The organism is Acinetobacter sp. CE-15 (genome assembly GCF_051059255.1).
Taxonomy (GTDB): Bacteria; Pseudomonadota; Gammaproteobacteria; order Pseudomonadales; family Moraxellaceae; genus Acinetobacter; species Acinetobacter guillouiae.
Map to the genome: position 1 here is coordinate 1,383,499 of NZ_CP192737.1, position 57,671 is coordinate 1,441,169.

The following is a 57,671-nucleotide window of genomic DNA, read 5'->3' on the forward strand; positions in this document are numbered from 1 at the left end:
TTTATTTTGAAAATTAATATAGATTAAATGGAATAAAGAATATGTCATCAGGTCATGAAGTCGTAGATTTGTTTAAGGAACAGGTTTTTCCTTTATCAGATAAATTGACGGAGATGTTGAATGAACACTATTCACATCAAACTGAACGCCGTGGTTGCGGTTATACGCAGGCTACACGCGTATTGGCTGAGTACATTAATTTTCCGCGTGATCAAGTTGAAGCAACTGATTTAAAAATATTTAAAGATTATGATTTTAAGAAATTAAAAAAAATTCTTGAGCAAAAAAATGCTTATGGTTTAGATATCGATGATTGGCATAACTTAGATCAAAATAAATCGATTCAAAATTTTCTTATTCACGCCAAAGATGATGAGTTTAAAGCCTTAGTTGAACAAGAAGTTGCAATCCAAGCAAACTTAAGACGTTTATCGCAACAAGCACAATTAGAAGAAAGCCATGTGATTTGCGCTATGTTGGAAGATGTGATTTTACCCAAAACAGCAGATGAAACAGGTTATGTTGAAATTGCGACGCTTGACGGCAAGCCTAAAGTGGGCTCATGTCCAATGGCAGAAGCATTTTTCTTAAAGATTGCCCATCGTTCAATGTTAAGACAAGGCTCAATCAACATTTTTGTAGATGATCAAAATCGTCCGCTGTTGATTGAAAAAATGAACATGGGGGATAATCATTCCTGTATAAATTTACAACCTTTATTGATGAATGGAATTCGTATTCCGATTGGTTCTTTATTTTCTGTCGATTATGATATTGAACAAATTGCCAACAAAGTCCCTAATCAAGAGTTTAAAGGCTATATTATTCCTTATAAAGAGATTCAAGGTTTTTGGTTTTTGCGATTAACCACTTTAGCCATTTCACCTGAGAATCGACAAAGGGCATTTACGACACATTTTGAACAACAAGTGAATAATGGACTTTTTAGTCCTGACACAACACTTATAAAACAACTCAATGATGTTGCAAAATCACAATTGAGAGCACTCAGTCTCGGATAGCTTTATGTTAAATGTTTGTTTTTCTCCACGCTATTTTGCTCAAACACATACCAATAGCATGGAAAAACTTGTTGCAGTCACAGAGCAACTACAGCAATTTAATGATTATAAATTTCATGAACCACAACAAATTGATCCAGAAATTTTAAAAGCCTTACATTCGCCTAAATATGTCGAGGCTTTTTTAACAGGGCAACCGGCAAAACTGGCAACGTTTGCTGGTTTTAAGCCTTGGAATGAACAATTAAGAGATGCGGTACTCTCCATCAATGCTGGGCAATTGTTGGCAACTGAACTGGCATTCCAACATGGGATTGCCGCCAATATTGCGCAAGGGTTTCATCATGCCAATTATGAATATGGTGGCTCATATTGCACTTTTAATGGTTTGGCATTAATTGCACAACATTATGCAAATAAGCGCATCTTTATTTTGGATTGCGATCAGCATGGAGGTGATGGAACTGCTGATTTTACCCGCAGATTAGATAATTTATATAATTTTAGTATTTATGGTTTGGCTTTTGGCTACCCCACGTATGAGCGGGCGGAAAGCCGTCATATTCACACCAAGCATGGAAGTTTTGCTCAATATACCATGGCATTGCATGAAGCGTTTCAGCGAGCCAATGAATGGAAAGCAGATATTATTATTTATCAGGCAGGGATGGATTGTCATCAAGCAGATCCTTATGGTTCAGCATGGTTTACGACAGAGTTGATTCAAAAAAGAGATGAAATGGTGTTTAACCTTGCCAAACGTGACAATATTCCGATCATGTTTGTACTTGCAGGGGGCTATCAGAACTTAGATGATTTAGCAAAATTACATGCTGAAACTTTTCATATAGCGCATCGTATTTATTATGGAAAAAATAAAGACTAAACTCACGGTTAAATTTGGCTGGAATACCGTATTTTTTGGCTGAATTTAGTAATGTGCGATCTGTATAAATCCATACAATGATAATTATTCTCATTTATGGTGGTTATCATGTTTATTCAAAATTTAGAAAACTTTCCAATCGTTCGTATTAGTTATCAAGCTGAAGATGCAGTTTCAGTTGATGAAACAATTGCAATTTATGAGTCATTATTGAGTCGCAAAGAAACTTTTGTTTTTATCAGTGAAGGGGCCTTTCCTGAACAAAAAAATGATCATGAAGAACGCAAGCAAGTTGCAGCATGGGTTAAAGCAAAACGTGAAATTTTAAGCCAATATGTGAAAGCATTGATTCATATTGAACCTGATGAAAATATTCGACTTGAGACGCAAAAATTTGCCAATAACTTTATTAAGTTTACAGGCTACCCGATGTTTATTGTAGACAATCAACAACAAGCGCAGAAAGTCATCGACGCTGTTTTAAAGTGATAAATATATAGGCAAACCATGCTTGATAATGTGGATCCTTTTTTTGTAGATCAAATAGACCAAGCAATTATTGTATTAAAAATACATCAGCAAGTTCCTGATTGGGAGCTTGCGTCACATCAGCATGTAAAAAGCCAATTGATGATGACGGTTAATGGCTTAATTACGGTGGAAACACCGTCTGGTATTTGGGTTGTTCCAGCGCAACATGCTTTATGGATTCCGTCAAATGTGCCACATAAAGTTAGTAGTTATGGTGTCTCTTCTGGCTATGTTGCATTTATTGATTCCCAACTTGATCATCTTTTAGAACCGAATTGCACCATGTTGCAAGTGACAAATTTACTAAATGCCTTATTGGAAAGAGTTGAAACCTTGTCTGATAAGGTACTTTCAGAAAAAGACTTCCGTTTGCAGCAATGCTTGTTAGATGAAATTCAATCAGTTGTAAAGCCAACATTTTATTTACCCATTCCACAAGATCTTCGTTTAGTTAAATTGACCCGCCATTTATTAAAGCATCCTGAGCAGAATCAAAGTTTAACTGAATGGGCAAAATTATGTTGTATGAGTGAACGAAGCCTTACACGAACTTTTCATCAAACGACAGGGATGAGTATTAATCAATGGCGAAGAAAGTTACATGTTGTATTGGCATTACAGTGGTTAACAGAAGGAGATTCAGTGCATCAGGTTGCGATGAAATTAGGCTATGACAGTGATAGCTCATTTATTGTGATGTTTAAGAAAATAATGCAGCTTTCTCCTCGAAATTATATGCAGCAAACTTAAGGTTTTATTCTCAAATAGAAGTAGTTTTAGCATTTTATCAAAATGAATTTATAACTTTATGAATTATTAAAAAGATTTGCATTGTCGCATTTTAGCTTGAAAAATTTAAATTGATTTGGGTAGACGATGTCTGACCTTGCGCTACTATATCTGTAGCGGTGCCTCTCCTTGTGTTATCACATTCTTGCGCTACAAACAAAGCAGTGCTTTGTTCTTGCTCAAGTGCTTTGTTCTTGCTCATTAAGCGCCATTATATAAAAATAGCCAGAATGATCTGACTATTTTTTGTGATTTCAAAGGGTTTTAAACTGCTTCATTTACCAATGGTGTTTCGACTGTAAAGTTTGGTGGCGTTAATACCGTTTTTCTTAATTCAGGTGAAAGCTCTGGATAATCAAGCGTGTAGTGTAGACCACGTGATTCTTTACGTTGCATGGCACAACGAACAATCATCTCTGAAACCATGACCAAATTACGCAGTTCAATCAAGTTCTTACTGACATGATAATCCTGATAATATTCAGTAATTTCTTTCTTCAACATTTCAATACGATGCAATGCACGTTGTAAACGTTTTGTGGTTCTTACAATCCCGACATAGTTCCACATGGTTTGGCGGAGCTCATCCCAATTTTGTAGGATCACAACATCTTCATCAGGATTGGTCGATTGTGAAGCATCCCATTCAGGCACGGTCGGTATATCAAAGTGAGGATTAAACTTTGCTTCTATATCCTTGGCAGCACTCATACCATATACAAAGCATTCAAGTAGTGAATTGCTGGCCATACGGTTAGCCCCATGTAACCCTGTATAGGACGTTTCACCAATTGCATATAAACCAGCTAAATCAGTTTGGCTATGCTCATCAACCACCACGCCGCCGCAAGTATAGTGTGCTGCTGGAACAACGGGGATCATATCCTTGGTGATATCAATACCGAGTTCTAATAAGCGCGCATATAAGGTCGGGAAATGTTCTTTAACAAATTCAGCCGGTTTATGACTGATGTCTAACCAGACATGACGGATGCCTAAGCGTTTAATTTCATAATCAATGGCGCGTGCAACAATATCTCGTGGAGCAAGTTCGGCACGTTCATCAAAGCGCAGCATAAAGCGTTCACCGTCAGGTAAACGTAAATACGCACCTTCACCACGCATTGCTTCCGTAATCAGAAATGAGCGTGCTTGAGGATGATATAAACAGGTTGGATGGAATTGATTAAATTCCATATTTGCGACACGACAGCCTGCGCGATATGCCATGGCAATACCATCGCCTGTGGCAATATCTGGATTTGATGTATATAAATAAGCTTTCATGGCACCACCACAAGCAAGGGCAGTGAATGGCGCTAAAAAGGTATGAACTTTTTCGTTGTTTTCATCAAGTGCGTAAAGACCCACCGCACGATTGGACTGTTGTTTATGTCCTAATTTATGTGTGGTGATTAAATCAATCGCAATGTAATTTTCAAAAATATGAATATTTTTCTTTTCTTGAGCACGTTGAACCAGTGTGGTCGAAATGGCTTTACCTGTGGCATCGGCTGAATGAATAATGCGACGTTGTGAATGTCCACCTTCACGGGTCAGATGTAATTGTTCATCTTCATCTAATGTAAACTGTACACCATGGTTGAGTAAGAAATCGACAGAAGGGCGACCACCTTCAACGGTATGTTTGACGGCATCAATCTCACATAACTGTGCGCCTGCAATCATAGTGTCATCAATATGCTGTTGAATGGAATCTGTTTCATCAAGTACAGCAGCAACACCACCTTGTGCAAAATATGTGCTTGCATCGGTTAAGGTTGATTTCGCTAAAACAGCAATATTAAAATGTTCAGGCAAAGATAAGGCTAAACTTAAGCCTGCACCGCCACTCCCCACAATAACCACGTCAAATTGATGAGTTGTACTTAAATTAGACATGTCCATCAGCTAATTTGAAAAATGTTTGCTAATAACACTCTTTTTTTTAACAAATTACAATAGTCACATGTGTCAGATTTTAGTATAAATAAGATATTCCAAGGCTTTTAATATAAAATTAAGTAAAGTCTTGTTTTATAAAAAAATGTAAACATATTTTTACGTAACGATATTAAATAATATGTTACAAACATTTTTAAGCAAATAATCATCAGATGCAGGTTCGTGAGAAATGAGTAATGGTCTAATACAAAAAGGAATGTATGCAGCAGTATTTACTGTCGCTGCGGCAACATCACAAGTTCAAGCTTCAACACCTGTGGATTTTTCTAACTTGGTTGAACAAGTCAGTCCAGCTGTTGTGAGTGTTAATGTTGTTAAAAAGTTATCTCAGGAAGAGTTGTTACAGCAACAAGTACCTGAAATTCTAAAGCGTTTCTTTGGTAATCAAATCATTATTCCACAACAACGCGCGCCACAAGAAAAGACTGCGTATGGTAGTGCATTCTTTATTAGTAAAGATGGTTATTTACTGACAAATCACCATGTGGTTGAAGATGCATCTAAAGTGACGATTATGTTGAATGATCGCCGTGAAATTGATGCAAAAGTGGTGGGCAGTGATGAACGTACAGATGTGGCTTTATTGAAAGTTGAGGGGAATAATTTCCCATCATTATCTGTGGGTAATGTAGATCAACTTAAAGTCGGGCAGCCTGTTCTTGCAATCGGTTCGCCATTTGGTTTTGATTATTCTGCATCAGCAGGGATTGTCAGTGCCAAGTCACGGAATATGATGGGTGAAACCTCTGTTCCATTTATCCAAACCGATGTGGCATTAAATCCGGGTAACTCAGGTGGTCCGCTATTTAACCAACAAGGTCAGGTTGTCGGTGTAAACTCTCGTATCTTTAGTGGTACGGGTGGTTATATGGGTCTCTCATTCTCTATTCCAATTGATGTAGCAATGGATGTTGCTGATCAGTTGAAAAAGAATGGTAAAGTAACTCGTTCTTATCTTGGTGTAATGCTGCAAGATATCGATCGAAACTTAGCGGAAGCATATAAACTAGATAAACCAGAAGGTTCGTTGATTACCCAAGTTGCGCCGAATTCACCTGCAGAAAAAGCGGGCTTTAGATCAGGCGATGTAATCTTAAAATATAATGGTTCGCCAATATCACGCACCTCTGAATTATTAAATTATTTGAATCGTACTCAACCTAATCAATCTGTTAAGCTCGAAGTTTTACGTGACGATAAACCAAAAGTAATTACAGCAACTTTAACTGTTGCACCAGATGATACCCCTGCAAAAGTTGACAATACCAACACTTCGGCTAAGCCAAATAAAGGGCCTATCATTGGTGTTGCGATTCGTGCTTTAACTGAACAAGAAAAGAATCGTTTAAATGTTAAAGGTGGTGTGTTTATTCAAGATGTGACCAGAGGCGGTTTAGCGGCACAGTCACGGATTTTACCTGGTGATGTGATCACCCAAGTAAATAACAAAAAAGTAAATACACCGAATGATTTTGTTGATGCTATTTCTGAGCTACAGAAAAATACGGTAGCGCGTGTAGCGATTGTTCGTGAAGGGCAACATGCTATGATTGGATTGCGTATCCAATAAATACATCTGATCAGAATCAGCCACTCAAAGAGTGGCTTTTTTATGTCAAACTTATACGGATGGTTGAAAAAGTGGAAAAGGAAAGAAGATATGAGTTCAGTATTTGATTTAAGAATCAAAGTAAAACCAGAGCATATAGATGTCTTAGGTCATGTAAACAATGTGGTTTATGTACAATGGATGCAGGATGTTGCATCTGCACATATCGAAACATTGGGTGTTGGACTCGATCAATATTTAGAAATGAAACATGCAATGGTTGCCGTAGAACATCATGTTCAGTATCGCAAAGCCGCAATGTTAGATGATGATGTTATTTTAAGAACTTGGTTATACGAGATCAACGCACTTTATTCTTTCCGTCAGTATGCTTTTTTTAATGCTAAAGATAACAGCTTACTCTTTACGGGCAATACCAAATGGGCATGTATAGAAATTGCTTCAGGGCGTCCGAAACGGATGTCACCGACGTTTATCCAAGCCTATCAACCCATTGATCCTGAAATAGATCCTTTTGATTTAAGTTCAATGATTTAAATTACTTGGATTTTTAGATGAAATGCAATAACACATAAAGAAAATCTTATATTTAGTGAAAGTGACCTCTCTGTTATACACGAGAGGTCGGTAGGTTTTATATCAATTCGACTCGTGGAAAGTCTACTGGCGTATCTAGTGCGATATTGATGTAGTTGGTGAATATATTCAAAGCCACATGCGCCATAATCTCAACGATTTGTTGGTCATTAAAACCTACATTGCGAAGTGTTGTGAAATCAGCGTCAGTCATCTGAGCTCGTTGATTGACCACCTTTAAAGCAAAAGTCAGCGCTGCTGCTGTTTTATCATCAGTTGCTTTTCCTATTTGCGCTTCAGCCATTTCAGCAGCGCTAGCGCCAGCATTTTGACCGAGTACAGTATGTGCAGCTAAGCAATATTCACAGCGGTTTAAATTGGCGATTGCAACAGCAATCTGTTCACCTAATTTTGCGCCAAGTGTACCTTTACCTAAAGCAGCAAAAGCGGACCACATGCTTTGTAACGCTGCTGGCGAATTTGCCACTGCCTTAAACATATTTGGAGTCGTACCAAAAGCTTGTTGAATTTGAGTTAATAAAGGCTGACTTGCTTGGGGTGCGAGTTGAGTGTCAAGGTTGATACGTGACATATTGATCTCCTTAAAAGGATCGTAGTGATAGTAGAAGTGCATCAAACTTTGATTATTATGTGTAAATTTTCTGTATGATTAGATACAATATGTTCATAAAATATATCAATTCGTTCAAATGAAAACTATTCACCCCATTGATCGCCTTTCAGGTCTGCTTGATCGTTTCCGTATGCAGGCAGAGTTGTACCATACTGGTGTGTTATGTGGCGTCAGCCATTTTGATGCTAGTGAAGGGTATGGCTATTTACATGTTTTACGTCAGGGACAACTGGAAGTTAGTCATCCAGCTATGGCGCATTTGCCAAGACGCATGCGTTTTGATGAACCAACGCTACTTTTTTATCCTGGGCCAATTACACATCATTTTCATAACCCGCCCAGAGAAGGCGCTGATTTTACCTGCGCGCGGTTGATACTGGATGGTGGGCAACAGAATCCACTGGTAAGGGCATTACCTGCCGTAATTGCACTTCCTCTAGCGCGTGTACAAGGATTGGATCAGGCGCTTGCACTATTATTTGCTGAAACCGACCATGCTCGTTGTGGGCAACGATTATTAGCGAATCGCTTATTTGAAGTGGTGGTGCTTCAACTATTACGTTGGCTATTAGATCATCCTCATGAAGCAGGGGTAAGCACTGGGCTTATTATTGGCCTTTCAGATCCACGTTTGGCGCGTGCGCTGGTGGGAATACATGAATGTCCGGGTGAATCGTGGACACTAGAGCGCATGGCTGAACTGGCATGTATGTCTAGAACAGCTTTTGCTAATACCTTCCGTGATGTGATGGGACAGACACCAGCCGAATATTTAACAGACTGGCGTATTGCTTTGGCTCAAAGTAGATTGCGTGAAGGGCATTCAATTAAAATATTGGCTGAAGAACTGGGTTATGCTAATCCATCAGCATTATCTCGCGCATTTTCAGTCAGAGTAGGCATGTCTCCCCGAGAATGGTTGACCAGCCATCCTGTCTAATGCTTAGTGTAATGATTTTTGACTTAACTTAAACACTTCACCGATTGGAAAATTGAGCAGGGGAATCAACCATTACGGCTTCAGCACCTAACTGTTTTGCTATCCGATAGTCTGCTTCAGAATTGATACCGAACAGCACAATACGATTTGCTGCTTGTGTCCTAAAGCAGTTCATAATTTCCTTATCCCAAACAAACTCTGCTTTTGAACGGCCTTCACCTAAGGTATAGGTTTCTACAACCTCAACCTGCCGTCTTAACTCCAAGCCGTGCCACCCAATTGGTTCCAGAGCAGCCTGACAATTATGGTTTAACGCGACACGAGCTAAAATATCCCGAGTATCATCTCTTGCAACAAAATACGGAAGTTGACCGACCTGTTTGACGGCATCTGTATAACGGCGTTCAGTAGAGTAGAGCCTTACTCGTTTAAGTGAGTTGCTGGAAACGAGTACACGTTTAATAGCCGTAGCAATTTGCACCGGATCTGCATCAGGCGATTTAATATCAATATAAAAAGTGGTTCGAGGAAATTGAGTAAGCACCTGTTGAAGTGTTGGGATACGGATTCCTTTACCTCTCCATGGGTAAATTGTTTGTTGTCCTGTATTGCGGGCGACATTCCATCCTGCATCCAAGCCCTGTAATTGTTTTACAGTATATGCAGAGACCAAACCTTGGCCATTACTTAAAGCATTCAGATTATTAGGACGATAGAGTACAGGAACACCATCATTGCTTAACTGTACGCTGATCCAGATCACATCTGCGTAATTCCTTAGAGCGAGATCAATTGCATAGGCTGTGTTCTCAGGTGCATCTGCCGTTCCACCGCGATGCGCAACAATTAGTGGTGATTGACCCGTTTGATTTGAGTAAGGTGCTGCATTTAATGCCATGCTATGTAATCCATGAGCGAATATGCATATCAACATGATGTTTTTAAACACGCTATTTTTCATAATAATATTGCAACCTATGGATTAAAATTTATAGCTATATTGGAGTCTTATGCCGTTTTCACTATATTTTTAGCTTAAATTGTCGTCATTTATAAAATGTGACTATTTATAGTGAATAAATTAAACTAATGATTTTGTTTAACTTAAATAAATTTTTCTGTTCAATCATTAGCTTAAGATCCATAACTGAAAAGAAGATTAGATTTTTATTATTTGTCCTGTGACAAAATAATTAAAACAACAGAACAATATCATGGCATGTCAAATAATTAAATATTCATTAGGGATTTTTGAAAGTTAAATGGTTTTTTAATGCGTAATCTTACATATCATTGACTGACCATCATTATTTCGCATTGATAAAATCCTGTTAAATATACATACGCAGATCAACAAATATTTATTTTAAAAACAGAAGATTAGAGTAGAGGTTATGGATTAGATGCCGTGGATATTATGAGCAATTTTTAGCGATTTCGTGATTAAACTCGTTTCCAACTGGATACCACATATTTGTATAAGTCTGCTGTCATCCCATTCATATTGGATCATGCTTTGCGCATACTGAGATAGATTAACGTAGACAGTGGCGACAAGGATGATGGCTTGAATGGATTTATTAACTTATGAATTTTATTATTAATTTGATGAAATTTTTCATGTAGTTAAATACGCATTGTTTCGTTAAACAGTATCTAGAATCTAGTAATTTTTTGAATTAATGAAGTGGTAATCTATGAAAAGTTTAACCAAGAATGTTTTGATCATCGGTGGAAAAGGCAAAAATGGACGACGCGTCGCAGAGAAATTAAAGTCGCATAAATTTAATCCAATTGTTACTACTCGTACCATCAATGAGCATGTAGAAAATGAACGGTATTTTGATTGGAATGACAGCAGTACATTTGGTCCAGCACTGAAGAATATTGAAATTGTTTATATTGTTCATCCAGATACTTCAATGTTAGGAGCAGATCAACAACTTGAAGGATTAATCACAGAAATGATGAATCAGTCGGTTTCCAAGGCTGTATTATTATCAGGCAGAGGTCAGGCATCTGTTGAGAAGTGTGAAAAAATTTTAATGCAGTCCCAACTTGATTGGACTGTCATTCGTTCAGCATGGTTTAACCAAAATTTCAGTGAAGGTCATTTTCTACATGGCATAAGATCTGGCGAAGTGACATTTATGGCAGATACTGTAAAAGAGCCATTCGTTGACTTAGAAGATTTGTCAGACGTGGTGGTTGAATGTCTGACTAATAATGCACATAACGGCAAAATTTATGAAGTCACAGGCTCAGAGTTATTGACTTTCGCTGAAGCGGTGAATGCTATCGGAGTAAAGCTTAAGCGAAATATACAGTATCAATACCTTAATCAAGAAGCATATAGACAATATTTAAAGAATGCAGGACTGGATGAATTTATTGCAGCGCATATGACGCAGGCATTTTCTGAAATTCTCGATGGGCGAAATGAAAATATTGGCAAGGGAGTTACTCAGGTTCTGGGGCGCGATCCGATTAAATTCACTGATTTTGTAAAATCAAATAAATTCTAGTTTTATAATTTATAAGGTAGCAAAGTGATGTCTTTAGAATTATCAGTTTCACAGAAATATTTAACCAAATTGGGCGTAGAAGATAAGTATTTAGCTACGCTTGAGAATCTAAAAAAGTTGTTATTTCTACATGTAACCAGCATCCCGTTTGGAAATATTTCTTCTTTTCTTGGTGATAACGTGTCTATGGAATTATCACAGATCTCAGACAAGTTACTCGATCAAGGAAGAGAGGGCTATTGTTTGGAACAGAGTACGCTGACTAGAACAGTATTAAATGAACTGGGATATGAGGCTTTCAATCTTTTGGGGCGCGTATATTATCAATCTCAACCTATAGAAGCTCCGATTCGTACTCATTTGGTGACTGTGGTAAAACTGGTGGATAAATTATATTTATTTGATCCCAGTTTTGGTGGAACGACTCCGACTGCCGTCCTTTCACTGGATAAGCTCGGGGAAATTCAGAATACACCGCATGAAGCTTTCCGTTTTATTGATGTAAAAGACAGTGGTGTTGCTGAAAGTGCCCTGACGGGTGTGAAGATTATGCTTCAAGCTTATATACGTGATGAGTGGGTCAATATTTATGCACTTGATCCAGAACAGAAAGTCTCGGAGTCGGATGCTGTGATTGCCAATTGGTATATTGCAACATCACCAGATTCTATATTTACTCAACATTTGATGCTTGCTGCAGTTACTCGAGATGAACGAATAAACTTAAGTGGAACGACTGTAAAGATCCATGGTAAAAATCATTCAATAAAAAAAGAGCTCACAAGCGAAGATGAATTTCGCGAATATCTTGAGAAGTATTTTAAAATTAATACGCAACAACTGAATGTGGCTTTCATATTTAAAAAAATAATCAATCCTGCCGAGTGAAAGATGCGCTTCTAAGAACAACAAGCAACGCTTGCAAGCTGTTAAATAGACCTGAATGAATCATCGCAAATAGGCTTAAGTAAGATTCACGATAATCATCAGGTTGCAGCTTGCGCATATTTTCAGCATAGTATGTCAGTGGAATATCATCCTTGGAATTAATATTCAATACATGAATAAATAAGAAATCTCAGAGAAAATCTCAAGAATGAATGGAGGAAACTTTGGGTCTAAAGCTACGAAAAAACCGTGCGCCTTCGCCAAATAATGTCTGTCCCTTGAGTAAGAGTATGGCACTGCTACGGGGCGCTTGGACTGCAGAAATCATCTGGTGTTTAAGTGCTGGACCACGTCGATTTGGAGAGTTAAGAGCTGACTTGCCATCAATTACCGCAAAAGTATTAACAGAACGTCTACGTCATTTGGAAAGTAAAGGAATTATACAACGTCTGCCAATCCCGACATCGCCGCCCTCTGTAGAATACAAATTAACAGTTATTGGTGCAAAATTCCTACCCGCTATTCACGCAATCGCCAAAGTTGGTGATGAACTCAAATTTGGCATGCCAGATTCCGAAACAGACTTAAATGAATAAAAAGCTAACTATTAAAATACTTTGATTTAACAATATTTTGCACAATACATTGTTAATAAGCGCGGTTGTGTTTTATTCCTGTGTAGGATTGTTTTTAAAGGATTCTCTAAACTCAGAAGGTGAGTAGTTAAATGTTTGGGAGAATACTCGGCTGAATGCAGCTTGAGAGGAATAGCCAACAAGCTCAGCAATATGAAAAATACTTTTTTGCGTGGTTAATAGTAATTCACTGGCTAATCGCATTCTCAGCGATTTTAAATAGTGTATTGGGGTGGTCCCGACAGATTCTGTAAATTTCTTGTAAAAGCTTGATTTAGAATAATTGGTAGATTTTGCGAGTTCTTCAACAGTCCAGTCAAAATGTGGGTGATTATGCATTAAAGACATGGCTTTACTGATCATCGGTTCCTGTAATGCTGAAATCCAGCTTTTATGATTGGGTTCAACAGTGCTAAGCCAGCACCGAATTGACCAGATAAATAATAGATCAATAATTCTGGTCAGCATAATCTGACTGCCTATCGAAGGTGCTTTAAGTTCCTGTTGAATTGCATGAACAGTGATTGGAACCCATTCTGCAATAATATTTGTGGCTTTACAGGTAAAAGGGACATGAATAAAAGCAGGTAACCCCTCGGCAATGGCTGAGCCATAAATACCTGAAAAATCGATTGTACAGGTGATGATTTTAGCATCCTGAAATGCATCTGTATTCAAGCTTATACTGTGAAAGTTACCAGGTAAAACCACAACTATGTCGCAATGTTTCAATTCCAGATGATGTTCCAGATGATCCATTGTTAAAAGGCATTTTTCTTTCTGAATAATATGTATATAGCCATGATTTGGAGAAAATTCTAGTATTTCTCCAGACAAAAGAGTTGAAATACTATGGATTTTGCCTGCTATACCTGATAACCGATAGATATCAAAAAAAGTATCTGAAAACGAACTAAGCATATTTTTGGAATTCCGAGAAAAATACTGTTTCTGCAAAAACTTTGCATTCTTGGTGATTGTTAGCCGGTAATTTATGCCTAATAATCATTGCAGGAAGCTTTGACTGACCAAAAGTATCAATTATTAATTCGCTCTTAATAGTTATGCCATGAAACTTCTTGAAAAGCTAGATCACTTGAATATGAACATAATAATTTTCTGGAGTAGCAAATGAGTTTAAAACCAACGGTTATATTGGTACATGGTTTTTGGGGAGGCGCAGCGCACTGGAATAAAGTTATTCTAGAATTGGCAGCTAGAGGATATTCGTCTCTGCATGCTGTTGAGATTCCGCTGACCTCACTGGCTGATGATGTAGAACGTACAAAAAAAATGATTAAACAAATAGATGGTGATGTTTTGTTGGTTGGTCATTCCTATGGCGGTGCTGTCATCACAGAAGCTGGAAATTTACCCAATGTTGTAGGTCTGGTTTATATTGCTGCATTTGCACCTGATTCAGGTGAAAGCCCAGGGGCGATTACCCAACAAAACTTACCTGAAGCGGCGCCAAATTTAGCACCAGACAGTGATGGTTATCTCTGGTTAAAAGCTGATAAATTTCATGAAAGCTTTTGTCAAGATTTGACTGCGGATGAAGGTTTGGTCATGGCAGTAACCCAAAAGGCACCGTTGGCTAGTACGTTTGGTGATGTGATTACTTCACCAGCATGGAAAACTAAACCATCTTGGTATCAGATCTCTATAGATGATCGAATGATTAATCCTGAGAATCAAAATATGATGTCAGCACGAATGTCAGCTAAAAAAATAATTTCGCTGAATGCCAGTCATGCATCTTTAGCATCAAAACCTGTTGAAGTAACAGAACTTATTGATGAAGCAGCTACTTTTCTAGCTGGTTAAAGATTTTCTAAGTATTAGAAAATCTGAGGTTGTGAAAAACATAATAAAATATTGAAAAGAGATATAACATGGATGTTATAAACCGATATAGAAAATTTCTATTACTGGGTTCGGTCGTATTATTTCTTGTCGGAATAGTATGGTATCTAAAGCCAGAAACTCATGCTGTCAGTGACGTATCAAGTTCAAATTCAACAATACAAAATCAGCAGTCCGTGGATACTGTTGCGTCAGTTTCTGATACAAATCAACAAGTATTAAAGTTTCATGGTGTTATGCCTGAGTTGGCACCATCACTGCGGGGGACAGAGGTGAACTGCCCTTTACAGGTTGATACGAAAGGGCAATTGGTTTTGTCGCGTGGAATTCGCGACTGTTTCGATTATTTTCTTTCAAGTATTGGTGAAAAAACTGAAAGCAGTATTGTTGTTGATATTCGTCAATACCTTGCTGGTCTTCTACCAACGACTGCTCAACCATATTCTTATCAATTACTTGATAAGTATATGGATTATCTGCATCAGCGTGAAAAGCTACCTGCAGCTCAGACCAACAGTGCAAAGGACTTTAAAACAGTAGCTTCAGCTATAGTTAAGCTGCGTAGACAGATTTTTACGCCACAGGAAGCAGATGTATTTTTTGCCCAAGAAGAAAGCTATGACCAGTACGCAATTGCACAATACGCGATCAATAATGATAAACGCTTAAGCACAAATCAGAAGGCAGAGAAAAGTGCAGCATTGCTGAATGAACAGCCAGAAGAACTGAAAGCAAGTATGCAGCCGATTTTACAATACAACCAATTACAGGAATTGACCACTGAGATTAATCAACGTGGAGGTTCAGCAAGTGAGCTGTACGAGATGCGTAAAAAATTAGTCGGTGCGGCAGCAGCAGATCGCCTCACTCAGGTTGATTTACAGGAAAGCCAGTGGCAAAAAAGAGTAGATAGCTATCTTGCAGCGAGAGCACAAATTACAGCGAATCAGCAAGATGCGACTCAACAACAGGCTGCAATAAATGAATTACGTAATAAATCTTTTAGCAGCCCAGAAGAACGAATTCGTGCACAGACTTTTGAACAGATGCAGGCTAATTCGAATAAAAAAAGTCGCTGAATAGGCAATATGGAAATTATCAATAACAGAAATATAGCATTGAGAATTAAACAAGGAGATTTTCAGGGAAATATTTTGAAGTATCAAGAAATCAATGTAATACAAAAATAATGTTCAAATATATGGAGTCTTGAACAATGAAAAAAGCAATCCCGGCCTTGGTATTTGGGGCCATCATATTCACATCGGTTAACAGCTCAGCAATTGTAACTACAAGTTATCAAAATTGCGGTATCAAAAACGATCAAGCGGGTTGTAGCAAAACATCTGCAACGGATTGGGGACTGTTCTCTAAAAAAACAGATTATGCCAAAACTAAGTATCCCTTGATATTTGCACATGGTTTATTTGGTTTTTCTCAGATTGGACCGATCAATTACTGGCATGGTATTCCTCAGGATTTAAGTCGCCAAGGCGCTGATGTATATGTAACTAACACATCTGCTGCTAACTCTGATGCAGTACGTGGTGAACAATTACTTAAACAAGTTCTCACGATTCAGGCTTTAACAGGTGCAGAAAAAGTTAACCTGATTGGTCATAGCCAAGGTGTGCAAACTGTTCGCTATGTTGCTGGGGTTCGTCCTGATTTAGTTGCATCCGTAACAGGTATTGCGGGTTCAAATAAAGGGAGTCCTGTTGCAGATTTGGTGGAAACATTTATACGTAAACCAGCCAGTGTAATAGGCTTTGATAAAACTATCGGAGCTGTAATCAATATGTTTACAGGTATAGAAAGTTTTCTGGGGGGGACTTCTAGCAATGGTGGTGCATATGATCAAGATGTTTTAAGTGCACTTGCAGGTTTGACCAAGGCTGGAGCTGGTGAGTTTAATGCCACTTTCCCGCAAGGTATTCCAGTGACTGAGTGTGGTTCAGGAGCAGCTACAGTAAATGGTGTGAATTATTATTCATGGTCAGGTAAAGGCGGACTCACAAATTTATTAGATCCTACAGCTTACGGGTTGCTTGCGGGTGAAGCATTTATCAAATTGAGCACTGGTAGTGATAGTGACGGTTTGGTACCAATATGTTCATCTCATTTGGGCAATGTCATTCGCGATAATTATCCACAGAACCATTTGGATGAAGTTAATCAGATTGTCGGACTTGTTGGCTCTGGTGCTGGTGCAGATCCAGTTCCGTTATATAGTCAGCATGCTAATCGTTTAAAATTGGCAGGTTTCTGATTTTTAAATTCAATGTTTTTTCATGAAGGAAAGTAGGAAATTAGTTTTCTACTTTTCCTCAGTTTAAGATCGTTAGCAAAAATAATGGATGAAAAGCATAAATTTTAGAGTGTCATTATTTTAGTTAAGATAAATGATAAATCATTGAATAGGTCCATCGCTTTTTGTTCATCTAATTCAGAAGTGGTGATACGTATAGCTTTAATATCTTGGCCTAATGAAAACTCTTTTCCAAGTCTGACTTTCCATCCCATTAGCGCGAGTTGATAGGCTATTTCCTGAGCTTGCGCATGTTCGATCCATAGATTTAAACCATCACAATAACTTATATCTAGAAGCTTTTGATCCAATAATTTTTTAACGATTTCTTGATTTTTTGTCTGATATTGTATTTTTGCTTTATTCATTAATTGATGAACTTTTTCCGATGTCATAAGCGAAAAAATCATCTTTTGTAAGATATGACTCACCCAGGTACAGTTTGGATTCAGTTTCATCCTTAGTCTAGTCGCAGTCTGAGGATCACAATTGATAAATGCAAATCTAAAGTCCGGACCTAAAAATTTTGATACAGATCTTATCACCGCCCAATGTCGGGTAGATTCAGGCACAATGTGATAATAAGGTGTTGTGGCAAGTAATGAAAAGTGATCATCAATGATAATGAGTACATCAGGGTATTCAGCAAATAACTGATGTAATTCTTGTGCCGTTTTAGCATCAAGACTATAACTGGTCGGATTCTGCGCTCTTGGTGTAATGACAATTGCTTTGGCTTTTTGCTCTAGTGCTTTTCTTATACTGTGAATATCATAACCTTGTGCTGTGACTGGGAAAAACACCATATTAAAGCGATTCACCTGTAAAGTATGAATACTGGTAATGAAACCTGGTTGCTCAATCGCAATACTGTCAGATTGGATTAAATGTGCATTGAGAATTCTTTCAATTGCATCTACAGCACCATGGGTAAATTCAATTTCAGAATTTTGATTATTTACATCAGCAAAAATTTCATTTCGTGCAAACGCTTCAAGCACTGAAAGCTTGGTACTGTCACCATATAAATACGAAGTATTAAAATTAAAGTTGATTTCATTTAATTGAGGTAAAAAATTCTGACATGGATTTCCATGCGCGAGGTCAAAAAATGTTTGATTGGTTTTTTGAAGATTTTCAAAACGATTAATTTGTGGATTTTTGCGAACTTGAGTGCCTGCACGCCCTTTGGATACAACAATCCCCATTAAGGCTAAATCTTTATAGGCGGCAGCAACTGTATTACGATTGACTTCCAGCTCAGTGGCCAAAGCGCGAATATTGGGTAATAATTCCCCCTCCTTCAAAATCCCATTCTGAATAAGTTCTCGAATACTATTTTGAATGTCCTGAGATGTTTTACCTTTAATTTCAGCCATATAGATCCAATCATTTACTTTCAAACCCGATCAAGTTATTTAACCAGTCTTCAAGTACAAGTTTTGCTTTGTCTGCCAGTATATTGCCATAATATTGATTCTCAAGTCTTAAATCCAAAATATCTATCTTATGTTGCTTTAATTCATCAGTATGACCGATGAGCCATCTTTCAAATTGTTTAGGATCTGCTTCAGCATGGAACTGTAATGCTATAATATTATTTCCTACACTAAATGCTTGATTTGGATAATAAATTGAACTAGCCAAGTGTGTGCCAATGCTAGGTAAATCAAAGGTATCACCATGCCAATGTAAAACGTGTATACCTTCAAGAAACCTTAAAGGTGATGCAAATGCCTGAGCACTCAAGGATAAACGCCCCCATCTTATTTCTTTGATGTGACCGGGATATACTCTTGCACCTAAAGCAGTGGCAATCAGTTGAGCACCCAAACAAATACCAAAAGTTGCATAATTGGTTATTAATCGTTGCTTCAATCCCACGATGATTTCTTTGAGATAAGGATAGGTAATGATGTCATATGCACTGATTGGCCCGCCAAGAATGATAAGCGGGTCCTTTTCTTGTAAGATAGCACTTAGATCATCTACACCTGCTTGAAAAACGCAAATGTCATAGCCCATCTGTTTTAGTACGGGAGTAAAGCTTCCTGTATCCTCAAAACTTAAAAATTGGATCACATTAATAACTTGGTGTTTTATCATGTTCATGTTTGTCTCTCGGTAAAATAAGTGTGGGTCAGCGCTATAAATCAAACTGAATTGGATGACTCTTCATTCTGCTGAAAAACTGAATCTGCAGTTGTATTTTGATAAGAGTATTGAGAGGATAACGTTCTCATCTGACCATTTTGATAGATCAGAACACGCATATCTTCAGTCACTTGTACAAACTCAACTTCAATAGGATCAATTGCTGTCATTGTTGCGATGAGTTGTTGAATGGAATTTTGTGAAGCAAGATGATTGGGTGTAAAAGTACCGAGTAACTTTTTTTCTCGATATATATTGATCTGATAATGAGTTTTCATCGTGATGCTCTATTCAGTAGGCCAGTAATAACTGTCTGGTTTGGAACGTGCACCAAAAATTGCTTGTCCAATCCTGATATCTGTTGCACCTTCAGCGATCGCAAGTTCAAAATCACCAGACATACCCATTGAAAGCCGTTGTATCTCTGGATGTTTTTTTGAAATTTGATCTCTTAGTGCTCTTAAAAGCTGAAAACACTGCCTGACTTCAGTAGGGACATGGCTATGTATTGCCAAAGTCATCAATCCAACGATTTTTATGTAGGTTAATGGCTGACATTGTTCGATGAAATGTTCTAGTTTATTAGGCTGAATGCCATATTTACTGCTTTCGCCTGATGTATTGACTTGGACAAAGACAGACATAATTCGCTTTTCTTTTTCTAAGGCGCTATTCAGTTTGTTAGCAAGTTCGACGCGATCTAAGGCATGGAATTCACTGATAAATTGGGCTACATATTTCACTTTATTGCGCTGTAGATGCCCAATCAGCACCCATTTTAAATTGCTAAGTTGTTTTAGTTCCTCATATTTACTCTTGGCTTCAAGAACTTTATTTTCCCCGACACAGTCATATCCTAGCGCGTGAATTGCTTGGACATGTTCTGCTGAAAATGTCTTACTGACAGGCAATAATCTGATTTCAGAAGGATCTCGATTCACCTTGTGGCAGGCTTTCTCAATCGTTAATTTAATTTCACTCAGTCTGTCTGAAATAATTTCTTTGAACACAATATTGACCTATGACAAAATTATTTATTGTATAGAACAATATCATGGGCGTGTTCAATAAACAAATGCTTAAAGAACACCTCAACTCAGAGAATTTCTTTTGCTACCTGAGCAAGAACAAAGCACTGCTTTGTTTGCAGCGCAAGGCGCAGCGGGGACTAGCGTATTTTTTTCCGCTACATGTTACCTGACGAATTGTTAACAGACCCTAGTGGATTTGATCGTAACAACATGCATCTCAGGACTCATTTACACGATTACTGAATAATGTATCGTTCAGCAACAAATTCACTTCGTTAGGACCTGACTTTATTGAGTCAAACCAAATAATATTTTGTGTGCCAAGCTGTCCTGAGTTGGATCCATCACCTGTACCTTCTCAGCTACTTTATATGCACGCTGAATAGCAGGGCGTTCACAGATTGTTTCAAACCAAGATTTAATATGAGGGAAATTAGCAAGCTTTATGCCATGTTCTTCATGGTGAACGATCCAAGGATATGCTGCCATATCGGCAATTGAGTAATCTTGACCTGTAATGAAAGTACGTCCGTCGAGATGAGTATTCAACACTTTATAGAGGCGTCGGGTTTCATTGACATAACGTTCGATTGCATAAGGAATTTTTTCAGGTGCATACTTTGCAAAATGTTGATTCTGACCTAACATTGGACCAAGCCCACCGACTTGCCAATATAGCCATTCCAATGCCATGATTCGTGCTCTGGGTTTACTGGAGAGAAATAATCCGCTCTTTTGAGCCAGGTATTGAAGAATTGCGCCAGACTCAAACACACTCAAAGGTTCGCCACCATCGTCTGGACTATCATCAATGATTGCTGGAATACGGTTATTGGGTGAAATAGCAAGGAAGGCTGATTTTAACTGATCCCCCCGACCGATATTCACAGGTGTTACATCATATTTAAGACCTGCTTCCTCAAGAAAAATAGTGATCTTATGGCCATTTGGCGTTGGCCAGTAATGTAGGTGGATCATAGGATGATGCCTTAATAAGGTTTTGAGTGAAAATAAACTGATTTAAATTATGATCAGAGTGATAACAGCTTCACTTAGCACTGGCTGTATAACCCTGATCTTTTGAGTGGTGGTTATAAGTCGATAACCGTCACGCCATCATTACCATTGAGTCCCAGTACCATACTCTCAGCAAATTGAGGCTCTTTAAGTATTGAAATCACATGATCACCAAAAGCTCTCGGTGGCATAGGTGCCCCAAAGCGGGAGACAAATTCTTCAGGTGTAATTCCCATGGTTGCTGCATAAGCACCTGCTGCTGAGTCGCCAACTCCCGTACCAAGAACCATTAGCCGTGGAACGATGGCCTGAAACTGAATACCAAGATTTTTATCTTGCGCAAACAAATTGGCATATTTGGTCATGAACCAAAGCGCACGTTTAGAACTGGCGTAGCCACCCGTCATTTGAGAACCAGACTCAGCGGCACCACTAGATCCCACTAAAACTCGGCTGCCTGGATCAAGTGGTGTTTTTAATACCGCTTGAAACCAGAAAAAGGCTGCTTTGACATCGGTTTCCCAATTGATAGAGAATTCTTCCCAAGTTAATTCGTCCAAAAGCCCCATACGAGGCGCTGCTCCAGCATTTAACACAAGTACATCTGGACGAATGTCTGCAATGATACGGTGTGCCGCAGCTTCATCCGTAATATCCGCGGAAATGGTATAAACACCTAGCCGTTCAGCGGCTGCATCAAGATCTTTTACATTACGTGCAACCACAGTTACTTTTGCACCTTGATCAACCAGTGCTTCAACTAGACCTAAACCGAGACCACGACTACCACCAGTGACCACGACTTTTTTGTCTTTCAGATTCATGACGATTTCTCTAATGTCTAATAAAGTGATGTACTACTAAAACGATTGAAGCCTTGGAAAAGAGTCAAAAAGCCTCTAAATTATTTTAATTTGATCTAGCGACGTACTTTCGACTCGACTTTTTATATTCGTTGATGGGTCGCTGATCAGTCTGATCATGTGGATGTGTATTGATAACTTGCGATGATGAGGCAGGTGTGGAATCGAAAGATAGTTGACGTGATTTTTTTGGCAGGACATGATTTTTATCATCTACGCTTAAATGTGTTGAATCACTTTAAATCATCATCTATAGCCGAAAAGGCAGGATAATGTAGTGGCTACTTGGCCATACTAGGCAAAATTACAACATCGATTAGAAGGGAATATGGGGGTAGGAAAAATTTGAGCAAGATAGACAAATAAAACAAAGCTCTCAATGGAGAGCTTATCTGTAAAAAAACCATGTAATTGTATGAGTGACATTACTCAATTTTGAGATGTGCTATTTTTAAACAACAAAAATGTATGATTTTAATTTCATACGCTCAGCCGCAGTGTTAAGTAAATATGGTGCAATGAAGCGATGCGGAACTGTCATCATTTTCAAGGTGGGTGTTGAGAACCATTTATGACCGCGGCTAAAGAAAGAAGAGAAGATCACCTGAGATTCGATCAGGTTGATGACCATACATATTTGAATATCAACTGAATCAGAGTGAACAACCATCATGATTAAATCTTCTTGCTTGATCATTGTTGCTGATTCTAGTGATTGCCAGTGTGATTCAGATTTAGATTTAAATCCCAACGTATTCCATGACTGACTAACGATCTGATTGATTGCTGGAGGAGCATTGGCAAAAATTTCATATGCCCATTTTTCAGCACTGTACTTTTTAGTCATCATGGGAGTTGGGATATCAATGCTAAAAGCATCTTCATAGCCAATATTTTCTAAAGGACATACTTCACGTGCTAGATCTGGAATACGGATTGCTTGTGCTTTCATGGCATTCTCCTTAAGGTATTTGGCTCATCAACAATAGCTATATGCTCAACGGCTAAAGGGTTTTAGTATGATGATGAGCCTAATTGTTTATTTATTTGGGGTTAATATCAGCTCTGCATCAGCGGCAACATATCGCACATAGCGGTAATCTCGAATAAAGCTAATTTTGCCTTCTTGCCATTCCAGCCACATGATATAACTTGGTTTGATGTCTATACGGTTTTCAAAGACAGCAATGACCTCACGATCTCCAAGCCATGCGGGAACAAGCCAGATGTGGTCAATTTTTGCGTAGGCACCAAAGAACATGGAGACATCGGCAGCGCCAACACGGATAGGATGAGTAGACTGACTGAGTTTGACATCATCAGAAAGTAATGCTTTTAGCCCATCCCAGTCGCGGAGGTTAAACAGCTTTACATAGTTTGCTACTGCATCAGATGTTGGTCGGGCAATGTGTGGTTCCTCAGTGGTTATGTTGATTTCGCGCAGTCGAGCACGTCCACGGGAAAGATGGGCTTTTACTGAGTCTACTGAGAGATTCAGTAGGGTAGCAATGTCTACAAGAGGCTCATCAAGAACGTCTTTAAGAATGATGACACTGCGCTGAAGTACTGGGAGTTGCATAAATCGTGAAACTGCCATTTTAATTGTTTCCTCGTGCATCAGCATCTCCATCGGATCAGAGGTATTTATATCTTCAATATCGTCAGTAACACTATCTACAGCTTCTGTTATTCGAATGGCTCGACTTCGAAGTAAGTCAAGTGCTCGGTTATGTGCTACGCGGAATAACCAGGCACGTAACATCTGAAAATCTTGTATTTTGTCAATCACAAGCAATGCCCGAGCAAGCGTATCCTGAACGACATCTTCACCTTCAATGACAGAGCCCATCAGTCGCGAACAGTAGCGATGCAGTTCAGGGCGAAGCTGTTCTGCCAGATTAATCAGTTGGGTCTGTTGCATGTGAGGCTTAGGATCATGGTCTTTATTCAAATTGTCTCACCATTCAATCATGGTCACAGCGGTATGGCCGTTGCAACCTAAAAGGATAATATTCATATCAATGACCTGACTGTTTTGTCATTTTGCGGTCACTGTAATTTGTTGTTGAACAAAGATTTCTATTGAGCATGAATCAAGTGCTTTAGATCCGCCAATAAGGTTAATTTCTATCTGCACAGCACCACGTTAATGTTTTTGTTTAGATAAGCTATTACTAAAACGATTGAGGAATATAAAAAGAGTCAAAAAGTTGTAAATAATTTTAATTTTGTTTGAAGCTGCTGCAATTATTTTATGTGTTTTATTGATATTTTGCAGGATCATTCTTTTTTATCATGAGATTTAATCAGTTATTTTTTTATAGTCTGGCTCAAACTTTTTATGAGTCCGATCTAGTTTTTATTAAAAAGACGATTATAGATTTTACGGACAGAAAGAACATCGCTTATTTCTGCATTAGCGTATTATTCGTCAGCATCTGGAAGTATAAGTACCAAGAAAAAGTGCTTGGTTCTGCTTGTTCTTGTGAGTCACCAGATTAAAAGCATGGATTGGCGCAGTTGATAAAACAATACACAGCAGGTCTTATTTTTATATGTAATTACTATATTTTTGACCCTGTTCTGCTTATACTGTGCAGCAATTAAGATATTTCATTTTTTGCACGTCATAAGTACTTTTGATATTGAGTACATGATTGTGTACATATTTTTAGAGTAGTGTATGGCAGTAGCTAAGAAATCCGTTAATATCAACAATATACGTAATTTTTCGATTATCGCTCATATCGACCACGGCAAGTCGACACTTGCAGACCGTTTCATTCAAATGTGTGGTGGATTGCAAGACCGTGAAATGCAGGCTCAAGTCCTAGACTCTATGGAGCTTGAGCGTGAACGTGGGATTACCATTAAAGCGGCTTCTGTAACCTTGTACTATACCCATCCAAATGGGCAAGAGTATCAATTAAACTTTATTGATACACCAGGGCACGTGGATTTCTCTTATGAAGTATCGCGTTCTCTTGCTGCCTGTGAAGGTGCATTGTTGGTTGTCGATGCTGCACAAGGGGTTGAGGCGCAATCTGTTGCAAACTGCTATACCGCAATTGAGCAGGGCCTAGAAGTACTACCTGTCCTGAATAAAATCGATTTGCCACAAGCAGAACCTGAACGTGTTATTCATGAAATCGAAGAAATTATCGGTATTGAAGCAACACATGCACCAACATGTTCGGCAAAAACAGGTCTAGGTGTAGAGTCTGTTTTAGAGACATTGGTTGACATTATTCCAGCACCGCAGGGTGACCGTGACGCACCTTTACAAGCCTTAATTATTGACTCTTGGTTTGACAACTATTTAGGTGTTGTATCACTTGTTCGTATCAAACAAGGTCGTGTGCGTAAAGGCGATAAAATGTTGATGAAATCAACAGGTCAATCGCACATCATCACTTCTGTTGGTATTTTTAATCCAAAACATACCGATACAGGTATTTTAGAAGCGGGTGAAGTTGGCTTTATCATTGCAGGGATCAAAGACATTTTTGGTGCGCCAGTTGGTGATACGATTACCTTGGCAACCACACCTGATGTTGCAACATTACCGGGTTTTAAAAAGGTAAAACCGCAGGTTTATGCGGGTTTATTCCCAATTGATGCCAGTGATTTTGAACCATTCCGTGAAGCGCTACATAAGTTACAAATTAACGATTCTGCGTTGTTCTTTGAACCTGAAAGCTCAGATGCTTTAGGTTTTGGTTTCCGTTGTGGCTTCTTGGGAATGCTACACATGGAAATTGTACAAGAACGTCTAGAGCGTGAGTATGATTTAGACTTAATCAGTTCTGCGCCTACCGTAATCTATGAAGCATTGATGAAAAATGGTGAAACGATTTATATCGATAGCCCATCTAAAATGCCTGATGGTTCAACGGTTGAAGATTTACGCGAGCCGATTGCTGAATGTCATATTTTAGTGCCTCAAGAATACTTGGGCAATGTCATGACTTTATGTATCGAGCGTCGTGGTGTGCAAAAAGATATGAAATTCTTGGGTAATCAAGTATCGATTACCTTTGAGATTCCAATGGCAGAAGTGGTTATGGATTTCTTTGATAAATTGAAATCTTGCTCACGTGGCTTTGCTTCATTGGATTACAATTTCGTGCGTTTTGAGAGTTCATCTCTAGTTAAGGTCGATGTGTTAATTAATGGTGATAAGGTTGATGCCTTGGCAATGATTTGTCATCGTAATGATGCGCGTCACCGTGGTATTGCTTTAGTTGAAAAGATGAAAGACTTGATTCCGCGTCAAATGTTTGATGTGGCGATTCAAGCTGCAATTGGTGCACAAATCATTGCACGTTCAACAGTTAAAGCGATGCGTAAAAACGTATTGGCTAAATGTTATGGTGGTGACGTTTCTCGTAAGAAGAAACTGTTATCGAAACAAAAAGAAGGTAAGAAACGCATGAAGCAAGTGGGCAGTGTTGAAATCCCACAAGAAGCGTTCCTTGCTGTGTTAAAAGTAGAAAGATAAAAACTAGAGGTCTTATTGCTCATGGATTTTGATTTTAATTTAATTCTCGTTCCTGCAACGCTTATATTTTTTGGGCTATGGTTACTGGATAAGTTTGTACTGAAACAACGTGCAACAAAAGGTAAGGGGAATGAAAATGTCATCATTTCATGGGCATATGATTTCTGGCCTGTTCTAGCAGTGGTTTTGGTGTTGCGTTCATTCTTATTTGAACCGTTTAATATTCCTTCTGATTCTATGGTGCCGACTTTAGAAACAGGTGATTATATTTTGGTGAATAAGTTCCAGTATGGTGTACGTTTACCAATCACCAATACCAAGATAATTGATATTGGTGAGCCACAACGTGGTGATGTTGCTGTTTTTCGTTATCCAGAAAATCCAAAAATTAGCTATATCAAACGTATTATTGGTTTACCGGGTGACCATCTTGAATTCAATAATGGTCAACTTACAATCAATGGCAAAAATGTTGAGCAAGTACCTACTGAGTTTAGTCGTGAAAAAGATATTTTAGATACGCCTAAGTCAATCTACTATTATGAAACGATGGGTACACATAAGCATTTAGTTCGTTTGCTGGAAGGTCAAAATACTTTGATTTCAGCATTTAATTATGCACAGAAAAAACAAGACCTACCTTATGTAGCAACTGCAAATGACCGCTTTGTAAAATCAAATGGTCAAAGTTGGGAAGTGACTGTTCCAAAAGGTCATTATTTTGCCATGGGTGATAACCGTGACCAAAGTGCAGACAGTCGTTTTTGGGGCTTTGTGCCTGAAGAGAACTTAACCGGTCATGCAATCTATGTGTGGATGCATAAGGAACCTGGTTTAAAAATGCCTTCATTTAGTCGCAATGGTGCAATTAACTAATCGGCTACAGTTTAGAAAATCAAATAAAGGTCAATTTTTATTGACCTTTATTTTTATCTGCTAAAGCTATAAAGTTGTCTTGATTTATAAGAAAAATGAAATAGAACAAATGATTTAAACTAGCAACTTGATGCAGTTTCAAGGATAATAGCGCGGTAAAGTTTTTTATCACACCAGGGTTTGCAGTGGATAAAAAATTTATAACAATTGAAAATGATCAGTGGGTCTGCAGCAGTGTATTTGACTCAATTATATGATTATTTTCAATTGCGATTAAAGATTATTCATTCTGAGCTGTTGGATAAAAAAAATGCGTAAAAATCAACAAGGCGCTTCATATATTGGAATTTTACTGGGGATAATTGCTTTAGCTTTTATGTTGAAAATCATAGTTGCTGTATGGCCTTTATACTGGGATGATCGTGTGATTAATAATCAAATTGTAGAGCAGATCAAGAATAGCTCTGCTGAAATCACACCAATGAAATTTGCAACAGAAGTTGATAAACGGTTAGAAATGAACAATATCCGAGATACTAAACTTGAGGATATTGCGACTGTATCAACTAAAGATGGTTTACAAGTGACTAAAAAATATGAAGTACGAAAAAATTTCATGCTGAATATAGATTTAGTCCTCACTTTCGAGAAGAGTTTTGATCAAAGGTCAGTTGAAAGTAAGTGATCCTCGCTTACAGAGTAGAATCGGTTACCAGTTTAAACAATACGAGTTATTACAACTCGCGCTGACTCATCGCTCGGTGAGTCACAAATACAACTATGAGCGCCTAGAGTTTTTAGGTGATGCATTGTTGGGTATGATCATCGCAAACTACTTATATCATGCGTATCCTCATGAAAATGAAGGACGTTTGACGCGTATGCGCGCAACTTTGGTACGCCAAGAAGCATTGGGTAAAATTGCCAATGATTTAAAGTTAAGTCAAAGTTTAATTTTAAGTACAGGTGAATTGAAATCAGGCGGTCATCATCGTGAGTCAATATTAGCAGATACAGTTGAAGCAATTATTGGCGCAATTTATACCGAAACGCGGGATTTGCCTTTGTTGGAATCGATTGTTTTAAAATGGTATGAACCGTATTTAGATCATATCGAACCGACAGATCAACTTAAAGACCCGAAATCACGTTTACAAGAATATCTACAAGCTCGTAAAAAGCATCTCCCAGTTTATGAGGTCGTAGATATTCAGGGTGATGCACCTAACCAGCATTTTAAAGTAGAATGTACAGTAGATGGCTTGCCTAAAATGATGGGTGAGGGATCAAGTCGCCGTTTTGCAGAACAAGCAGTCGCGGCGGATTTTTTAAAGATATTGGAGCAGTAAACTGCATGAGTACACATTCCGATCACAATGATGCTGATCACGAGCCGTCTGAAAACGGTAATGAGTTAATTAATCAATTTTTTAGCTCGCAAGGTACAGAAATCCCTTCGGATTACCGAAGTGGATTTGTTGCAATTGTAGGACGTCCAAACGTGGGTAAATCGACATTGATGAACCATTTATTGGGTCAAAAATTGTCAATTACTTCACGTAAGCCACAAACGACGCGCCATAAAATCATTGGTATTGATAGTCGTGAAAAGTCTCAGGCTGTATTTGTTGATACGCCGGGGATGCACAAGAAAGAAGTGCGTGCGATCAATAAAATGATGAACAAAGCTGCACATTCTGCATTGCGTGATGTCAATTTGGTTCTATTTGTTTTAGATGCCCAGAAATGGACACCAAATGATGACTTGGTTTTAGAGAAACTGCAAAATGCAGAAATGCCAGTCGTTTTGATTATCAATAAAATCGATACCTTAGAAAATAAGCGTATGATTTTACCGTTGATCCAAGAACGTGCGAAGTTGATGAATTTTGCTGAAATTGTTCCTGTTTCAGCATTACGTGGTGCAAACTTGGATCATTTGCGTGAAGCGATTGAAAAGTATCTACCATTCCAGCCGCCATTATATTCTTTAGAACAGTTAACTGACCGTTCAGAACGTTTTCTTGCCAGTGAAATCATTCGTGAGAAAATTATGCGTCAGTTAGGCGAAGAGCTGCCTTATGATTTAACGGTTCAAATTGAATCATTTAAAACAGAAGAAGCGACAGTGAATGAAAAAACGGGTCGTCCTAAAGCTGCATGTACTTATATTGATGCCACAATTTTTGTTGATCGCCCTGGGCAAAAAGCCATCGTGATCGGTGAAAAAGGTGCTAAGCTGAAGAAAATTGGTATGGATGCTCGTGTCGACATGGAAAAAATGTTTGAGCAAAAAATCATGCTAACACTTTGGGTGAAAGTTAAAGGTGGTTGGTCTGATGACGAACGTGCTTTAAAAAGTTTAGGCTACAGCGATATTTAATTGACTTTTTGGGAACTGAAATGATTCGAGTTATAGCAATTCTTGCTTGCATAATCATGTTACAAGGCTGTATCACTAAAATTGTGACAGTTCCCGTCAAAGTTGCTTATAAAACCACAAAAGGCGTGGTTAAAGGCACTGCTGCGGTTGTAGGCGCTGTTATTCCTGATGGGGATGATGACGATGATAAGAAAAAACAAAAGGATGATTAAGTTCAAGCTAGATGCGTAATGAAATCTTGCATGGTTATTTAATCCATCATCGAAAATACAGAGAACGTAGTCATATTGTGCACTTATTTACACAAGAGCATGGTCGTGTCGACGGTATTCTTAGACAAACCCCACCACCACAATATCAACCGATTACTTTACAAGCGTCGGGAAAATCCGAGCTTAAAAACTTTTCAAAACTCGAAATACTTAATCAACCGATTTTCTTTTATGGGGATGCTTTCTTTTCAGGCTTTTATTTAAATGAACTGCTACTTCGTTTATGTCCGCTTGAAGAAATGATGTCTGAAACATTTCAGCAATACCATTTAACTTTACAACATTTACAAAAATTGGCTGAACATCCACAAGCTGATTTATTTCTTCGACAAATTTTACGCCAGTTTGAACACGCACTGTTAGAAGAGTTGGGCTATCCACTGGATTATGGGCATGATTCAAATCAACAAGAGATTATGCTGACCCAACGTTATCAATTTCAATTGGCCGAAGGCTTTACACCAGTGTCATATACTTCGTCTGGGACGTTGCTGGGCCAGCAAATTCTAAGCATGGCAAATTATGAAAAGGGTAGGGATTTTAGCCCAGAACAGTTACAATTATTGGCTAAACTCTATCGACAAATGATTACTTCACTTTTAGGTGATCGACCATTAAAAAGTCGTCAGCTTTGGGTTCAAAACGCTCAATCTAAAACGTTGAGCCGTTAATTTTATTTTATTGGTTAATTAGGAGAATGTTATGGCTGCATTGCTAGGTGTAAACATTGACCATGTTGCAACCCTCAGACAAGCACGTGGAACGACTTATCCTGATCCTGTGAAAGCTGCATTAATTTGCGAACAAGCAGGGGCGGAAGGCATCACTTTACACTTACGTGAAGATCGTCGTCATATTCAAGATGATGATGTGCGCCGTATGCGACCTGTATTGACGACAAGAATGAACTTGGAAATCGCTGTAACTGATGAAATGGTTGCATTTGCAAAAGAGATTCAACCACATCATGTGTGTTTTGTGCCAGAGAAACGTCAAGAAATCACCACAGAAGGTGGTTTAGACGTGCTTGGGCATTTTGAAGATGTTAAAGCTGCGACTCAGGCATTAACTGCAATTGGTTGTGATGTATCTTTGTTTATTGATGCTGATTTTGCACAAATCGATGCTGCAATTGCTTGTGGTGCACCCACTATTGAATTACATACGGGTGCTTATGCAGACGCTAAAACTGCTGAAGCTCAACAGATTGAACTCGAAAGAATTATTAAAGGTACTGAGTACGCAGCATCTAAAGGTTTGGTCGTCAATGCTGGTCATGGTTTGAATTTGGACAATGTGGCTGCAATTGCTGCAATTCCTCAGATTCATGAACTCAATATTGGACATTCGATTATTGCTGAAAGTGTTTTTGTCGGTTTGGAACAAGCAGTAAAGGACATGAAGGCCGCACTTTATGCAGCTGGTTAATTTAATTTTTGATTTACGTTGTTGAATATTGATCATGTCGAATATGAATTATGATGAGCTTATGCAACCTGTGATTGCTTTTTTAGGCTGTGAAACGCCAAAGGCTTGGTTGGATGAGGCATTGAACAATCTCCCATTGCTCATGCAAGATCATGCGAATTGTGAAAAGAAAGCGGCTGGAACAGCAATGAACTTGATGTTTCGCTACAGTTTTTTTACCGATTTGCAGATCAAATTAGCACAACTTGTGCGTGAAGAAATGTTGCATTATGAACAAGTGTTAGAGTTTATGAGCAAACGTGGTCAAGAATGGAAAGGTCTGAGTGCGGGTCGTTACGCAGGTGGTTTGCGTAAGGAAATTCGTACTTATGAACCAGAAGCGTTGATTGATGTTTTGGTGATTGGTGCGTTTGTTGAAGCACGTTCTTGTGAACGATTTTATGCCTTAGCGCCATTGGTAGATGATGAGTTGGGGCGTTATTACCGTTACTTGCTGAAATCTGAATCTCGTCACTATGAGGACTATTTAGCTTTGGCTTTAGATGTTGCTAAAACTGCCAAATTAAAAGATCCAGAAGAGGATATTCAGCAACGCATCGAATTGATTCGTGAAGTAGAGAAGGATTTGATTTTAACGCCTGATAAGACTTTCCGTTTCCATAGCGGTGTGCCGGTTTAACTGCTTGTCTGATTAAAAACTGAATTTAAAAAATAGACCAAAGCATTGCTTTGGTCTATTTCGTTGGGCTGTTTAAGAAAAACCAGATGGAACTGTTGCTTTAAGCAGTTTCGATACCTGTCCAGCCTGCATCTGGATAACGTTCACCTTGTATCTGATCAGGTGCAAAAAGTTGATCAAGTTGCAGAATTTGTTCAGTTGTGAGGTTAACTTGATTGGCTGTAAGGTTATCCTGTAAATATTTTGAATGTCGTGTCCCAAAAATTGGCGTGACATGAGCATGTTTGCGCAGTAACCAAGCTAAGGCAATTTGTGCATTGCTGTGTTGCCATGACTGACATAAGTCGCTAAATTTTTTCAGTAATAGCTGGTTTGACTGAAAGGCTTCACCCTGTAATCTGGGTAAGTTTTTTCTGAAATCATTCTCAGGCATAGTTTCTGGATTTAAATCTGCTGTGAGAAATGCACGTCCTAATGGACTATAAGCAACAAATTCAACATTCAGTTGCTGACAAGTGTTTAATAAGCTTTGTTCAGGTTCACGTGACCAGAGGGAATATTCACTTTGGACTGCTGTAACAGGCGCAATAGCACAGGCTTTTTTTAAGGATTGCACTGAGATTTCAGAAAAGCCAAAACTTTTAATTTTGCCTTCTTCAACCAAATCTGCAAGCGTAGCTGTAACATCTTCAATTGGGATTTCAGGTTGTCGTCGATGACAATAATATAAATCAATTTGTTCAATACCTAAGCGTTTTAACGAAGCTTCACAGGCACTACGGATATAATCTGGCGTATTATCAATACGGCGTTTATAGTGATTTTCAGCACGTACAATACCAAATTTAGTCGCGATTACCATTGCCTCTCGTTCAGTTCGATAGTGTGCAATAAATTGCCCCAATAACTGTTCATTGTGTCCATGACCATAAGTATCCGCAGTATCAAAAAAATTAATACCTGCATGAAATGCTTGTTCCAAAATCTGTAATGAGTCCTGATCATTAGTTTGACCATAAAACTCACTCATTCCCATACAACCTAAACCCATTGGTGAAATTTTAAGATGTGTTTGACTTAATTTTTTCATTTTGATTGACCTTTAATGATGAGGTGATCTTTAGCCCATGAATCATGTAACCATTTTTCAGTTTTGCGGTGGCCAGGAAAACTGACCCAGACAATATCTCTTTCAAAAATAATGGGCCGTTGGTTTTTACCAATAATGACCCAAAACCAGCGACCATCATTTAAGTTGCGCATTTTGACTTTTATGCCTGCAATCTTTTGTGTTTTTCCATTGATGTGCACGTTTTCATCATGCTGATCGATCCAATGAATCTCTCGATGTTGCAGTAAGTCTGGTGCATAGTGTTGTAAAAAGTCATCACTGATTTTTTGCGCTTGCGCTTTTGTGGGTAAATGACCGTTGAGAAGGCTTTCATCTAAATATGAAAATCCTTTTAAAGCGCCTGTTTGATCCGATAAATAACTGAAATTTTCGCCATTCAGTTTGAGTAATGGTAATTTCTGATAGCGGACCAATTGCACATGCTGTTGGTCGCTCAGCACATCTTGTTGATACACTTTTTGATAATGCGAAGGTAAAAATTCAGACAAAAAGTGAGTCATATTATTCACCTGCGTTGTTGTGATTATTGCTGCTGGATCATTTGCAGAACATGATGTGATCAGTAGTGTACTACTGAGAATGAATGCATATTTCATATGATTGACGCCCTAAAAAGTTGAATTTTTATTTGGGGGGATCACGGCAATAGCTTCGACTTCTACCAAAACATCTGGATGAAATAATTGTGCAACACCAATCAGGCTACTTGCTGGTGGCAATTCAGCATGAATAAATTGATCGCGAACTTTACGAATTGTTGCAAGCTGATCAGGTTGTAAATTACGGACATAAATGGTCAGTTTAACCAGTTGTTGAGTACTCACATTTGCGTGATGCAATGTTTTTTCAATATTTTGAAAAACCAAGAGCAGTTGTTGTTCAAGACCGGCTTGTAAGATGTCACCATTTTCTGTGATAGGGACATGCCCAGATAAGTACATCGGTTGCCCTTGTTCTACAATGATTGCCTGTGAAACATTGGGAATTGTGGCGTATGTTGGGTTGATAGGGCGTAATAAGGTATTTGGTGCTGATGCGTGATGCTGCATGGTGACCTCAGATGAATTTTTATTTTGTGCATGTGTGAGAGGACTGTTAAAGAACAGACCCAATAAAATAGCGAATATGTAAAATTGAGATGACATATTTTGAGCCTATGAAAAAACACTTGAGAGATTGTGCTTAAATTTCATTTTTTATAGAATAGTCATTATTGATGGTTTTAAATTCCAAAAATGAAATGTTGGATGATCTGAGTTTATTTATCGCAATTGTTGGGGCGGGAAGTTTTAATCGGGCTGCGCAACAACAGAATGTACCTGCTGCTACACTGACACGTCGCTTGCAAAAATTAGAAGAGAGTTTGGGGTGTAAGCTATTACACAGGAACAGCCGAGGTTTGAAATTGACTCAGGAAGGGCAACGTTACTACGATCGCTGTCAGCCCTTAGTTCGAGCGTTACTGCAAAATACCCATGAAATAAAAGAAGAAACTACACAGGTTAAAGGTCAAATCAAAATTCTAGCACCAATGAATCTAGCCGTATTTCCGTTAAAACAGTTTTGGAATACTTTTCTACAAAGATATCCAGAAATTGAACTCGAATTACAACTGGACAATGCTTTAGATGATTTAATGGTGCGAGGTGCCGATCTCGCCTTACGTGTAGGTAAAATGGCGAATAGTGCCTATATTCAAAAGCGCTTGGGGAGCGTTCAAACCTGTATTGTGGCATCACCAGATTATTTAGATCGGCATCTCATTCAGACACCACAAGATTTAGATCAACAAGACTGGTTATTGGCATCTCCATTAGAACAACTTGAACTTAGGCAACATCAACACAGTTATACCTTTAAAATTCAGTCCTATCGTTTGAAAGTGGATGAAATCAGTTTATGTGTAAATCTAGCAGAGCAGGGACTAGGATTAAGTTATGTTCCACTGACTCAATGTGAAGATGCCTTGAATTCAGGCAGATTAAAACGGGTACTTCCTGATTGGCAATTACCGATTAGAGACGTTTATGCTGTATGGCAGGCGCAAAAAGTCATGCCTGCTCGTGTACGCGTTTTTATTGAAGAGTTAGCTGAATTTTTCCAGCAACAAACATGGAATGATACTAACTTATAAAAATGAATGGGTATTCTTGTCTATTTGTCACACGCTGTGTCTAGTCTTGAAATAAAAAAAGCCCACTTCAATGAGTGGGCTTTTAGAATTTGGCTCTCCAACCTGGGCTCGAACCAGGGACCTGCGGATTAACAGTCCGTCGCTCTACCGACTGAGCTATTGGAGAATCTGAATGCGATTATAAGGATATATCTTTATGGGTCAAGCCTTTCCTGTCATCTTTTCTTCATTTGTACACTGTATGGTTTTTATTTGAACAATCTATAGATAATTAAAAAAAATTGATTCTGACAGTTGCAATAGTGAAACGGTCTTGTTAGATTAAAACCATAAAGAGTGTTTAAGTTTGACTTAAACAGTGTGGATTTAAAACCAACTTGCCAGCACTAAATGGCTAAATAGGAGACAGCGAATGAATACGCTTACTATTTCTCAAATTTTTGAAAATTTCTCAGTCTACCAAGAAAATTACCTTTCAATCCTGCAAGATCCTGAACAATATTTTATCCAAGTTGAACAAGCCTATTTAGATGTTTGGCCATTTACTGAAAAAAAACTGTATTTGGGCGATCTGTTGCAGCTTTGGTTTAGTGAAAAATGGCTCATTAATACACCGTGTCGATTATTAAATTCATCCAGTCAGGTTTCATCAAGTTCAGACACGCAAGCTACTCAAAAACCAGTTCAACGGACACAAGATTTTTATCTGTTTCAATTGAGTGGAAGTACCTTATCAGGTTCAAACCATGCGCAAATCTGGTCAGTTTCAGAACAAAAAGTGCTTTATGTTTCTTTGGATCGCATCTTTAAATATTACTGCTATTTTGAATCGATTGAACGCCCAAAAAAACATCCTCAAAATCCATTTAAATTGTTTCAACACGCGATTTAATCAAACGCATTGAGAACGCTTTTAAGTGTGACTTTAAATCTGCTTAAAAGCTTCAATTGCTCGAATACGACTTTGTTTTAAATCCACAATTGGCTTTGGATAATTGAGCTCAATATTGGGATTTTTTGCATAAGGTTCATGAATGGTTTTTGCGTCTAAATGTGCAAGTTCTGGAACCCATTGTCGAATGTAATCACCTTGTGCATCAAATTTCTGCGATTGGCTGATAGGGTTAAAAATACGGAAATAAGGTACGGAATCTGTTCCTGTGGATGCACACCATTGCCATCCACCGTTATTGGCAGCCAAATCCCCATCAATAAGATGTTGCATAAACCATTGCTCACCTAAACGCCAATCAATCAATAGGTTCTTGGTGAGAAACATGGCGACAACCATGCGGATCCGATTATGCATCCAACCTGTGTGAAGTAACTGGCGCATACCTGCATCGACGATAGGAATCCCTGTCTGACCTGTTTGCCAAGCGCTTAAATCATTTGCTGCATCGCGCCATAGTAGTTGCTGTGTTGGCATTTTAAAGGGCAAGTGCTTTGACACACGCGGGAAATCAAACAGAATATGCTGATAAAACTCACGCCAAAGTAGCTCATCGAGCCATGTTTGTTGACCAACATGATCAATAGAAAAATGTCCGAATTGTGCTCGAAAGAGGGCATTGAAACATTGTCGAATTGAAAGGATGCCAATATTTAAATAGGCTGAAAGCTGGCTGGTGGCTTCAATTTGGGGGAAATCACGTTCGAGTTGATAATGACGGACTTTGTTTTCAATAAAATCATCCAAGACATTCAAGGCATATTGTTCGCCAATTTGCCACTGTTTGTTGATCTGATTCGGATCGAATATAAAACCAAGCTCGGCCAAAGTCGGCAGGCTATTGTTATTCAACTTGCCCACATCTACTGCATCATTTAAGGCTTGAGTCTCTGGAATAGGGAAGCATTGCGGGATCGAAATACTCAGTTGTTCATAGCAGTATTTTTTAAATGCACCGAAGACTTGATAGGGTTGATTGGATTTATTGCGAATTGAACCGACAGGGAACAGAGTGCGATCATGATATAAAACCAAATCACGGTTAGTTTGATTTAGTTGTGTTTGAACTTGGAAATCTCGATTTAATTCATTAACACCGCACTCAATATTGGCGTGTACATTTTCAATGTCCAGTTTTTGACACAGTTGATCGATCTCTGCTGCAATGTTTTCCCATAAGGGAACAGTGCGGATAATCAGCGGAATTTGAATAGAAGCAAGTTCTTGTTGAATGGCTTGAATTTGACGTAAATAGAAATCAAGCTTAATCGGTGCATCGTCATGCATTCGCCATTGTTCAGGTGAAAGAATCACCAGTGCAATTACAGGACCGCTTTGCGCTGCATGCCATAGGGCAGTATGGTCTTGAATACGTAAGTCTTGACGGAACCAAAGAAGTTGTTTTTGCATAGGATTGATAGGAATGGATTCATTCACACTAGGTTTTCATCAATTTAAACCAATACGTATAAAAAAGGCAAAGTAAAAACTTTGCCTTTTCGATCAGATCAAGCAGATCTTAGTGGTGATGACCACCTGCACCGTGTACATGACCGTGCTCTAATTCTTCTGGAGAAGCATCACGAACTTCTGCGATTTCAACTTCAAAAGTAAGATCTTGGCCAGCTAATGGGAAGTTAGCATCAACGATGATGTTGTCACCTTCGATTGCTTTAACAGTAACGATTTGAACACCATCATCAGTTTGAGCTTGGAACTGCATACCAGCTTCAATGTTCTCAACACCTTGGAACATTTGAGCAGGAACTTCTTGAACGAGGTCAGGGTTGTATTCGCCATAACCTTCAGCAGCTGGGATAGTTACTGTAAATTTGTCACCTACAGTTTTACCTTCTAAAGCTTTTTCTAAACCAGGAATGATGTTACCTGCGCCATGTAAATATGCAAGTGGTTCACCTTGTGATTTATCGAGAGTTTCACCCTCAGCGTTAGTCAGCGTATAGTGGAAAGAAACCACGTTGTTATTTGCAATAGCAGTCATGTTATTGATCCATTCGGTAATCGATAATTTTAAGGCTACATCATAAAGTGAAAAGCAATTTTTGTAGACTAAAATTACTAAAAATTTGCATTTTCATCTGTATTTTGACCATTTTTTCATAAATATGGGCAAAAATTTAAATTTCAATGCAATTTTATTTTTGGCGCGATTTTTCGTGTAACAAAATCTTTAGCCGTTAACAAGCCTGCATGAGCATAGCCATATATCGTCGCTTGATGAATACGATATAAAGACACATACATCGATTTTGCCACGAAACCTTGAACATTGACCTGACCAAGTAGTTCACCGACCGCTTTATTTTCACTGAGTGATACCAGTGAGCCTTTGTCTGCGAACTGGAACATTGGCTGTGGTCGTCCTTTGATACGTGCATTCATTGCATCTACTAGAAACGAAGCTTGTTGACTTGCGACTTGTGCACGTGGACCAAGTGGTGCTTCTCTTGCATCTAAAATACAGTGGGCGCAATCACCAAAGGCAAAAATGTTTGGATCAGCCTGAGTCTGTAAGGTTGCGTATACGTTTAAACGCCCCATGCGATCTTTTTCAAAGCCTGCTAAATTGGCAATCACTTTAGGGGTTTTTATCCCTGCTGCCCAAACTTTTAATTGCGCTTCTACGGATGTGCCATCACTAAAATAGACTTTTTCAGCATCTACTTTTTCAACACGTTTGCCCGTTAATACATCTATTTTCATTCGTTGTAATTGTTGTGTGGCATGCTCTGCCATTTTTTCAGAAAGTGCAGGTAAGATACGATCAGCGCCTTCAACCAAAGTAATTTTGACATTGTTTGGATTAATTTTATTTAAACCATATTTATAAAAGTTCTGTTTGGCTTGAACCAACTCAGCTGAAAGTTCAACACCTGTTGCCCCTGCGCCAATCACGGCAATGTGTAATTCACGATCAATATTTTTATTTTGAGCATCTAAATACAAGTGCAGTAAGTCCTGTTGGAAGACTTCTGCTTGTTGGCGACTGTCGAGATAATGACAAAACTCTTTAACCCCAGGCGTATTAAAGTCATTGGAGACTGAGCCGACAGCCAGAATTAAGGTGTCATAATGCAGGGTGATTTGCTCTTGATTGGATTCATATTTACTGGTTTGGGTTTTGCTGAGCTCGATGGTTTTGTTATCACGATCTAAATGTTCAAAACGGCCCAAGACAAATTCATAGTGATGCTTGGCTGCATGCGCATAATAATTGGTTTCTTCATCACTTGGGTTCATGGTGCCAGCTGCAATTTCATGCAGCAATGGTTTCCAGATATGGGTGAGTTTTTGGTCAACAAGGGTGATTTTGGCTTTTTTACTCTTTCCAAGCGTATCACCGAGTTGTGTCACCAGTTCTAAACCACCAGCGCCACCACCAACAATCACGATATGATGTAGATTTGACATAGAAAACCTAAATTGTTGTTATGAAAATAGAATGGCATAAATATGCCATTCTATTTAATTGTTTAGGTTTTTTTTGTATTACAGGTTACATAATTATAATAAATCTAACTAAATTGGTTGGTTTTAATTAAATTCCAAAAATCGACTTGATCCATTCCATTAAACGTTCAAACCAAGAGGCTTGTTCGATATGCACTTCATCTTCAATATCAAAACTTTGAATCAGTTGATTATTTTGGTAAACATTCACTTTTGCCAAATGCATAATCTTTTCTAAAGGTGCGGTAAGTGATGTCTCATTCAGTTCAACATTCAAATGGGTTTGAGTTGTTGTAAGCGGTTCAACTGTTGCCAAGAGACCATTTGCCTCAGTTTTCATGATACGGCTATTTACAACATCAAAAGTCGCTAAATCAATTGGTGTCGCATCGTTATATAAAGATGTGGTAATGAGTTGAGGTTTTTTTGCTTCAACCTTAAACATTTTTAAGGTGGATTTAACTACAGGAAGCTCAGCAATCAATTGTTTGTCTTTAATTGCGACTTCATCACGGGTGTAGGCATAGCCCAAGTTTAACAATTTATGTGCAATTTCCGCGCGTTTAACTGCACTTTTTGCACCCATCACCACCACAATTAAACGACGATCAGGAGACTCTGTAATGGCAGAAGGACGATGCGCTGTCAGTGCTAAGTTATAGCCGGCTGCTTTGGTAAAACCCGTTTTTAAACCATCTACACTTGGATCAGACTTTAAAACAAGGTTGGTGGCATGATGAAAATGTTGGTTATAACTAAAACTTGGCATCACTGAATAGTGCATATATTCAGGGGTTTGTGATGTTACTGCTTGACCTAAGATCGCCATATCATGTGCTGACGAAAAATGATCAGGCATGGTAATGCCCGGAGGGTTGGCAAAATGAGTATCCTTCATTCCCAAGGCTTGTGCTTCTTGGTTCATACGAGCAACAAATGCGGGTACGCTACCTGAGATACGTTCTGCCAGCGTTACTGCTGCATCATTGGCAGACATCACAATCAATCCAGCAAGAAGTTGGTCAATTGAGATTTGCTCACCTTGCTTCAGGTACATTTGAGATTCATCCCATTGCACGATCTGAACTACAGGGGTTGCAGTAATAATCTCTTCTTTTTTGATATGACCTGCTTTGAGTTCTTTCAACGCAATATAGGCGACCATCATTTTGGTCATGGATGCTGGGGCACGCTGTACATGACTATTATATTCAGCAATGGTTTGACCCGATTGTGTATCTAATATTGTCCAAGCTTCAGCTTCAACAGATTGCGGATTAATATTAAGTAAAGCGGCGTTAACAAACGTGGAGCAAACCAAGCCAGTTATCGCGATAAAAGAAGCAAGAATTTTCAACAGATTTACCTTTAAGCCAATCCTATGGCAAGAGTGCATAAACTTTGCGAATGCTATGCCTTTTTTGCACTCTTCGCTAGTCAGAATCGTAGACAATTGCGACTAAAATCGCCTGACTTTGTAAAAAAATGCTAATCTAATTGGTAATTTCTCACTGTCTATTTTCGAATATATATTTATGTTGCATTATCAGATTGAATTTGACGATTACCGTCAGCACCTCATTCATGTCACATTGCGCTTTCTGGCGAACCCTACTCAAGTTTTGTCACTTCCTACATGGATTCCTGGTAGCTATTTGATCCGTGAATTTTCTAAACATATCGAATCTGTGAAAGCCTATGATGAAGCAGGTCGTCAACTGCAAATTAATAAGTTTGAAAAAAATAAATGGCGTTTATATAACACCGACCATGAACTGATTACTGTTGAATATGATGTTTATGCCTATGACCTTTCGGTACGTGGCGCATATGTCGATCAAACCCGTTTATATGTCAATCCTGCTTGTGTCTGCCTAGGGTTGCAAGACCAAGAAGAATCAGCAATCGAAGTTGAAGTATTTTTACCTGAAGAATTAAAGCATTTTCAAATTGCCACAGGTTTAGAGTCTAGAAGCTTGGTGAAAGGGCGCTATACCTTAAAAGCCAACAATTATGCACAATTGATTGATGCACCATTTGAATTGGCGGATCAAACCCGTTTTAGTTTTGAAGCGAACGGGATTCCACATGAATTTGTGGTTTCTGGTCAGCATACAATGAATGCAGCGCGTATGAAGCAAGACCTTGAAAAAATTTGTAGTACAGAAATTTCAATGTTTGGTTCAGCACCTTTTGAAAACTATACTTTTATGACCATGGCAACTGGCAATAGTTATGGTGGTTTAGAGCATCCGAATAGTACCAGTCTGATTTCGCCACGTGATGATTTTCCTAAAGCAAATGAACCTGTAGAGCCTTCTGCGGATTATCAACGCTTCCTTGGGTTGTGTAGTCATGAATATTTTCATTCATGGTTGGTTAAATTTATCCGCCCTGAAAATTTTACAAATTACGATTTAGATCAGGAAGGCTACACCTCACTGTTATGGATTTTTGAAGGTTTCACCTCTTATTATGATGATTTGATTCTGTATCGCAGTGGTGTGATTTCTCAAGCATCTTATTTAAAGTTGCTAAAAGGGCAAATTGATCGTTATCTACAGAATCCGGGACGTTTTATTCAATCTGTTTCAGAGTCTAGTTTTGACGCTTGGATTAAATTTTATCGTCAGGATGAAAACTCAAATAATGCTGGAACCAGTTATTACAATAAAGGCTGTTTGGTTGCACTCAGTTTAGATTTGGGTCTACGTTTACGTGGTTCTAGTTTGGATGCGTTAATGCGCCGTTTGTATGAAAATACCCAAAAGGGTATGCAAGTCAATGAGCGTACGATTGTCGAACTGTGTAATGAACTGACTGGCGATAATTGGATCGAACAGATTAATCATTTGATTAATACCACAGATGAGCTACCACTGGATCAATTGTTCCCTGAATTTGGTTTGAGCTATAGCTTACAAAATGAAAAAGCACTTCCATTTGGTTTGAAAGTTGCTGAAAAAGCTGAGGGTGTCATCATTCAGCAAGCGCGTCGTGATGGTGTTGGCGCAAAAGCAGGTCTGTCTGCCAATGATGTGATCATTGCGATTGATGGTTTAAAAGCGTCTGAAAAACTTTTAAACCAATATGCAAAACAGCAAGGTCAATTTACGGTTTATGCATTCCGTCGTGATGAGTTTTTACAATTTGAGTTGCAAGGCGGCGAAGTTGCATTGACTACGGTTGAGTTGACTGTATTAGATCAAGCCAAAGCTGAGAAATGGTTAAAGGCTTAATTAAGTTGTGTACCCCAAAAAACCGATGTTAAAACACATCGGTTTTTTTTCGCCTAAAATTTAACGTGGTATGATCAATCAATTACCACGATATGTTGAATATCCATAAGGGCTAATCAACAGTGGAATATGATAATGTTCAAGACTTCCATCAATCACAAAAACCACAGGAACTTCTGGGAAAAAAGCACGTTGGTTATTTTGTTTAAACCATTCACCTGTTTGAAAAGTAACCTTATAAACACCTTTATCTAATACTTTGTTTTCAGGGTATAAGGATGAAATTCGCCCATTACTGTCTGTGCTTCCTTCATTAATTTTTACCCATTTATCTTTTTGTTGCGCTTCGAGAATGACTTTAACATTGCTTGAAGGTAAGCCATTTTCAAGATTTAATACATGTACGCTTAATGGGTTTTGGGCAAAACAAAGCCCAGAAAATAGGGTTGCTGAAATAGCTAAAGTTAATTTTTTCATCATCAATTTTTACTAAGACTAAAATCACTATGTTAAGGTCAAGTTGAGGTGTTGCCGTTAAAAAAATGTAAAATTATATTAATTGTTAAAATTTCATCAAGTGTCAGAATTAAAATAATTTTGATTTAACAATAAGATAGATAATTAAAATAATAGATAAAACAGTATCGTTAAGAGGTTTCTAAATGAAATGCTTAGGCTTGCAAACGAGCCAGTCTAAAAAACGATGCGTATTTTATTTAGATGCTTACATAAGTGAGAAACCGATTTGACTGGATAAATACTCTATAAAAATTTTGTCAGATTTAAACTTAGCTACTGTTCTTGGCGATTTATACGACTATTTATAATGTGATTCGAGACAGTCAAAAAACTGAATCAAACCTTAGCCTTGTGGTTTTTTAAATGCTATAGTCAAAGATTATTGTTAAGTTTTTATAAATAAAATATTAATCAACTATTTATAGTTGGTGCTTAAATCTAGTCCAGTATGTACTTTGTCGTGGTCTAACACGATGTGCGAATCATACATTCGATAGTGAGAAGGAAAATATAATATGAAAAAATCTCTTTTCAAAATTCCACGGATAGTTTTGTGTTGCGTTTTGCTATTGGCGACATCTGTTGCACGTGCAGATGGTACAGGCAAGCTACAGTTTTTATATACGGCTTATTTAGATGTACCTGCCTTAATTTCAAATATGCTTGCGTCCTGTGAGCAATTTGATCCTTCGACGAGAGTTGAGTTACAACGATTGTATGATCAGTGGAATCAAAAGCATGGACGTTATCAGAAAGAGTTGCAACAGCTCTTATTTAAGTTGCTTAGCGAACAAATGGGAGAAGCAAAAGCACAGGAGTTCATTGCCCACCTTAAAACAGAAGTTCAGAATGAGTTAGGAAGTCTGTATTTTCCGCAGAATCATACGTGGACTGACAATTGGTATTGCACAAAGGGACTACCTGACGAATTGACAGGAAAGGGCTTAATGTTGGATTACGCAGACTATGTAAAGGAACTCAAGCAGAATCTAGATGAACTTAAGCAGAAAGTAGAATAAAGACACACCATTGAATTTAGTCCTGTATGTGCTTGGTCGTGGCCTAACACGATGTGCGAATCATACATTCGACAGTGAGAAGGAAAATATAATATGAAAAAATCTCTTTTCAACATATCACGTGTATTTCTGTGTTGCGTTTTGCTATTGGCGACATCTGTTGTACGTGCAGATGGTACAGGTAAACTGCAGTTTCTATATACGGCTTATTTAGATGTACCTGCCTTGTTTCCAAACTCACTTGCTTCCTGTAAGCAATTTGATCCATCGACAGAGCCAGAATTACAGCGTTTGTATGATCAATGGTATCAAAAACATGGGCGTTATCAGAAAGAGTTGCAACAACTCTTATTTAAGTTACTTAGCGAACAACTGGGAAAAGCAAAAGCACAGGAGTTTGTTACCCACCTCAAAACAGAAGTTCAAAATGAGTTAGGGGATTTGTATTTTCCGCTGAATCATACGTGGACTAACAACTGGTATTGTACCAAGGAGTTACCTGATGAATTGACTGGAAAGGGCTTAATGTTGGATTACGCAGACTATGTAAAGGAACTCAAGCAGAATCCAGATCTACTTAAGCAGAAAGTAGAATAAAGACACTGCCCTAATTTTAAGCGGCTTTTTGATTTTGAAATCAGTCAAAGTCGCTAAGTCAGCAATGATTTATTTCAACCCAAATCTGCAACAACAGTAAAATGAGGTAAATAAGCTAAAGCGTCATCCATTTTTATATTCACGATTCCCAGTTAAAAGAAATCAACATATTTGTCATTAAACTTTCTAACTGTATATTTTAAAATCATCCAACAATAAATTTATTCTAAATTCATAATACAAAAGGGTAATGTCAATGAAAAAGCGTTTCTTAAAGCTCATCACAATTGCATGTGGTTTAGGCGTAGCTCCTCTTGGATTTGCTGCAAATTGTTCAAGTACAATTAGCAATAATGCTGTGGCAAACTTAACTGTCCCAGCAGGTGCAACATGTACTTTAAATAGTACATCTGTTGATGGAAATGTGAATGTGCTCAATGGTGGGAGTTTGATTTTAAATAATTCTTCAGTGAGTGGAAATGTGCAAGCCAATACAGCCAAAGTATTAAAGTTAGTCAATTCTTCTGTTGAGGGGGATGTGCTTGCAGGTCAAGTTTCGTCAACATTGAGTTTAAATAAATCCATGATTTCAGGAAATTTACAATGTTCCACACTGACGAAACTACAAAGCAGTATGAGCAGTGTTGAAGGTAAAACTACAGGGAAGTGTCGTTAAAGATTAAAAATATCTGTAAAAAAGCACTCAATATAGAGTGCTTTTTTGACGCTTAAATTTTTTGAACAATGATTTAAGCTTCGATGGCTTGTACCGCAATTTTTTTCGCAGGATCAACTTTACGGCGTACCACTGGAACAGGTTCACCATAATATTGACGATCTGCAAAATAGCTTGAACGAACCATTGGAGCAGCCCAGATATTTCTGAAACCAAGCTTGTGACCGTGTGCAGTATAACGCTCAAATTCTTCTGGTGTGACAAAACGGTCAATTGGTGCATGTTCTTTAGAAGGCTGTAAATATTGACCAATTGTCACATAATCAACACCGTGTGCATGTAGATCATCTAACAGGGCAATCACTTCTTCTTCGGTTTCACCAATACCCACCATCAAACCACATTTTGTTGGCACATCAGGGCAGTATTCTTTAAACATTTTTAATAAGTTTAAAGAGTGTTGATAGTCTGAACCCGGACGCATCGCTTTGTAGAGGCGAGGTACTGTTTCGATGTTATGGTTAAATACATCTGGTGGACATTCAGTCATGATACGCAGTGCAATATCCATACGACCACGGAAATCAGGAACCAATATTTCTAATAATGTTTTTGGACTGAGTTGACGCGCTTCTTGAATACAATCAACAAAATGTTGCGCACCACCATCTAAAAGATCATCACGGTCTACAGAGGTAATCACTGCATACTTTAAACCAAGATTGGCGATGGTTTCTGCCATATGACGAGGTTCATCAGGATCAAGTGCATTTGGACGACCATGTGCAACATCACAGAACGGGCAACGACGGGTACAAATATCACCCATGATCATAAAGGTTGCAGTACCACCACCGAAACATTCTGGAAGGTTAGGACAAGCTGCTTCTTCACACACAGTATGTAATTTTTGTGCACGTAAAGTGGTTTTGATTCGTTGAACTTCATCAGGCGCAGCCATTTTGACACGAATCCAGTCTGGCTTTCGTGGTGCTTCAACCGTCGGAATAACTTTTACAGGTATACGAGCAACTTTTTCCGCGCCACGTAATTTGACACCCTGTTCTGGTTTACGGTTCTCTGACATATTCAACTTTTCCACTGTTTTCTACGGGGGAGATTATGCTCATTATAGCGGAAATGCAAAAAGATAGGGCAAAAACACTATTCATATACTAAATGTCGTTATCACAGAATATATGCATGCGAAATACAGAAAATTGTTTTGGTTTAGGTCATAATATCGCATAAGACAAGAGATAGACTGAATTTACTATAAGGAGCTTTGAATGCCACGTAAGAAAGAAGTCGTTAGTGGGAAATTTGTGAAATACGATGCGGTCGTACTTGGCTCTGGTCCTGCTGGTGAAGGCGCGGCAATGAAGCTTGCTAAATCGGGTAAGCGTGTTGCAATTGTAGATATTCGTGAGCAACTTGGTGGTAACTGTACCCATGTCGGCACCATCCCAAGTAAGGCTTTACGTCAGACAGTTTCAAGTATTATCCGTTACCAACGTGATCCAATGTTTAAAAAAGTAGGGGATTGGAAACAATTCACTATGAAGCAAGTTTTGCGTAATGCGCATAAAGTGATTCAACAGCAAGTTGATACCCATTCACGTTTTTATGACCGTAACCATATTGATGTATTTCACGGTCGCGCATATATCCAAGATAAAAATACGGTGATTATTTTTAGCGAAGATGGTGTTAAAGAAACTTTAGTTTTCAAACAGCTTGTGGTTGCCACAGGTAGCCGTCCTTATCACCCACAAGGTTTAGACTTTAATCATCCGCGTGTATTTGATTCAGATAAAATTTTAGATCTGGATTATCCAATTCATAAAATTATTATTTATGGCGCGGGTGTAATTGGTTGTGAATATGCATCTATCTTTATTGGTTTAGACCATAAAGTTGACTTGATCAATACACAACATCAGCTGCTCAGTTATCTCGACGATGAAATTGCTGACGCGTTGTCTTATCACTTACGTGAACAAGGCGTGTTGATGCGTCACAATGAGCAAATCGATCATTTAGAAACGTTTGATGATCATGTGGTCTTGTATTTGCAAAGCGGTAAAAAAATTAAAGCTGATGCCATTCTGTGGTGTAATGGCCGTTCAGGAAATACCGATGGTTTAGGTCTTGAAAATGTAGGCATTACACCAAATAGCCGTGGGCAACTTGCGGTAAATGACCAATATCAAACCGAAGTTGAAAATATCTATGCGGCAGGTGATGTGGTGGGTTGGCCATCTCTTGCTTCTGCAGCATATGACCAAGGTCGTTGCGCTGGTTCAAATATGAGCGGCGAAGAAAATGTTAAACCAGTGAAAGATATTCCAACGGGGATTTATACCATCCCTGAAATTTCATTCTTTGGTAAAACTGAAAGTCAGTTAACTGCTGAAAAAATTCCATATGAAGTTGGACAAGCATCATTCCGTCATTTGGCACGTGCGCAAATTACAGGGGATACAGTTGGTGAACTTAAACTGTTATTCCATCGTGATACCTTAGAGTTATTAGGTGTGCATTGTTTTGGCAATAATGCGGCTGAAATTATCCATATTGGACAGGCGGTGATGCAAAGTGGAAACAATACCATTAAGTATTTTGTTGAAACGACATTTAACTATCCAACAATGGCAGAAGCCTATCGTGTTGCAACATTGAATGGTATGAATCGTTTGTTCTGAACAAATCTTCAGAATTAAAAACCCGTAAGTGATCTTGCGGGTTTTTTATGCCATATTTAGGGTCTGTTGACATTTCATAAATGGCTTGCGTTGTAGGTTAAAATTGAGCATGAGACGTATACGTCGTAAAGCATGAATGAGAATAGCGAGACTATTTTCGAGTTTCATAACGCAGACTGAGATAATTTTAACCACAACTCTTCGGGACTAGCGTGTTTTTTGCCGCTACGTCGTTATGAACTACTTATTTAGAATGACTAAATTTCGTATTTCGTGCCTAGTATCGCCTAAAAAACACACGTAGTCGCAAACTTAGACGAATTATCAACAGACCCTAAAGATTTGATGTATGAACTGCATAGTCTTAAGTGGTTCAAAGGTTTATCATAGCGGCAGTTAAACTTGTGGATGACGCTATGAAAATTGTTGCAGATGAAAATCTAGCATTTACTGAATATTTCTTTTCAGAATTCGGAACCATTCATCAAGCAGCAGGACGCAATTTGACTCATCATGATGTGAATGATGCAGATGCGTTATTGGTACGCTCTATAACAAAAGTCAATGAACAGTTGATCCAAGATACAGCACTAAAATTTGTCGGTAGTGCAACCATAGGGACAGACCATTTAGATATTCCAGCATTAGAAAAGCACCAAATCGCATGGTCAAATGCGGCTGGTTGCAATGCACAAGCCGTTGCAGAATATGTCATCACGGCTTTACTGCATCTCAATCAGGATTTTCTAGATTTAGGGAAAAAGTTTACTTTAGGCATTATTGGTTTAGGCAATGTGGGAACACGATTAGCATATATGGCTCAGTTGTTGGGCTGGAATGTCATTGGCTATGATCCCTTGGTACAACGAGAAAATGTTCAGCAAGTTGAATTTGACGCTTTATTAAAGAAAGCCGATGCGATCAGCATACATGTGCCTTTAACCCAAACAGGGCCGTTTGCAACACATCATTTAATCAATGCTGATGCATTGGCGCTAATGCAGCCTGAAACCATCTTAATTAATTCTGCGCGTGGTGCTGTTGTTGAAGAAGCGGCATTAATGGCAGATATCTTAAAAACACGTCGTAAAGTGGTGTTGGATGTATTTGAACATGAGCCTGAGATTTCACAGCGTCTATTGGATTTAATTACAATTGTGACGCCACATATTGCGGGTTACAGTCTGGAAGGTAAAGCACGTGGTACTCAGATGATTTATGACGCATTTTGTAAAACATTTGCCTATACCGCACATAAGAAATTTGAATCACAATTACCTGCATGTGAACAATATTTTTATGGCAATAACATTAAACAAACGCTAAAAAAATACTTAGCTGAAATTTACAATATTCAGCGAGATGATGAAAATTTAAGAGATTGCTTAAAGGACGGCAAGGTGGATCAAAAAGCCTTTGATTACCTTCGTAAAACTTATCCTTTGCGCCGTGAATGGGCTGCTCATGGAGGGCCAAAAGCATGAGCATAGATTTTAAACCAACATGTGATATTCAGGCGCTTAAAGCACGAGCAAAACTCTATAGGCAAATTCGCCAATTTTTTATTGAGCGTGATGTTTTAGAGGTTGAAACTCCGATCTTGTCTCAAGCGGGTGTAACTGATGTCCATCTGGCTTCCGTACAGGCTCAGCGTCATCTACATGGCAAACAACAAACGCATTATTTACAAACTTCACCAGAGTTTGCCATGAAGCGTTTATTGGCGAGTGGTAGTGGTGCGATTTATCAAATTTGTAAAGTTTTTCGAGATGATGAACATGGGCGTAAGCACAATAGTGAATTTACCATGTTGGAATGGTATCGTCCGCAATTCAGCTTGAAAGATTTGATGCTAGAAGTCACTGATTTATTGAATGTGGTTTTGGCTGAACGTTTTGGTGAAGTTCGACCAACCGTACTCAGTTATAAGCATGCATTTATTGATCGTTTGGACTTGAATCCACTGCAAGCAACTTTGCAACAATTAAAAGATGTGGCACACCGTGTAGGACTCAATCTGGATTTGGGTGATGATCGTTTGGCCTATATTGATTTGTTATTTTCTCATATGGTTGAGCCAAGTTTAGGCTTTGATACGCCGGTATTTTTAACTGATTTCCCCCCAGAATTGGCCTCGTTGGCAAAGACCAAACTGGATGAGGACGGTGAGTTAGTTGCTGCACGTTTTGAGCTCTATATTGAAGGGTTAGAACTTGCCAATGCCTATGATGAGTTAATTGATGCTGAGGTTTTGCGTAGTCGTTTTCAAGCAGATAATACTGAGCGTGAAAAGCTGGGCCTACATGTGATGCCAATCGATGAGTACTTGCTCGCTGCTTTACCGAATATGTCAGATTGTGCGGGTATTGCTTTGGGAATTGATCGTTTGTTAATGGTGGTGATGAACCAAATGAAGTTGGAAAAGGTGATTACATTTCCTGCGGATGTGTCTTGATTTGTAAAAAGCTTGATTCAACTGTGTGGGAATTAAAACATTATATAAACCTTTTGTTAGTTAAAGTCTGAGTGAACATAATTTTTAATTTATAAGATTTTGAATAAATTGAAATTCACTGTAAGTTATATCTATGCAAGAAATTTATTAGATAAATTTTATTTAATGTAGGTTTTTGTAATTTAGGGAAGAGTTATGACGAATAATTATTGGCACCGCTTTTTATATTTAGAAATAAAGTTAAAAGAATTGAGCAACTATATTCAAATAGACCAAAAAAATTTTAACGTTTTTTCTATAGAACTTATGTCTTTATATTTATCTACATGTTCTGAAATAGAAGCGATTTATAAAGCGATTTCCAACAAAATTGGACAAAGCTATAACTTTGATATGTTTAGAACTGATTTTTCATCGATTGCTGATAAGGACTTATTATTAGAGGAGGTTTCTTTTAGAAATAATTCATTAAAATTTAATCCATTTCGAGATATTGAATCAAAAAAACAAGGTCAATTCATTAGTATAAAGTGGTGGAAAGATCATAATCTTATTAAGCACAACAGGGAGCTTAATTTTGAAAATGCTACATTGGAAAACTTTCTTAACTCCTTGAGTGCTCTATACTTACTGAACTTATATTTTCAGTATATTAAAGAAAGTCAAACTAGTATATCTCCTATTCCAGAGCTATTTCAAACAAATAAATTTTATGTTGATATGAGAATTGGTGGAAAAGGTTTTGAATATCTTAAATTTTAGACTAAGTATTCAAAAAATATAGTTTTCACCATCAGGTTTAATGGAACTTTGAGAAATTTTCTTTGAATAATCTAACGCTTGTCTAAAATAGCATTAAAGCTTAAAACAATGATTATTTAATTGAGTGATCTACAGTTTGTTAAAACGCCTCTCATTACTGAGAGGCATTTTTTTATACCGTATGATGATGATGACCTAACTCATGCTTTAAATCAGCAATCGCTTCAATACGTTTTTGAATCAACATTTCACCGATATCTGGACCTTGAATATCTGAGGGTAAATCCGATGCTTTAATCGTGCGTACAGTTTTCATTGCATCTAATAGGTAATGCGCTTGTGGGTATTCGCGATTTTCTAAGCCTAAACGGCCTTTAGCATCACATTCACAGGCTTGCGCAAAAGCTTCGACCCGCTCAGGACGACGTAGCACATCTAAACGCTGTAACAAACGCCATAAGGTGCCTGCTTTTAAGGTAAAAGCCTGATGACATTTTAAATGTTCTTTACATACTGCTAGAGCAAGCTGTTTCGTTTGAGTAGGTACACGTAAACGATCACATACATCTGTGACAGGCTGAATCCCACGTTCTTCATGCATGATATGACGAGGTAATTCATCTTTTGGTGTTAAAGCTTTGCCTAAGTCATGTACCAATACTGCAAAACGAACATCTAAAGAATAATTGGCTTTACATGCTTGCTGTAAAGACATCAGTGTATGAATACCGCAATCAATCTCAGGATGATATTCAGGTCGTTGTGGAACGCCAAACAGGGCATCTATTTCAGGAAAGAGCACTTTTAATGCACCACACTCACGTAACACTTCAAAGTAAACATCCGCATGACGTTCCATTAAAGCACGAGAGGTTTCTTTCCAAACACGTTCAGGTGTCAGTGCTTCTAATTCGCCAGATTCAGCCAGTTGACGCATCAATGCAAGTGTTTCATCAGCAATGCGAAATCCGTATTGCGCATAACGAGCAGCAAAACGAGCCACACGCAGTACGCGTAAAGGATCTTCTGCAAAAGCATCTGAAACGTGGCGTAGGATTTTATGTGCTAAATCATCTTGTCCATGATAGGGATCATACACTTGACCTGCTTCATCCATCGCAATGGCATTGATGGTTAAGTCACGACGAATTAAATCCTCTTCTAAGGTGACATCTGGATCGGTAAAAAACTCAAATCCATGATAACCGTGTCCTGATTTACGCTCAGTACGGGCTAGGGCATATTCTTCTTTTGTTTGGGGATGTAAAAACACAGGGAAATCTTTCCCAACGGGTTGATAACCTTGGGCAAGAAGTTGCTCTGGCGTGGCGCCAACAACAACATAATCCTTTTCGTGATAGGGATGACCGAGTAAATGATCTCTAACGGCACCGCCTACTAAATAAACTTGCATGAAAAAACCTCTATTCTTACTGCCATCATGCATCAGAATAGAGGTTTTCTCAAGTACAGAACTTGAGTGATTGACTAAAGTTCTGCGGTATTGATGTTAAATTGACTTCAAGCTTAGCCTTCAGCTTGTTGAATCTCAGCAACGGTTAAAGCTGTCATATTAACTAAACGACGTGTTGTCGCTGTAGGTGTTAAAATATGCACAGGTTTAGCAGCACCAAGCAAGATAGGGCCAATAGTCACATTATTGCCTGATGTTGATTTTAACAAGTTGAATGAAATATTTGCCGCATCAAGATTTGGCATAATCAACAAGTTCGCTGAACCTTTGAAGCGTGAATTTGGGAATGCAAAATGACGAATATTTTCATCAAGTGCAGCATCTGCATGCATTTCACCATCTACTTCTAATTCAGGTGCGATTTCAGTCAAGATTTCAAATACTTTACGCATTTTTTGTGCACTTGGATCATTTTGATCTGAACCAAAGCTAGAATGCGAAAGTAATGCAACTTTTGGCGTCATACCAAAACGACGAACTTCTTCAGCCGCTAAAATAGTCATTTCAGCCAACTGTTCAGCAGTCGGGTTGGTATTTACATATGTATCAGCCATAAAGATATTGCGATCTTCAAGCATCAATGCATTAAGCGTAAAGAAGTTATTACGACCTTCTTTTAAACCAATCACATTTCTCACAAAGTCTAAATGGATATCATAACTTGCATAAGTACCGCATAGCATACCATCTGCAAGACCATGACGAACCAACATTGCTGCGATCAAGGTAGAACGACGACGTGTTTCACGTTGTGCATACTCAGGCGTTACACCTTTACGTTGCATCAAGTTGTAATAGTCATCTGCAAACTTATCGTAATCAGGATTTTTTTCTTGATCTACGATGGTAATATTTACACCATGTTCAAGACGTAAACCTAATTTCTTGATATTCGCTTCAATCACTGCAGTACGGCCAACTAGAATAGGTTGTGCCAAACCTTCATCAACTGCGATTTGAATCGCACGTAATACACGAAGATCTTCACCTTCCGCATAAGCAATACGTTTAGGCGCTGTTTTCGCTTGTGCAAAAATTGGTTTCATCATCAATGCTGAATTATAAACAAATTCAGATAGACGTTGACGATAAGCCGAGAAATCCGCAATTGGACGACTTGCAACACCTGAATCCATTGCAGCTTGTGCAACAGCAGGAGCAATTTCAAGAATTAGGCGTTGATCAAGTGGGCGTGGAATTAAGTAATCACGACCAAATGATGCAGATTTTTCACCATAAGATGCGGCATCCGCTTCAACATGTGCCATACGTGCAATCGCATGTACACAAGCAATTTTCATTTCTTCATTAATCGTCGTAGCGCCAACATCTAGCGCACCACGGAAGATATAAGGGAAGCAAAGCGCATTGTTTACTTGGTTCGGATAATCTGAACGACCAGTTGCCATGATTACATCTGGACGTACTTCATGCGCATGTTCAGGTAAAATCTCTGGATCTGGGTTTGCCAATGCAAAGATGATTGGATCAGCCGCCATGACTTTAACCATTTCTTTGGTTAAAATGCCTGCCGCAGAAAGGCCAAGGAACATATCGGCATCTGCAATCACATCTGCAAGTTGAGTTCCCTCAATATCTTGCACATAACGCTTTTTAGACTCATCCAAGCCTTCACGTTTAGTGGTCAATAAACCGCGTGAGTCAGCAACCACGATATTTTCTTTTTTAGCACCAATTGCACACAGCAAGTCTAAACAAGAAAGTGCCGCAGCACCTGCACCTGAAGCAACAATTTTGATTTCGTCAATTTTTTTGCCATTCAATTGCAAAGCATTGAGAAGGGCTGAACCTACGATAATTGAAGTACCGTGTTGGTCATCATGGAACACAGGGATTTTCATGCGTTCACGAAGCTTTTGCTCAATATAAAAACACTCTGGTGCTTTAATATCTTCGAGGTTAATACCACCAAAAGTAGGTTCTAAAGCCGCAACGATATCAACAATTTTGTCAGGATCATTTTCAGCAATTTCAATATCAAAAACGTCTACACCAGCAAACTTTTTAAATAATACGCCTTTGCCTTCCATTACAGGCTTAGATGCTAATGGACCAATATTACCTAGACCTAAAACGGCTGTACCATTACTGACCACTGCAACCAAGTTGCCACGAGCAGTATAAAGCGCTGCTTTTGAAGGGTCTTTTTCAATTTCTAAACAAGGCGCTGCCACACCTGGTGAGTAAGCAAGCGCAAGGTCATGTTGATTGACAAGTTGCTTACTTGGCGTAACGCTAATTTTTCCTGGTGTTGGAAATTCGTGATAGTAAAGGGCTTGCTGTTTTAAAGATTGATCATCCATCTGAATCTCGATTATTACATGTTCCAGCGAGGCTGGTGGTTTGACTAAATTTCATCGAATATAACATTTGTTGAGCGATACCGACAGTCAAAAAATAGTTATTTCAAACAAAGTAATAGATATAAAGTCTAAAAAAATTAACAAATCTTTATAAGTTTATGCTGTTCCAAATATTTTGTGCTGTCTGCAGATGACAATGCTTTGGAAAAGTAAAAGCCTTGTAAAATATAACAACCGTGTTTTTGTAAAAATAACGCTTGTTCTTTAGTTTCAACGCCTTCAGCGACCAAGGTAATGCCGATTGCATTGCCCATAGCAATAATCGCATTGACGATCGCTTCGTCTTTTTCTTGGCCAATTTTTGAAATAAAAGCGCGATCTATTTTTAAAATATCAAAAGGGTAACTGGTTAGATAAGCTAAAGATGAGTAGCCTGTTCCAAAATCATCCAAAGAAATCGAAATATGGCGATCTTTTAATTGTTGTAGAAGAAAATTGACTTCTTCTGATTTATCAAACAAAGACGATTCAGTCAGTTCTAGTTCAAGCATATCACCCGAAATATTATATTTTTTAAGGGCGTAGTCGATATCTTTGACTAACTGTCCACGGTAAATTTGTTGTGCAACAATATTAATCGATACCCTAAAATGATCAAAACCAAGGGATTGCCACTGCTGTATTTGCTTACAGGTTTCATGCAATACAATTAAACCAATATCTGAAATGAGGCTGGTTTCTTCAGCAAGCGGAATAAAAATGTCTGGCAAGATATAACCCAAAGTTGGATGTTGCCAGCGGACTAATGCTTCAAAACCATAAATACGTTGAGTTTTGACACAGATTTTAGGTTGATAATGTACGGTCAGTTCTTTGTGTTTTATGGCTTTTCTTAATTCGTTTTCTAGGTTGATCCCTTGATTGAGCAACGGCGTTTTTTTGTTTGAATAAAAATATACGGTATTTCCGCCTAAACGCTTGGCTTCGTGTAATGCTGATTCTGCATGACCATTGAGGCTGTCGAGCTGTAAGCCATGCTCTGGATATAGCGCAACGCCAATAGAAATGGTGATGGTTTGTTCTTGTTCTTTAACATCAAAAGGTTGTTTAAAGGCATCTAAAATATGTTGTGTATGTTGATGAATATTGATGTTATTGCTACTTAAATTATAGATCACTGCAAAATCATCATTATTTAAATAAGCGATCAGAGAGGCATTTGGACAACATAATCTTAATCTGTGAGCGACTTGTTTTAATAATTCATCACCTTCTTTATGGCTCATAAATTCATTGAATAATTTAAAACGGTCAATGTTGATGCGTAAAACCGCAAAATTTTTAAATGAATCAGAATAGTGAATTAAATAATTATGCAGTTGTTGTTTGAAATAAAAGCGATTTGGTAAATCGGTTAGGATGTCATAATGTTCTAAATACGAGAGTCGTTGTTCTTGTTTTTTACGATCAGTTAAATCGGTAATAATACCGACATAGTTGGAAAATTTATTTTTTTCATCATAAATTGCATTGATGTGTACCCAGAGTGCAAGTTTTTTTCCTGAGGTAAAATCAATCTGCAATTCAGACTCAAATTCTCCTTTTTGAATTAAACTTTGAGTAATCACATTATACATTTGTTGGGTACGAGAATTATTATTGATTGTGATATCAAATAGATGATTTCCAACGATATTGTGTTGTTTGTAATCTAAGAGCTTTTCAAAATAAGGGTTTACTTCTAAGTAGCATAAATTATTATCTAAAATGAAAACACCTTCAGCCACTTGTGCTAATACATTTGCGGCGAGTTTTAACTTTTCTTGGTCGGTCTTTTCTTTTTGAATGTCGCGTTGGATACCCACCATTCTAA

General features: G+C 38.3%; 56 protein-coding genes and 1 tRNA gene (1 of these 57 running past the window's edge). 32 read left to right on the forward strand and 25 right to left on the reverse strand.

Annotated elements, in window-relative coordinates:
* The first annotated feature begins 41 nt into the window (after positions 1 to 41).
* The 4 genes from ACQ7EO_RS06430 (at position 42) to ACQ7EO_RS06445 (ending at position 3,189) form a co-directional block, all read left to right on the forward strand.
* The gene (locus ACQ7EO_RS06430; RefSeq protein WP_434279162.1) at positions 42 to 1,022 is read left to right on the forward strand and encodes a hypothetical protein; all 981 of its coding nucleotides are present in this window, start codon (positions 42 to 44) and stop codon (positions 1,020 to 1,022) included.
* Positions 1,023 to 1,026: 4 nt separating this feature from the next.
* The gene (locus tag ACQ7EO_RS06435; protein WP_434279163.1) at positions 1,027 to 1,908 is read left to right on the forward strand and encodes a histone deacetylase; all 882 of its coding nucleotides are present in this window, start codon (positions 1,027 to 1,029) and stop codon (positions 1,906 to 1,908) included.
* Positions 1,909 to 2,016: 108 nt separating this feature from the next.
* Positions 2,017 to 2,397 carry a hypothetical protein gene (locus ACQ7EO_RS06440; protein ID WP_004717160.1) on the forward strand — a complete coding sequence of 127 codons (381 nt, stop codon included), beginning with the start codon at positions 2,017 to 2,019 and terminating at the stop codon, positions 2,395 to 2,397.
* Between the two features lie 18 nt (positions 2,398 to 2,415).
* Entirely contained in the window at positions 2,416 to 3,189 is a 774-nt protein-coding gene (locus ACQ7EO_RS06445) for an AraC family transcriptional regulator (protein ID WP_434279164.1), read from the forward strand.
* A gap of 303 nt (positions 3,190 to 3,492) precedes the next feature.
* Here the strand turns inward: ACQ7EO_RS06445 and nadB are convergent, their stop codons facing one another.
* The gene (gene nadB, locus ACQ7EO_RS06450) at positions 3,493 to 5,136 is read right to left on the reverse strand and encodes an L-aspartate oxidase (RefSeq protein ID WP_004823134.1); all 1,644 of its coding nucleotides are present in this window, start codon (positions 5,134 to 5,136) and stop codon (positions 3,493 to 3,495) included.
* Between the two features lie 226 nt (positions 5,137 to 5,362).
* On the opposite strand from nadB, the gene ACQ7EO_RS06455 reads away from it, so the two are divergent.
* Together ACQ7EO_RS06455 and ACQ7EO_RS06460 are read left to right on the forward strand one after the other, a co-directional pair.
* Positions 5,363 to 6,763 (forward strand): Do family serine endopeptidase, encoded by a 1,401-nt coding sequence (locus tag ACQ7EO_RS06455; RefSeq protein WP_004823133.1) that lies wholly within the window; start codon positions 5,363 to 5,365, stop codon positions 6,761 to 6,763.
* A 90-nt stretch (positions 6,764 to 6,853) separates the two neighbouring features.
* Complete coding sequence (locus ACQ7EO_RS06460; RefSeq protein WP_434279165.1) at positions 6,854 to 7,300, forward strand: acyl-CoA thioesterase; 447 nt, start codon at positions 6,854 to 6,856, stop codon at positions 7,298 to 7,300.
* Between the two features lie 97 nt (positions 7,301 to 7,397).
* Here the strand turns inward: ACQ7EO_RS06460 and ACQ7EO_RS06465 are convergent, their stop codons facing one another.
* Positions 7,398 to 7,931: a carboxymuconolactone decarboxylase family protein gene (locus ACQ7EO_RS06465; RefSeq protein ID WP_096734771.1), complete on the reverse strand. Its 534-nt coding sequence runs from the start codon at positions 7,929 to 7,931 to the stop codon at positions 7,398 to 7,400.
* Positions 7,932 to 8,049: 118 nt separating this feature from the next.
* Here ACQ7EO_RS06465 and ACQ7EO_RS06470 point away from each other — a divergent pair, with 118 nt between their 5' ends.
* Positions 8,050 to 8,913, forward strand: a complete 864-nt coding sequence (locus ACQ7EO_RS06470) for an AraC family transcriptional regulator (protein WP_434279166.1) — start codon at positions 8,050 to 8,052, stop codon at positions 8,911 to 8,913.
* 37 nt (positions 8,914 to 8,950) lie between these two features.
* On the opposite strand, the gene ACQ7EO_RS06475 is transcribed toward ACQ7EO_RS06470, so the two are convergent.
* Positions 8,951 to 9,811 carry a glycerophosphodiester phosphodiesterase family protein gene (locus ACQ7EO_RS06475; RefSeq protein ID WP_434279167.1) on the reverse strand — a complete coding sequence of 287 codons (861 nt, stop codon included), beginning with the start codon at positions 9,809 to 9,811 and terminating at the stop codon, positions 8,951 to 8,953.
* Positions 9,812 to 10,610: 799 nt separating this feature from the next.
* Between ACQ7EO_RS06475 and ACQ7EO_RS06480 the strand changes: the two genes are divergently transcribed.
* From ACQ7EO_RS06480 to ACQ7EO_RS06490, 3 genes are all read left to right on the forward strand, one after another.
* Complete coding sequence (locus ACQ7EO_RS06480) at positions 10,611 to 11,438, forward strand: NAD(P)H-binding protein (protein WP_419263891.1); 828 nt, start codon at positions 10,611 to 10,613, stop codon at positions 11,436 to 11,438.
* A gap of 27 nt (positions 11,439 to 11,465) precedes the next feature.
* Positions 11,466 to 12,326: an arylamine N-acetyltransferase family protein gene (locus ACQ7EO_RS06485; RefSeq protein ID WP_244013511.1), complete on the forward strand. Its 861-nt coding sequence runs from the start codon at positions 11,466 to 11,468 to the stop codon at positions 12,324 to 12,326.
* A gap of 290 nt (positions 12,327 to 12,616) precedes the next feature.
* On the forward strand, positions 12,617 to 12,922 hold the full coding sequence (locus tag ACQ7EO_RS06490; RefSeq protein ID WP_244013509.1) for a winged helix-turn-helix transcriptional regulator: 306 nt from the start codon (positions 12,617 to 12,619) through the stop codon (positions 12,920 to 12,922).
* 72 nt (positions 12,923 to 12,994) lie between these two features.
* On the opposite strand, the gene ACQ7EO_RS06495 is transcribed toward ACQ7EO_RS06490, so the two are convergent.
* Entirely contained in the window at positions 12,995 to 13,882 is an 888-nt protein-coding gene (locus ACQ7EO_RS06495) for an AraC family transcriptional regulator (RefSeq protein ID WP_434279597.1), read from the reverse strand.
* Between the two features lie 210 nt (positions 13,883 to 14,092).
* On the opposite strand from ACQ7EO_RS06495, the gene ACQ7EO_RS06500 reads away from it, so the two are divergent.
* The 3 genes from ACQ7EO_RS06500 (at position 14,093) to ACQ7EO_RS06510 (ending at position 17,096) form a co-directional block, all read left to right on the forward strand.
* The gene (locus tag ACQ7EO_RS06500; RefSeq protein ID WP_034616282.1) at positions 14,093 to 14,788 is read left to right on the forward strand and encodes an alpha/beta hydrolase; all 696 of its coding nucleotides are present in this window, start codon (positions 14,093 to 14,095) and stop codon (positions 14,786 to 14,788) included.
* Positions 14,789 to 14,856: 68 nt separating this feature from the next.
* On the forward strand, positions 14,857 to 15,906 hold the full coding sequence (locus tag ACQ7EO_RS06505) for a lipase secretion chaperone (RefSeq protein WP_434279168.1): 1,050 nt from the start codon (positions 14,857 to 14,859) through the stop codon (positions 15,904 to 15,906).
* A 137-nt stretch (positions 15,907 to 16,043) separates the two neighbouring features.
* Positions 16,044 to 17,096: a lipase family alpha/beta hydrolase gene (locus ACQ7EO_RS06510; RefSeq protein ID WP_034616293.1), complete on the forward strand. Its 1,053-nt coding sequence runs from the start codon at positions 16,044 to 16,046 to the stop codon at positions 17,094 to 17,096.
* A gap of 104 nt (positions 17,097 to 17,200) precedes the next feature.
* Here ACQ7EO_RS06510 and ACQ7EO_RS06515 read toward each other — a convergent pair whose 3' ends face one another.
* From ACQ7EO_RS06515 to ACQ7EO_RS06550, 8 genes are all read right to left on the reverse strand, one after another.
* Positions 17,201 to 18,514: a GntR family transcriptional regulator gene (locus ACQ7EO_RS06515; protein WP_434279169.1), complete on the reverse strand. Its 1,314-nt coding sequence runs from the start codon at positions 18,512 to 18,514 to the stop codon at positions 17,201 to 17,203.
* A 10-nt stretch (positions 18,515 to 18,524) separates the two neighbouring features.
* Positions 18,525 to 19,247: a glutamine amidotransferase gene (locus ACQ7EO_RS06520; RefSeq protein ID WP_434279170.1), complete on the reverse strand. Its 723-nt coding sequence runs from the start codon at positions 19,245 to 19,247 to the stop codon at positions 18,525 to 18,527.
* A 41-nt stretch (positions 19,248 to 19,288) separates the two neighbouring features.
* Complete coding sequence (locus ACQ7EO_RS06525; protein WP_434279171.1) at positions 19,289 to 19,567, reverse strand: hypothetical protein; 279 nt, start codon at positions 19,565 to 19,567, stop codon at positions 19,289 to 19,291.
* 9 nt (positions 19,568 to 19,576) lie between these two features.
* Positions 19,577 to 20,299, reverse strand: coding sequence for a YggS family pyridoxal phosphate-dependent enzyme (locus tag ACQ7EO_RS06530; RefSeq protein ID WP_434279172.1), 723 nt, complete (start codon positions 20,297 to 20,299; stop codon positions 19,577 to 19,579).
* 309 nt (positions 20,300 to 20,608) lie between these two features.
* Positions 20,609 to 21,298 carry a glutathione binding-like protein gene (locus tag ACQ7EO_RS06535; protein WP_434279173.1) on the reverse strand — a complete coding sequence of 230 codons (690 nt, stop codon included), beginning with the start codon at positions 21,296 to 21,298 and terminating at the stop codon, positions 20,609 to 20,611.
* Between the two features lie 113 nt (positions 21,299 to 21,411).
* Positions 21,412 to 22,161 (reverse strand): SDR family NAD(P)-dependent oxidoreductase, encoded by a 750-nt coding sequence (locus ACQ7EO_RS06540; protein WP_434279174.1) that lies wholly within the window; start codon positions 22,159 to 22,161, stop codon positions 21,412 to 21,414.
* Positions 22,162 to 22,651: 490 nt separating this feature from the next.
* Complete coding sequence (locus ACQ7EO_RS06545) at positions 22,652 to 23,152, reverse strand: hypothetical protein (protein WP_434279175.1); 501 nt, start codon at positions 23,150 to 23,152, stop codon at positions 22,652 to 22,654.
* An 87-nt stretch (positions 23,153 to 23,239) separates the two neighbouring features.
* Positions 23,240 to 24,121: a sigma-70 family RNA polymerase sigma factor gene (locus ACQ7EO_RS06550; RefSeq protein ID WP_434279598.1), complete on the reverse strand. Its 882-nt coding sequence runs from the start codon at positions 24,119 to 24,121 to the stop codon at positions 23,240 to 23,242.
* A 762-nt stretch (positions 24,122 to 24,883) separates the two neighbouring features.
* Here ACQ7EO_RS06550 and lepA point away from each other — a divergent pair.
* From lepA to ACQ7EO_RS06595, 9 genes are all read left to right on the forward strand, one after another.
* Entirely contained in the window at positions 24,884 to 26,701 is a 1,818-nt protein-coding gene (lepA, locus tag ACQ7EO_RS06555) for a translation elongation factor 4 (RefSeq protein ID WP_004717093.1), read from the forward strand.
* 21 nt (positions 26,702 to 26,722) lie between these two features.
* Positions 26,723 to 27,577, forward strand: coding sequence for a signal peptidase I (gene lepB, locus ACQ7EO_RS06560; protein WP_034616309.1), 855 nt, complete (start codon positions 26,723 to 26,725; stop codon positions 27,575 to 27,577).
* 310 nt (positions 27,578 to 27,887) lie between these two features.
* Complete coding sequence (locus ACQ7EO_RS06565; protein WP_004717090.1) at positions 27,888 to 28,262, forward strand: DUF4845 domain-containing protein; 375 nt, start codon at positions 27,888 to 27,890, stop codon at positions 28,260 to 28,262.
* Complete coding sequence (gene rnc / locus ACQ7EO_RS06570; RefSeq protein ID WP_004717088.1) at positions 28,234 to 28,926, forward strand: ribonuclease III; 693 nt, start codon at positions 28,234 to 28,236, stop codon at positions 28,924 to 28,926. Before ACQ7EO_RS06565 ends, rnc begins: the two co-directional genes overlap by 29 nt.
* 5 nt (positions 28,927 to 28,931) lie before the next feature.
* A complete protein-coding gene (gene era / locus ACQ7EO_RS06575; protein ID WP_004823128.1) occupies positions 28,932 to 29,960 on the forward strand; it encodes a GTPase Era in 1,029 nt (342 codons plus the stop codon).
* 20 nt (positions 29,961 to 29,980) lie between these two features.
* A complete protein-coding gene (locus tag ACQ7EO_RS06580; protein ID WP_004717085.1) occupies positions 29,981 to 30,172 on the forward strand; it encodes an NF038104 family lipoprotein in 192 nt (63 codons plus the stop codon).
* A gap of 11 nt (positions 30,173 to 30,183) precedes the next feature.
* The gene (recO, locus tag ACQ7EO_RS06585) at positions 30,184 to 30,903 is read left to right on the forward strand and encodes a DNA repair protein RecO (RefSeq protein WP_004717082.1); all 720 of its coding nucleotides are present in this window, start codon (positions 30,184 to 30,186) and stop codon (positions 30,901 to 30,903) included.
* 31 nt (positions 30,904 to 30,934) lie between these two features.
* A complete protein-coding gene (gene pdxJ, locus ACQ7EO_RS06590; RefSeq protein ID WP_434279176.1) occupies positions 30,935 to 31,660 on the forward strand; it encodes a pyridoxine 5'-phosphate synthase in 726 nt (241 codons plus the stop codon).
* Positions 31,661 to 31,694: 34 nt separating this feature from the next.
* Entirely contained in the window at positions 31,695 to 32,339 is a 645-nt protein-coding gene (locus ACQ7EO_RS06595; protein ID WP_034616324.1) for a tRNA-(ms[2]io[6]A)-hydroxylase, read from the forward strand.
* Between the two features lie 100 nt (positions 32,340 to 32,439).
* Here the strand turns inward: ACQ7EO_RS06595 and ACQ7EO_RS06600 are convergent, their stop codons facing one another.
* From ACQ7EO_RS06600 to ACQ7EO_RS06610, 3 genes are read right to left on the reverse strand one after another with little or no spacing between them, the layout of a single operon-like run.
* Positions 32,440 to 33,429, reverse strand: coding sequence for an aldo/keto reductase (locus tag ACQ7EO_RS06600; RefSeq protein WP_434279177.1), 990 nt, complete (start codon positions 33,427 to 33,429; stop codon positions 32,440 to 32,442).
* Positions 33,426 to 34,067 carry a hypothetical protein gene (locus tag ACQ7EO_RS06605; protein WP_434279178.1) on the reverse strand — a complete coding sequence of 214 codons (642 nt, stop codon included), beginning with the start codon at positions 34,065 to 34,067 and terminating at the stop codon, positions 33,426 to 33,428. The genes ACQ7EO_RS06600 and ACQ7EO_RS06605 overlap by 4 nt, the downstream gene beginning before the upstream one ends.
* 12 nt (positions 34,068 to 34,079) lie before the next feature.
* Complete coding sequence (locus ACQ7EO_RS06610) at positions 34,080 to 34,616, reverse strand: RidA family protein (RefSeq protein ID WP_434279179.1); 537 nt, start codon at positions 34,614 to 34,616, stop codon at positions 34,080 to 34,082.
* A gap of 71 nt (positions 34,617 to 34,687) precedes the next feature.
* On the opposite strand from ACQ7EO_RS06610, the gene ACQ7EO_RS06615 reads away from it, so the two are divergent.
* On the forward strand, positions 34,688 to 35,605 hold the full coding sequence (locus ACQ7EO_RS06615; protein WP_434279180.1) for a LysR family transcriptional regulator: 918 nt from the start codon (positions 34,688 to 34,690) through the stop codon (positions 35,603 to 35,605).
* A gap of 90 nt (positions 35,606 to 35,695) precedes the next feature.
* Here the strand turns inward: ACQ7EO_RS06615 and ACQ7EO_RS06620 are convergent.
* Positions 35,696 to 35,771 (reverse strand) — tRNA-Asn (locus tag ACQ7EO_RS06620).
* Positions 35,772 to 36,017: 246 nt separating this feature from the next.
* Here ACQ7EO_RS06620 and ACQ7EO_RS06625 point away from each other — a divergent pair.
* A complete protein-coding gene (locus ACQ7EO_RS06625) occupies positions 36,018 to 36,497 on the forward strand; it encodes a hypothetical protein (RefSeq protein ID WP_434279181.1) in 480 nt (159 codons plus the stop codon).
* Positions 36,498 to 36,530: 33 nt separating this feature from the next.
* Here the strand turns inward: ACQ7EO_RS06625 and ACQ7EO_RS06630 are convergent, their stop codons facing one another.
* The 4 genes from ACQ7EO_RS06630 to ACQ7EO_RS06645 form a co-directional block, all read right to left on the reverse strand.
* A complete protein-coding gene (locus ACQ7EO_RS06630) occupies positions 36,531 to 37,967 on the reverse strand; it encodes a cryptochrome/photolyase family protein (RefSeq protein ID WP_434279599.1) in 1,437 nt (478 codons plus the stop codon).
* A 109-nt stretch (positions 37,968 to 38,076) separates the two neighbouring features.
* Positions 38,077 to 38,559: an FKBP-type peptidyl-prolyl cis-trans isomerase gene (locus ACQ7EO_RS06635; protein ID WP_004717066.1), complete on the reverse strand. Its 483-nt coding sequence runs from the start codon at positions 38,557 to 38,559 to the stop codon at positions 38,077 to 38,079.
* A gap of 143 nt (positions 38,560 to 38,702) precedes the next feature.
* Positions 38,703 to 39,989: an NAD(P)/FAD-dependent oxidoreductase gene (locus ACQ7EO_RS06640; RefSeq protein ID WP_004717064.1), complete on the reverse strand. Its 1,287-nt coding sequence runs from the start codon at positions 39,987 to 39,989 to the stop codon at positions 38,703 to 38,705.
* 127 nt (positions 39,990 to 40,116) lie between these two features.
* A complete protein-coding gene (locus ACQ7EO_RS06645; protein ID WP_419327181.1) occupies positions 40,117 to 41,385 on the reverse strand; it encodes a D-alanyl-D-alanine carboxypeptidase PBP6B in 1,269 nt (422 codons plus the stop codon).
* Positions 41,386 to 41,563: 178 nt separating this feature from the next.
* Between ACQ7EO_RS06645 and ACQ7EO_RS06650 the strand changes: the two genes are divergently transcribed.
* Complete coding sequence (locus ACQ7EO_RS06650) at positions 41,564 to 43,267, forward strand: M61 family metallopeptidase (protein WP_434279182.1); 1,704 nt, start codon at positions 41,564 to 41,566, stop codon at positions 43,265 to 43,267.
* Between the two features lie 78 nt (positions 43,268 to 43,345).
* On the opposite strand, the gene uraH is transcribed toward ACQ7EO_RS06650, so the two are convergent.
* Entirely contained in the window at positions 43,346 to 43,747 is a 402-nt protein-coding gene (gene uraH / locus ACQ7EO_RS06655; protein ID WP_004717057.1) for a hydroxyisourate hydrolase, read from the reverse strand.
* 554 nt (positions 43,748 to 44,301) lie between these two features.
* Between uraH and ACQ7EO_RS06660 the strand changes: the two genes are divergently transcribed.
* The 3 genes from ACQ7EO_RS06660 (at position 44,302) to ACQ7EO_RS06670 (ending at position 46,078) form a co-directional block, all read left to right on the forward strand.
* Positions 44,302 to 44,805 (forward strand): hypothetical protein, encoded by a 504-nt coding sequence (locus ACQ7EO_RS06660; RefSeq protein WP_434279183.1) that lies wholly within the window; start codon positions 44,302 to 44,304, stop codon positions 44,803 to 44,805.
* A 93-nt stretch (positions 44,806 to 44,898) separates the two neighbouring features.
* Entirely contained in the window at positions 44,899 to 45,402 is a 504-nt protein-coding gene (locus ACQ7EO_RS06665) for a hypothetical protein (protein ID WP_434279184.1), read from the forward strand.
* Positions 45,403 to 45,658: 256 nt separating this feature from the next.
* Positions 45,659 to 46,078, forward strand: coding sequence for a hypothetical protein (locus ACQ7EO_RS06670; RefSeq protein WP_239045238.1), 420 nt, complete (start codon positions 45,659 to 45,661; stop codon positions 46,076 to 46,078).
* A 73-nt stretch (positions 46,079 to 46,151) separates the two neighbouring features.
* Here the strand turns inward: ACQ7EO_RS06670 and lipA are convergent, their stop codons facing one another.
* A complete protein-coding gene (gene lipA / locus ACQ7EO_RS06675; protein WP_004717052.1) occupies positions 46,152 to 47,165 on the reverse strand; it encodes a lipoyl synthase in 1,014 nt (337 codons plus the stop codon).
* Between the two features lie 202 nt (positions 47,166 to 47,367).
* Between lipA and sthA the strand changes: the two genes are divergently transcribed.
* The 4 genes from sthA (at position 47,368) to ACQ7EO_RS06695 (ending at position 52,000) form a co-directional block, all read left to right on the forward strand.
* On the forward strand, positions 47,368 to 48,783 hold the full coding sequence (gene sthA / locus ACQ7EO_RS06680; RefSeq protein ID WP_004717049.1) for a Si-specific NAD(P)(+) transhydrogenase: 1,416 nt from the start codon (positions 47,368 to 47,370) through the stop codon (positions 48,781 to 48,783).
* A gap of 416 nt (positions 48,784 to 49,199) precedes the next feature.
* On the forward strand, positions 49,200 to 50,267 hold the full coding sequence (locus ACQ7EO_RS06685; protein WP_303576252.1) for a 4-phosphoerythronate dehydrogenase: 1,068 nt from the start codon (positions 49,200 to 49,202) through the stop codon (positions 50,265 to 50,267).
* On the forward strand, positions 50,264 to 51,238 hold the full coding sequence (gene epmA, locus ACQ7EO_RS06690; protein WP_434279185.1) for an EF-P lysine aminoacylase EpmA: 975 nt from the start codon (positions 50,264 to 50,266) through the stop codon (positions 51,236 to 51,238). Before ACQ7EO_RS06685 ends, epmA begins: the two co-directional genes overlap by 4 nt.
* Positions 51,239 to 51,433: 195 nt before the next feature.
* A complete protein-coding gene (locus tag ACQ7EO_RS06695) occupies positions 51,434 to 52,000 on the forward strand; it encodes a hypothetical protein (RefSeq protein ID WP_434279186.1) in 567 nt (188 codons plus the stop codon).
* Between the two features lie 172 nt (positions 52,001 to 52,172).
* On the opposite strand, the gene ACQ7EO_RS06700 is transcribed toward ACQ7EO_RS06695, so the two are convergent.
* The 3 genes from ACQ7EO_RS06700 to ACQ7EO_RS06710 all read right to left on the reverse strand — a co-directional run.
* The gene (locus tag ACQ7EO_RS06700) at positions 52,173 to 53,414 is read right to left on the reverse strand and encodes a multifunctional CCA addition/repair protein (protein WP_056513573.1); all 1,242 of its coding nucleotides are present in this window, start codon (positions 53,412 to 53,414) and stop codon (positions 52,173 to 52,175) included.
* A gap of 113 nt (positions 53,415 to 53,527) precedes the next feature.
* Entirely contained in the window at positions 53,528 to 55,798 is a 2,271-nt protein-coding gene (locus tag ACQ7EO_RS06705) for an NADP-dependent malic enzyme (RefSeq protein ID WP_004717035.1), read from the reverse strand.
* Positions 55,799 to 55,935: 137 nt separating this feature from the next.
* A protein-coding gene (locus tag ACQ7EO_RS06710; RefSeq protein ID WP_434279187.1) for a sensor domain-containing protein crosses the window boundary here: on the reverse strand, positions 55,936 to 57,671 show its 3' portion. The gene runs 1,126 nt beyond the window's last position; 1,736 of the gene's 2,862 nt are visible here — the last part of the coding sequence; its start codon lies beyond the right edge, outside the window; the stop codon is at positions 55,936 to 55,938.

Excerpts from the sequence above, each read along its gene's own strand:
- ACQ7EO_RS06430 (WP_434279162.1), top strand. The coding sequence starts at position 42 with ATGTCATCAGGTCATGAAGTCGTAGATTTGTTTAAGGAACAGGTTTTT.
- ACQ7EO_RS06435 (WP_434279163.1), top strand. The coding sequence starts at position 1,027 with ATGTTAAATGTTTGTTTTTCTCCACGCTATTTTGCTCAAACACATACC.
- ACQ7EO_RS06440 (WP_004717160.1), top strand. The coding sequence starts at position 2,017 with ATGTTTATTCAAAATTTAGAAAACTTTCCAATCGTTCGTATTAGTTAT.
- ACQ7EO_RS06445 (WP_434279164.1), top strand. The coding sequence starts at position 2,416 with ATGCTTGATAATGTGGATCCTTTTTTTGTAGATCAAATAGACCAAGCA.
- nadB (WP_004823134.1), bottom strand. The coding sequence starts at position 5,136 with ATGGACATGTCTAATTTAAGTACAACTCATCAATTTGACGTGGTTATT.
- ACQ7EO_RS06455 (WP_004823133.1), top strand. The coding sequence starts at position 5,363 with ATGAGTAATGGTCTAATACAAAAAGGAATGTATGCAGCAGTATTTACT.
- ACQ7EO_RS06460 (WP_434279165.1), top strand. The coding sequence starts at position 6,854 with ATGAGTTCAGTATTTGATTTAAGAATCAAAGTAAAACCAGAGCATATA.
- ACQ7EO_RS06465 (WP_096734771.1), bottom strand. The coding sequence starts at position 7,931 with ATGTCACGTATCAACCTTGACACTCAACTCGCACCCCAAGCAAGTCAG.
- ACQ7EO_RS06470 (WP_434279166.1), top strand. The coding sequence starts at position 8,050 with ATGAAAACTATTCACCCCATTGATCGCCTTTCAGGTCTGCTTGATCGT.
- ACQ7EO_RS06475 (WP_434279167.1), bottom strand. The coding sequence starts at position 9,811 with ATGGCATTAAATGCAGCACCTTACTCAAATCAAACGGGTCAATCACCA.
- ACQ7EO_RS06480 (WP_419263891.1), top strand. The coding sequence starts at position 10,611 with ATGAAAAGTTTAACCAAGAATGTTTTGATCATCGGTGGAAAAGGCAAA.
- ACQ7EO_RS06485 (WP_244013511.1), top strand. The coding sequence starts at position 11,466 with ATGTCTTTAGAATTATCAGTTTCACAGAAATATTTAACCAAATTGGGC.
- ACQ7EO_RS06490 (WP_244013509.1), top strand. The coding sequence starts at position 12,617 with ATGGCACTGCTACGGGGCGCTTGGACTGCAGAAATCATCTGGTGTTTA.
- ACQ7EO_RS06495 (WP_434279597.1), bottom strand. The coding sequence starts at position 13,882 with ATGCTTAGTTCGTTTTCAGATACTTTTTTTGATATCTATCGGTTATCA.
- ACQ7EO_RS06500 (WP_034616282.1), top strand. The coding sequence starts at position 14,093 with ATGAGTTTAAAACCAACGGTTATATTGGTACATGGTTTTTGGGGAGGC.
- ACQ7EO_RS06505 (WP_434279168.1), top strand. The coding sequence starts at position 14,857 with ATGGATGTTATAAACCGATATAGAAAATTTCTATTACTGGGTTCGGTC.
- ACQ7EO_RS06510 (WP_034616293.1), top strand. The coding sequence starts at position 16,044 with ATGAAAAAAGCAATCCCGGCCTTGGTATTTGGGGCCATCATATTCACA.
- ACQ7EO_RS06515 (WP_434279169.1), bottom strand. The coding sequence starts at position 18,514 with ATGGCTGAAATTAAAGGTAAAACATCTCAGGACATTCAAAATAGTATT.
- ACQ7EO_RS06520 (WP_434279170.1), bottom strand. The coding sequence starts at position 19,247 with ATGAACATGATAAAACACCAAGTTATTAATGTGATCCAATTTTTAAGT.
- ACQ7EO_RS06525 (WP_434279171.1), bottom strand. The coding sequence starts at position 19,567 with ATGAAAACTCATTATCAGATCAATATATATCGAGAAAAAAAGTTACTC.
- ACQ7EO_RS06535 (WP_434279173.1), bottom strand. The coding sequence starts at position 21,298 with ATGATCCACCTACATTACTGGCCAACGCCAAATGGCCATAAGATCACT.
- ACQ7EO_RS06540 (WP_434279174.1), bottom strand. The coding sequence starts at position 22,161 with ATGAATCTGAAAGACAAAAAAGTCGTGGTCACTGGTGGTAGTCGTGGT.
- ACQ7EO_RS06545 (WP_434279175.1), bottom strand. The coding sequence starts at position 23,152 with ATGAAAGCACAAGCAATCCGTATTCCAGATCTAGCACGTGAAGTATGT.
- ACQ7EO_RS06550 (WP_434279598.1), bottom strand. The coding sequence starts at position 24,121 with ATGCAACAGACCCAACTGATTAATCTGGCAGAACAGCTTCGCCCTGAA.
- lepA (WP_004717093.1), top strand. The coding sequence starts at position 24,884 with ATGGCAGTAGCTAAGAAATCCGTTAATATCAACAATATACGTAATTTT.
- lepB (WP_034616309.1), top strand. The coding sequence starts at position 26,723 with ATGGATTTTGATTTTAATTTAATTCTCGTTCCTGCAACGCTTATATTT.
- ACQ7EO_RS06565 (WP_004717090.1), top strand. The coding sequence starts at position 27,888 with ATGCGTAAAAATCAACAAGGCGCTTCATATATTGGAATTTTACTGGGG.
- era (WP_004823128.1), top strand. The coding sequence starts at position 28,932 with ATGAGTACACATTCCGATCACAATGATGCTGATCACGAGCCGTCTGAA.
- ACQ7EO_RS06580 (WP_004717085.1), top strand. The coding sequence starts at position 29,981 with ATGATTCGAGTTATAGCAATTCTTGCTTGCATAATCATGTTACAAGGC.
- recO (WP_004717082.1), top strand. The coding sequence starts at position 30,184 with ATGCGTAATGAAATCTTGCATGGTTATTTAATCCATCATCGAAAATAC.
- pdxJ (WP_434279176.1), top strand. The coding sequence starts at position 30,935 with ATGGCTGCATTGCTAGGTGTAAACATTGACCATGTTGCAACCCTCAGA.
- ACQ7EO_RS06595 (WP_034616324.1), top strand. The coding sequence starts at position 31,695 with ATGTCGAATATGAATTATGATGAGCTTATGCAACCTGTGATTGCTTTT.
- ACQ7EO_RS06600 (WP_434279177.1), bottom strand. The coding sequence starts at position 33,429 with ATGAAAAAATTAAGTCAAACACATCTTAAAATTTCACCAATGGGTTTA.
- ACQ7EO_RS06605 (WP_434279178.1), bottom strand. The coding sequence starts at position 34,067 with ATGAAATATGCATTCATTCTCAGTAGTACACTACTGATCACATCATGT.
- ACQ7EO_RS06610 (WP_434279179.1), bottom strand. The coding sequence starts at position 34,616 with ATGTCATCTCAATTTTACATATTCGCTATTTTATTGGGTCTGTTCTTT.
- ACQ7EO_RS06615 (WP_434279180.1), top strand. The coding sequence starts at position 34,688 with ATGGTTTTAAATTCCAAAAATGAAATGTTGGATGATCTGAGTTTATTT.
- ACQ7EO_RS06625 (WP_434279181.1), top strand. The coding sequence starts at position 36,018 with ATGAATACGCTTACTATTTCTCAAATTTTTGAAAATTTCTCAGTCTAC.
- ACQ7EO_RS06630 (WP_434279599.1), bottom strand. The coding sequence starts at position 37,967 with ATGCAAAAACAACTTCTTTGGTTCCGTCAAGACTTACGTATTCAAGAC.
- ACQ7EO_RS06635 (WP_004717066.1), bottom strand. The coding sequence starts at position 38,559 with ATGACTGCTATTGCAAATAACAACGTGGTTTCTTTCCACTATACGCTG.
- ACQ7EO_RS06640 (WP_004717064.1), bottom strand. The coding sequence starts at position 39,989 with ATGTCAAATCTACATCATATCGTGATTGTTGGTGGTGGCGCTGGTGGT.
- ACQ7EO_RS06650 (WP_434279182.1), top strand. The coding sequence starts at position 41,564 with ATGTTGCATTATCAGATTGAATTTGACGATTACCGTCAGCACCTCATT.
- uraH (WP_004717057.1), bottom strand. The coding sequence starts at position 43,747 with ATGATGAAAAAATTAACTTTAGCTATTTCAGCAACCCTATTTTCTGGG.
- ACQ7EO_RS06660 (WP_434279183.1), top strand. The coding sequence starts at position 44,302 with ATGAAAAAATCTCTTTTCAAAATTCCACGGATAGTTTTGTGTTGCGTT.
- ACQ7EO_RS06665 (WP_434279184.1), top strand. The coding sequence starts at position 44,899 with ATGAAAAAATCTCTTTTCAACATATCACGTGTATTTCTGTGTTGCGTT.
- ACQ7EO_RS06670 (WP_239045238.1), top strand. The coding sequence starts at position 45,659 with ATGAAAAAGCGTTTCTTAAAGCTCATCACAATTGCATGTGGTTTAGGC.
- lipA (WP_004717052.1), bottom strand. The coding sequence starts at position 47,165 with ATGTCAGAGAACCGTAAACCAGAACAGGGTGTCAAATTACGTGGCGCG.
- sthA (WP_004717049.1), top strand. The coding sequence starts at position 47,368 with ATGCCACGTAAGAAAGAAGTCGTTAGTGGGAAATTTGTGAAATACGAT.
- ACQ7EO_RS06685 (WP_303576252.1), top strand. The coding sequence starts at position 49,200 with ATGAAAATTGTTGCAGATGAAAATCTAGCATTTACTGAATATTTCTTT.
- epmA (WP_434279185.1), top strand. The coding sequence starts at position 50,264 with ATGAGCATAGATTTTAAACCAACATGTGATATTCAGGCGCTTAAAGCA.
- ACQ7EO_RS06695 (WP_434279186.1), top strand. The coding sequence starts at position 51,434 with ATGACGAATAATTATTGGCACCGCTTTTTATATTTAGAAATAAAGTTA.
- ACQ7EO_RS06700 (WP_056513573.1), bottom strand. The coding sequence starts at position 53,414 with ATGCAAGTTTATTTAGTAGGCGGTGCCGTTAGAGATCATTTACTCGGT.
- ACQ7EO_RS06705 (WP_004717035.1), bottom strand. The coding sequence starts at position 55,798 with ATGGATGATCAATCTTTAAAACAGCAAGCCCTTTACTATCACGAATTT.